Source organism: Lysinibacillus sp. NPDC096212, assembly GCF_044763105.1.
GTDB lineage: Bacteria > Bacillota > Bacilli > Bacillales_A > Planococcaceae > Lysinibacillus.
On sequence record NZ_JBIWFQ010000008.1, the window covers coordinates 106,121 to 163,791 of the forward strand.

General features: G+C 36.8%; 50 protein-coding genes (1 of these 50 cut by a window edge). 34 read left to right on the top strand and 16 right to left on the bottom strand.

The features are described 5' to 3' along the window. Window positions 1–474: 474 nt before the first annotated feature. The gene (locus ACIQ7T_RS10450; RefSeq protein ID WP_370080030.1) at window positions 475–1,125 is read right to left on the bottom strand and encodes a hypothetical protein; all 651 of its coding nucleotides are present in this window, start codon (window positions 1,123–1,125) and stop codon (window positions 475–477) included. Between the two features lie 494 nt (window positions 1,126–1,619). Here ACIQ7T_RS10450 and ACIQ7T_RS10455 point away from each other — a divergent pair, with 494 nt between their 5' ends. From ACIQ7T_RS10455 to ACIQ7T_RS10480, 6 genes are all read left to right on the top strand, one after another. Next, on the top strand, window positions 1,620–2,522 hold the full coding sequence (locus ACIQ7T_RS10455) for a polyprenyl synthetase family protein (protein ID WP_402870168.1): 903 nt from the start codon (window positions 1,620–1,622) through the stop codon (window positions 2,520–2,522). A 12-nt stretch (window positions 2,523–2,534) separates the two neighbouring features. Then, window positions 2,535–2,693, top strand: a complete 159-nt coding sequence (gene comX / locus ACIQ7T_RS10460) for a competence pheromone ComX (protein WP_370080026.1) — start codon at window positions 2,535–2,537, stop codon at window positions 2,691–2,693. 23 nt (window positions 2,694–2,716) lie between these two features. Beyond that, window positions 2,717–4,990 carry an ATP-binding protein gene (locus tag ACIQ7T_RS10465; RefSeq protein WP_370080106.1) on the top strand — a complete coding sequence of 758 codons (2,274 nt, stop codon included), beginning with the start codon at window positions 2,717–2,719 and terminating at the stop codon, window positions 4,988–4,990. Next, a complete protein-coding gene (locus ACIQ7T_RS10470; RefSeq protein ID WP_370080104.1) occupies window positions 4,974–5,588 on the top strand; it encodes a response regulator in 615 nt (204 codons plus the stop codon). Before ACIQ7T_RS10465 ends, ACIQ7T_RS10470 begins: the two co-directional genes overlap by 17 nt. Before the next feature lie 433 nt (window positions 5,589–6,021). After that, the gene (locus ACIQ7T_RS10475) at window positions 6,022–6,921 is read left to right on the top strand and encodes a hypothetical protein (protein ID WP_402870172.1); all 900 of its coding nucleotides are present in this window, start codon (window positions 6,022–6,024) and stop codon (window positions 6,919–6,921) included. Window positions 6,922–7,243: 322 nt separating this feature from the next. Then, complete coding sequence (locus tag ACIQ7T_RS10480) at window positions 7,244–7,855, top strand: phosphatase PAP2 family protein (RefSeq protein ID WP_370080022.1); 612 nt, start codon at window positions 7,244–7,246, stop codon at window positions 7,853–7,855. 210 nt (window positions 7,856–8,065) lie between these two features. Here ACIQ7T_RS10480 and ACIQ7T_RS10485 read toward each other — a convergent pair whose 3' ends face one another. From ACIQ7T_RS10485 to thrC, 3 genes are read right to left on the bottom strand one after another with little or no spacing between them, the layout of a single operon-like run. Further along, window positions 8,066–8,749, bottom strand: coding sequence for a 2-hydroxy-3-keto-5-methylthiopentenyl-1-phosphate phosphatase (locus tag ACIQ7T_RS10485; RefSeq protein ID WP_370080020.1), 684 nt, complete (start codon window positions 8,747–8,749; stop codon window positions 8,066–8,068). Window positions 8,750–8,776: 27 nt separating this feature from the next. Next, the gene (thrB, locus tag ACIQ7T_RS10490) at window positions 8,777–9,691 is read right to left on the bottom strand and encodes a homoserine kinase (protein ID WP_370080018.1); all 915 of its coding nucleotides are present in this window, start codon (window positions 9,689–9,691) and stop codon (window positions 8,777–8,779) included. Further along, complete coding sequence (thrC, locus tag ACIQ7T_RS10495) at window positions 9,688–10,740, bottom strand: threonine synthase (RefSeq protein ID WP_370080016.1); 1,053 nt, start codon at window positions 10,738–10,740, stop codon at window positions 9,688–9,690. The genes thrB and thrC overlap by 4 nt, the downstream gene beginning before the upstream one ends. Before the next feature lie 206 nt (window positions 10,741–10,946). Here thrC and ACIQ7T_RS10500 point away from each other — a divergent pair, with 206 nt between their 5' ends. Together ACIQ7T_RS10500 and ACIQ7T_RS10505 are read left to right on the top strand one after the other, a co-directional pair. Continuing rightward, window positions 10,947–12,176 carry an MFS transporter gene (locus tag ACIQ7T_RS10500; protein ID WP_370080015.1) on the top strand — a complete coding sequence of 410 codons (1,230 nt, stop codon included), beginning with the start codon at window positions 10,947–10,949 and terminating at the stop codon, window positions 12,174–12,176. A gap of 757 nt (window positions 12,177–12,933) precedes the next feature. Then, the gene (locus ACIQ7T_RS10505; protein WP_370080013.1) at window positions 12,934–13,800 is read left to right on the top strand and encodes a MurR/RpiR family transcriptional regulator; all 867 of its coding nucleotides are present in this window, start codon (window positions 12,934–12,936) and stop codon (window positions 13,798–13,800) included. A 108-nt stretch (window positions 13,801–13,908) separates the two neighbouring features. Here the strand turns inward: ACIQ7T_RS10505 and ACIQ7T_RS10510 are convergent, their stop codons facing one another. Beyond that, the gene (locus ACIQ7T_RS10510; RefSeq protein WP_370080011.1) at window positions 13,909–14,709 is read right to left on the bottom strand and encodes a GNAT family N-acetyltransferase; all 801 of its coding nucleotides are present in this window, start codon (window positions 14,707–14,709) and stop codon (window positions 13,909–13,911) included. Window positions 14,710–15,290: 581 nt separating this feature from the next. Between ACIQ7T_RS10510 and ACIQ7T_RS10515 the strand changes: the two genes are divergently transcribed. Continuing rightward, entirely contained in the window at window positions 15,291–16,217 is a 927-nt protein-coding gene (locus ACIQ7T_RS10515; RefSeq protein ID WP_402870178.1) for a manganese-dependent inorganic pyrophosphatase, read from the top strand. Between the two features lie 160 nt (window positions 16,218–16,377). Here the strand turns inward: ACIQ7T_RS10515 and ACIQ7T_RS10520 are convergent, their stop codons facing one another. Next, window positions 16,378–17,757, bottom strand: a complete 1,380-nt coding sequence (locus ACIQ7T_RS10520) for an FAD-dependent oxidoreductase (protein WP_402870181.1) — start codon at window positions 17,755–17,757, stop codon at window positions 16,378–16,380. Window positions 17,758–17,883: 126 nt separating this feature from the next. Between ACIQ7T_RS10520 and ACIQ7T_RS10525 the strand changes: the two genes are divergently transcribed. From ACIQ7T_RS10525 to ACIQ7T_RS10535, 3 genes are all read left to right on the top strand, one after another. Then, window positions 17,884–18,591 carry a DsbA family oxidoreductase gene (locus ACIQ7T_RS10525; protein ID WP_402870184.1) on the top strand — a complete coding sequence of 236 codons (708 nt, stop codon included), beginning with the start codon at window positions 17,884–17,886 and terminating at the stop codon, window positions 18,589–18,591. Window positions 18,592–19,050: 459 nt separating this feature from the next. Beyond that, window positions 19,051–19,674 (top strand): FMN-dependent NADH-azoreductase, encoded by a 624-nt coding sequence (locus ACIQ7T_RS10530; RefSeq protein ID WP_386845956.1) that lies wholly within the window; start codon window positions 19,051–19,053, stop codon window positions 19,672–19,674. A gap of 294 nt (window positions 19,675–19,968) precedes the next feature. Next, window positions 19,969–22,329, top strand: a complete 2,361-nt coding sequence (locus ACIQ7T_RS10535; protein ID WP_370080001.1) for a bifunctional 2',3'-cyclic-nucleotide 2'-phosphodiesterase/3'-nucleotidase — start codon at window positions 19,969–19,971, stop codon at window positions 22,327–22,329. A gap of 29 nt (window positions 22,330–22,358) precedes the next feature. Here ACIQ7T_RS10535 and ACIQ7T_RS10540 read toward each other — a convergent pair whose 3' ends face one another. Next, window positions 22,359–22,727 carry a DUF2500 domain-containing protein gene (locus tag ACIQ7T_RS10540; RefSeq protein WP_402870189.1) on the bottom strand — a complete coding sequence of 123 codons (369 nt, stop codon included), beginning with the start codon at window positions 22,725–22,727 and terminating at the stop codon, window positions 22,359–22,361. A gap of 242 nt (window positions 22,728–22,969) precedes the next feature. Further along, window positions 22,970–23,140: a hypothetical protein gene (locus ACIQ7T_RS10545; protein ID WP_402870192.1), complete on the bottom strand. Its 171-nt coding sequence runs from the start codon at window positions 23,138–23,140 to the stop codon at window positions 22,970–22,972. Window positions 23,141–23,762: 622 nt separating this feature from the next. Here ACIQ7T_RS10545 and ACIQ7T_RS10550 point away from each other — a divergent pair. From ACIQ7T_RS10550 to ACIQ7T_RS10580, 7 genes are all read left to right on the top strand, one after another. After that, on the top strand, window positions 23,763–24,068 hold the full coding sequence (locus ACIQ7T_RS10550; RefSeq protein ID WP_370079995.1) for a winged helix-turn-helix transcriptional regulator: 306 nt from the start codon (window positions 23,763–23,765) through the stop codon (window positions 24,066–24,068). Between the two features lie 238 nt (window positions 24,069–24,306). Beyond that, complete coding sequence (gene murB, locus ACIQ7T_RS10555; RefSeq protein ID WP_370079993.1) at window positions 24,307–25,221, top strand: UDP-N-acetylmuramate dehydrogenase; 915 nt, start codon at window positions 24,307–24,309, stop codon at window positions 25,219–25,221. Between the two features lie 56 nt (window positions 25,222–25,277). Continuing rightward, a complete protein-coding gene (locus ACIQ7T_RS10560) occupies window positions 25,278–26,033 on the top strand; it encodes an exodeoxyribonuclease III (protein ID WP_402870195.1) in 756 nt (251 codons plus the stop codon). 183 nt (window positions 26,034–26,216) lie between these two features. Then, window positions 26,217–28,580: a penicillin acylase family protein gene (locus ACIQ7T_RS10565; protein ID WP_402870197.1), complete on the top strand. Its 2,364-nt coding sequence runs from the start codon at window positions 26,217–26,219 to the stop codon at window positions 28,578–28,580. A gap of 556 nt (window positions 28,581–29,136) precedes the next feature. Continuing rightward, a complete protein-coding gene (locus ACIQ7T_RS10570; RefSeq protein WP_370079987.1) occupies window positions 29,137–29,508 on the top strand; it encodes an ArsR/SmtB family transcription factor in 372 nt (123 codons plus the stop codon). Further along, window positions 29,489–31,615: a heavy metal translocating P-type ATPase gene (locus tag ACIQ7T_RS10575; RefSeq protein ID WP_370079985.1), complete on the top strand. Its 2,127-nt coding sequence runs from the start codon at window positions 29,489–29,491 to the stop codon at window positions 31,613–31,615. The genes ACIQ7T_RS10570 and ACIQ7T_RS10575 overlap by 20 nt, the downstream gene beginning before the upstream one ends. 169 nt (window positions 31,616–31,784) lie before the next feature. Next, the gene (locus ACIQ7T_RS10580) at window positions 31,785–32,084 is read left to right on the top strand and encodes a late competence development ComFB family protein (protein ID WP_370080102.1); all 300 of its coding nucleotides are present in this window, start codon (window positions 31,785–31,787) and stop codon (window positions 32,082–32,084) included. Window positions 32,085–32,547: 463 nt separating this feature from the next. On the opposite strand, the gene ACIQ7T_RS10585 is transcribed toward ACIQ7T_RS10580, so the two are convergent. Next, window positions 32,548–32,727, bottom strand: a complete 180-nt coding sequence (locus ACIQ7T_RS10585) for a hypothetical protein (protein ID WP_402870200.1) — start codon at window positions 32,725–32,727, stop codon at window positions 32,548–32,550. Between the two features lie 250 nt (window positions 32,728–32,977). Between ACIQ7T_RS10585 and mntR the strand changes: the two genes are divergently transcribed. The 5 genes from mntR (at window position 32,978) to ACIQ7T_RS10610 (ending at window position 37,228) form a co-directional block, all read left to right on the top strand. After that, window positions 32,978–33,397 (top strand): transcriptional regulator MntR, encoded by a 420-nt coding sequence (mntR, locus tag ACIQ7T_RS10590; RefSeq protein ID WP_132361580.1) that lies wholly within the window; start codon window positions 32,978–32,980, stop codon window positions 33,395–33,397. Between the two features lie 41 nt (window positions 33,398–33,438). Continuing rightward, entirely contained in the window at window positions 33,439–34,296 is an 858-nt protein-coding gene (locus ACIQ7T_RS10595; RefSeq protein ID WP_370079983.1) for a CvfB family protein, read from the top strand. Window positions 34,297–34,869: 573 nt separating this feature from the next. Continuing rightward, window positions 34,870–35,784 (top strand): DUF1002 domain-containing protein, encoded by a 915-nt coding sequence (locus tag ACIQ7T_RS10600; protein WP_370079981.1) that lies wholly within the window; start codon window positions 34,870–34,872, stop codon window positions 35,782–35,784. A 138-nt stretch (window positions 35,785–35,922) separates the two neighbouring features. Then, window positions 35,923–36,204, top strand: coding sequence for a GNAT family N-acetyltransferase (locus ACIQ7T_RS10605; RefSeq protein WP_370079979.1), 282 nt, complete (start codon window positions 35,923–35,925; stop codon window positions 36,202–36,204). Window positions 36,205–36,919: 715 nt separating this feature from the next. Then, complete coding sequence (locus ACIQ7T_RS10610) at window positions 36,920–37,228, top strand: hypothetical protein (RefSeq protein WP_370079977.1); 309 nt, start codon at window positions 36,920–36,922, stop codon at window positions 37,226–37,228. Window positions 37,229–37,241: 13 nt separating this feature from the next. Here ACIQ7T_RS10610 and ACIQ7T_RS10615 read toward each other — a convergent pair whose 3' ends face one another. The 3 genes from ACIQ7T_RS10615 to ACIQ7T_RS10625 form a co-directional block, all read right to left on the bottom strand. Continuing rightward, entirely contained in the window at window positions 37,242–38,387 is a 1,146-nt protein-coding gene (locus tag ACIQ7T_RS10615; protein WP_402870204.1) for an MFS transporter, read from the bottom strand. 120 nt (window positions 38,388–38,507) lie between these two features. Further along, window positions 38,508–40,028: a succinyl-CoA:acetate CoA-transferase ScpC gene (scpC, locus tag ACIQ7T_RS10620; RefSeq protein WP_370079973.1), complete on the bottom strand. Its 1,521-nt coding sequence runs from the start codon at window positions 40,026–40,028 to the stop codon at window positions 38,508–38,510. A 513-nt stretch (window positions 40,029–40,541) separates the two neighbouring features. Next, window positions 40,542–41,192 (bottom strand): LytTR family DNA-binding domain-containing protein, encoded by a 651-nt coding sequence (locus tag ACIQ7T_RS10625; protein WP_132361594.1) that lies wholly within the window; start codon window positions 41,190–41,192, stop codon window positions 40,542–40,544. Window positions 41,193–41,695: 503 nt separating this feature from the next. On the opposite strand from ACIQ7T_RS10625, the gene ACIQ7T_RS10630 reads away from it, so the two are divergent. From ACIQ7T_RS10630 to ACIQ7T_RS10645, 4 genes are all read left to right on the top strand, one after another. Beyond that, window positions 41,696–42,490: a helix-turn-helix transcriptional regulator gene (locus ACIQ7T_RS10630; protein ID WP_370079971.1), complete on the top strand. Its 795-nt coding sequence runs from the start codon at window positions 41,696–41,698 to the stop codon at window positions 42,488–42,490. Between the two features lie 189 nt (window positions 42,491–42,679). After that, window positions 42,680–43,438 carry a membrane protein insertase YidC gene (gene yidC / locus ACIQ7T_RS10635; RefSeq protein WP_370079969.1) on the top strand — a complete coding sequence of 253 codons (759 nt, stop codon included), beginning with the start codon at window positions 42,680–42,682 and terminating at the stop codon, window positions 43,436–43,438. Window positions 43,439–43,496: 58 nt separating this feature from the next. Further along, entirely contained in the window at window positions 43,497–43,745 is a 249-nt protein-coding gene (locus ACIQ7T_RS10640; protein WP_402870209.1) for a hypothetical protein, read from the top strand. A gap of 563 nt (window positions 43,746–44,308) precedes the next feature. Beyond that, window positions 44,309–45,085, top strand: coding sequence for a M15 family metallopeptidase (locus ACIQ7T_RS10645; protein ID WP_370079967.1), 777 nt, complete (start codon window positions 44,309–44,311; stop codon window positions 45,083–45,085). A 56-nt stretch (window positions 45,086–45,141) separates the two neighbouring features. On the opposite strand, the gene cls is transcribed toward ACIQ7T_RS10645, so the two are convergent. The 3 genes from cls to ACIQ7T_RS10660 all read right to left on the bottom strand — a co-directional run bounded on the left by cls (window position 45,142) and on the right by ACIQ7T_RS10660 (window position 49,197). Then, window positions 45,142–46,599, bottom strand: a complete 1,458-nt coding sequence (cls, locus tag ACIQ7T_RS10650) for a cardiolipin synthase (RefSeq protein WP_402870212.1) — start codon at window positions 46,597–46,599, stop codon at window positions 45,142–45,144. 187 nt (window positions 46,600–46,786) lie between these two features. After that, window positions 46,787–47,578 carry a YwqG family protein gene (locus ACIQ7T_RS10655; protein ID WP_402870214.1) on the bottom strand — a complete coding sequence of 264 codons (792 nt, stop codon included), beginning with the start codon at window positions 47,576–47,578 and terminating at the stop codon, window positions 46,787–46,789. 458 nt (window positions 47,579–48,036) lie between these two features. Beyond that, window positions 48,037–49,197: an MFS transporter gene (locus tag ACIQ7T_RS10660; protein WP_370079961.1), complete on the bottom strand. Its 1,161-nt coding sequence runs from the start codon at window positions 49,195–49,197 to the stop codon at window positions 48,037–48,039. Between the two features lie 695 nt (window positions 49,198–49,892). On the opposite strand from ACIQ7T_RS10660, the gene ACIQ7T_RS10665 reads away from it, so the two are divergent. Beyond that, window positions 49,893–50,030 carry an Lmo0850 family protein gene (locus tag ACIQ7T_RS10665; protein ID WP_370079959.1) on the top strand — a complete coding sequence of 46 codons (138 nt, stop codon included), beginning with the start codon at window positions 49,893–49,895 and terminating at the stop codon, window positions 50,028–50,030. 64 nt (window positions 50,031–50,094) lie between these two features. On the opposite strand, the gene ACIQ7T_RS10670 is transcribed toward ACIQ7T_RS10665, so the two are convergent. Further along, a complete protein-coding gene (locus tag ACIQ7T_RS10670) occupies window positions 50,095–51,282 on the bottom strand; it encodes an FtsW/RodA/SpoVE family cell cycle protein (RefSeq protein ID WP_370079957.1) in 1,188 nt (395 codons plus the stop codon). A gap of 384 nt (window positions 51,283–51,666) precedes the next feature. Here ACIQ7T_RS10670 and ACIQ7T_RS10675 point away from each other — a divergent pair, with 384 nt between their 5' ends. From ACIQ7T_RS10675 to cshA, 5 genes are all read left to right on the top strand, one after another. Then, window positions 51,667–52,422, top strand: a complete 756-nt coding sequence (locus tag ACIQ7T_RS10675) for a hypothetical protein (RefSeq protein WP_370079955.1) — start codon at window positions 51,667–51,669, stop codon at window positions 52,420–52,422. Between the two features lie 630 nt (window positions 52,423–53,052). Beyond that, on the top strand, window positions 53,053–54,132 hold the full coding sequence (locus tag ACIQ7T_RS10680; protein WP_370079953.1) for a D-alanine--D-alanine ligase: 1,080 nt from the start codon (window positions 53,053–53,055) through the stop codon (window positions 54,130–54,132). 11 nt (window positions 54,133–54,143) lie between these two features. Then, window positions 54,144–55,511 carry a UDP-N-acetylmuramoyl-tripeptide--D-alanyl-D-alanine ligase gene (locus ACIQ7T_RS10685; protein WP_402870220.1) on the top strand — a complete coding sequence of 456 codons (1,368 nt, stop codon included), beginning with the start codon at window positions 54,144–54,146 and terminating at the stop codon, window positions 55,509–55,511. Between the two features lie 85 nt (window positions 55,512–55,596). Beyond that, window positions 55,597–56,289: an alpha/beta hydrolase gene (locus ACIQ7T_RS10690; protein WP_370079949.1), complete on the top strand. Its 693-nt coding sequence runs from the start codon at window positions 55,597–55,599 to the stop codon at window positions 56,287–56,289. A gap of 351 nt (window positions 56,290–56,640) precedes the next feature. Further along, on the top strand, window positions 56,641–57,671 hold the 5' portion of the coding sequence (gene cshA / locus ACIQ7T_RS10695; protein WP_370079947.1) for a degradosome RNA helicase CshA. 529 nt of this gene lie beyond the right edge of the window; the window shows 1,031 of its 1,560 coding nt (coding positions 1–1,031); the start codon lies at window positions 56,641–56,643; its stop codon lies off the right edge, out of view.

Genomic DNA, 57,671 nt, shown 5'->3' on the forward strand with positions numbered 1-57,671 from the left:
AAGAAAGATGAAAGCGACGGAAAGAAAGGTCAAAGTGATGGAAAGAAGCGCCAGAGTGACGGATAGAAGTTAGAGCGACGGAAAGAAAGGCGAAAGTGACGGAAAGAAGCGCCAAAGCGACGGATAGAAGTCAGGGCGATGGAAGGAATGGCTAGAGCGACGGAAAGAAAGGCGAAAGTGACGGAAAGAAGCGCCAAAGCGACGGATAGAAGTCAGGGCGATGGAAGGAATGGCTAGAGCGACGGAAAGAAAGGCGAAAGTGACGGAAAGAACCGCCAAAGCGACGGAAAGAAAGATCAAAGCGACGGAAAGAAAGATGAAAGCGATGGAAAGAAGCGCCAGAGTGTCGGATAGAAGTTAGAGCGACGGAAAAACCATCAATGCGACCTATTAAAATGGCATAAAGAACGATTTTAAGGAAGGGAGGCGAGGCACATAACTATACCTGTGCCATACCCCATATCCAGTCTAATATTAATGCTTAATGGACGTTCTATTCCATACATTAAATGCTGTAGAAATATTAAAAGAAATACCATTGTCACTAATGGAAATACCGGTAAAATTGGCGGCTGATTTTTTGGGTGCCCAATTTGCTTCTTTTACAGCAGTAAATTTCCCTGAAGAGGACATTGCCATTTCTACTTCAGGATTATGAAGATATACAGGTAGGCCGACTGTTTCTCCAATTTTAATAGCATTTCCAATTGACGAAGCGCTAGAGCAATTGCCTCTTGCATTTATGATATTAAAGCTTGGTGACATATATAGTACAGGCGTATGTATGTTTAACTCGGAAGTAAATGGACTTATTAAAGGCAACATAGGCAGGCTTTCTTCAGATACTCTTATAATTCCGTATTGTTCAATAAAACTGTCCAACCTTTGCTGAAAAGTATCTTCAAATCCAGGAATATTGCAAATAAAATTTGAAAATGTAGATTTGCTTTTATACTCTGCTAATGTTTCTTTAAAAACCTGTTGCTCGGCATCAATAATAATTTGTTCAATATATTGTTGTTCTTTCGAAGGTTTTTTAATAGTGATTTCTTCTTCAGAGACAAAAATTGTACAGGAAAAATTAGCTGTAAGTATTAAAACGTTTTCAGTTACTTCATTTTTCATTTCAATCACTCCCAGTGTTTCGAGAATTCCCTTGTTAATAGCTTAAACGAAAATGGCACATCACGATAAACGTAGGGGATTTCCGTTCTGAATAGGCGTTCAATGTGACTCTAATACCGAGAAGCCGCCCAGTCTTCTCTCCAATCAATTTATACATAGCATACGATCTCATTTCTAATGAACCTTATAACTCAAAGATTAGTAGACGAACAGAATACAAATTTATCTTAGCTTAATGTAAGCGTATCATCAGTGAGGACGCCATTTCAATGGTGAGTTTACGCCAAAAAATGGCGGTCAATAATAAAACACCGCCACTTATTTTACTATTTCTAAATAAAGAAATGGCGTGCTTTCCGCAAATACCGCCACTTTTTGGCGGTATATTGTGCTAATGATTTATGTAAAATATTCCCTTGTAATTTCGGTGTCTAGTATTATTTCCCATTAATCTGTATAATATTTAATAATATGTTTAAGGGAGGAGAGGACTATTGCACGAGCTTGACGAACAAATTAATGAAGCATTGGACATTCTAATTGAAAACGAGACATTGATAGGTCATGAACTACGGTCGATGCTAAAAAATTTTAAAGAAGAGAAAAAGGCAGTTGGTTATTCATTTGGTAAGCTTTGTTATTGGCATTATGAAGCATTTACAGATTGTTTGAACGAGGACATTTATAAAGCTGCCGCAGCTATCGAACTTTTAATTTTATCGTTTGATATTATCGACGACTTGCAGGACAAGGATTCAGACTACAGTTGGACTAAAACACCCGAACTATCATTAAATACTGCTTTAGCTATGCTAGTTATGGCTTCTAGAACTATACGTGAGACTTCCTTTGAACACAAAAGTACTGCTATTCAAATACTAGAGGGTTATGCATTACGAAGTATAAACGGTCAGCAACTAGATTTACTCAATACTTGTAGGGATGAGCAATCATATATACAAATGATTGAACAAAAGTCGGGTTCTTTAACAGCAATGGGTTGCTTAATTGGCGAAGTGCTTGCAAAAGGAGAGACATCTTCTGAAGTTGAGGAATATGGGAAATACATAGGTATTATCCAACAAATAAAAAACGATATTCAAGGTTTAAAAACTTGGGGACCTAAAAATGATTTGCTAAATAAAAGATACTCATTGCCTATTATTTATCTACTATCGCAAAAAAATGATATTTCAAAATCTGTTATAAACTATTATAATGACGATATAGGTGCATTTTTGGATAATAATGCTACGAAAAATGAGTTGACAAATGGTGGTGCGATACGCTATGCAATTACTATTAAGAATGTTTACAAGTTTAAAGCATTCAATACTCTTGAAAATGTAGCTATAAATGAAGTATGTAAAGATTACCTAAAAAAACTAATGAATTGAGGAGAGATTAATATGATTAATGTAATTCAACATCTAGAAAAAAACCCAGACTTAGTTGCACTCTTAAAAGAACAAAAAGCTTCATTAATTGGAGTTTCAGCTATGGAGCAAAGAGCGATACTTGATTCGTTTGATGAAGATGTACGCTTAGAAAGTGGATTTTGGAACTAAAAATAATTAAACGTATATGGTTTATGCTTGCTGTAAGTATTTACATATTGCTAGGATCTTACCTATTGTATATTACTTACAGCAAGCATTATTTGGGTATAGATTTAAAAGAAGAGAATGGGGAATGGGTAGTAACTAGTTCGTACAATAAACAATTAGAGGATGGAATTCGAATTTCTGAAGGAGATGTTATTTTAAGTGTAAATAACATTCATACAAAGGATGTCCCTAATGTAAAACATGATCATTTATTACGTACGGCAAGCTTGATAACAATTATGAAGCCTAACGGACAAATAATTGATGTGAGCATTAGTCGATTTGATTTACTAAAGCAATATTTTCATTACATATTGGTAATACCTTCTTGTTACTTTTTTTTAACATTAATTATTGTGTTTTACTTATATTTCAAACAAAAGAATACATCTCTTTTATGTTTACTTATTTTATTTATGCTCACTGTTTCCATGGCTTATGTAAGCATTGGTGCATCAGGAAGCCTAAATAGCATAGGTGTAATCGTTAACCGTTGTAGCATGTTACTATGCTTAGTGTTATTACTCCACTTCTTAAGGAATTATTACACATTTTTAAAAACAAATTGGTTGCTTTCTAATAATATAAAATTATTTTATATACTCCCTGTGATAGGGATGATATTGGGCGGTATTGGCGTTATTTACCCTGCTATTAATAATTTACTTTCGAATATTGTACTAGCTATGTTCTTCGTTTTCCTTATTATCATACTTAGTATTTTATTGCTAAGCTATTTCAAATATAAATCGCCTCAGTTAAAAATTTTATTAATTAGTATAATGATTCCGTTTCTGCCTTTCCTTTTTCTATATGCGCTCCCATACATTTTCTTCCATCGATATATACTTTCTGCTGAAATTAGTGCTCTATTTTTATTGTTAATTCCGTTTAGTTTCATTTTTACACAGTTAGCAGAACGATTATTTGATATTGAATACCATATTACAAGACTTCGTTATTATGTAATCTTTTCATTGATATTTACTTTATGGTTTATAGTTGGATTGTATTGGATTGCAGGAAAATATTTAACAATGAGCGTAATATCGGGTGTTTCATTCTTTACTTTTCTATCGTTAGTTGTTCTTTTTTACATAAAAGAGAAAGTCGATTATCGGAAACGAAAAATCTTATTTTCGACTAAAGGGGATTATATACATCAGCTATATACAGCGGTGGATAAAATAGGTAAAACTATCAAAATAGATGAGCTTCTAGAGAAATTTGCTCAAGAGGTTTCTCTGCATCTTGAGCTCGAACACGTATTTGTCTTAACTTATGACTATGACACAAAGCAATTTACATCAACGGTTGAGGGAAATATTTCGATTAATCCAATGTTAATGGAAGATTTGAAATTGGGGGAAATTAAAAAAATTGACCAAGTGTATCTAGCCTTCCTCCATCAAGATGCTCATTATAAAAGAACATTAGTATTGGGACATAATAATTCAATTCATTTAAAAGATGAAGAGCTTCTATGGCTTGAATTGCTCTTATTGTATGTAAATAATTTTATTGAAAATACAAAGATGGTAGAAGAGCTGTTAGAGGAACTAAAGCATATGAGGCAAGCAGATGATAGTCAATTACCTTGGTTAAGCAAATTATTATGGTTAAGGTTTGAAGAGGAAAAATATCAATTAGCTCAAGAGTTACATGATACAAATTTGCAAGAGCAACTCCATATTGCCCGGGAGGTTGATGTCCTAGTCAATATGAAAGGTGCACCAGATATCCAGCCGAAACTTGCGAAAATACATCAGCAGATGGTTACATCTTTACATGATTTAAGAGCTTATTGTGAAAATTTGAAGCCCCCATTATTAGATACTCTAGGGTTAAACGCTGCATTAGAAAAGCTAATTCGCAAAGTAATAGAAAGATCTAGTTTTGTGTTAATTTATACGATAGATCGTCTTTATTTAGAGGATGAGCGTATGAATTTAATGATTTATCGATTATTTCAAGAATTACTCAACAATGCTTTAAAACATTCTTATGCAACAACAGTTGAAATTCATTTGCAGGAAATGGGCGATGGTTTCGAAATCATCTATAAGGATGATGGTGTAGGCTGTAATATTGATGATATTATTCTCGCAGATTCGATGGGAATTCAAGGTATGCAGGAGCGTGTAAAGGCATTTAAAGGGCAGTTTTGCATCGATACGCAGGTTGGTGAAGGAATGTCTATTAGAATTACAGTAAAAGAAGGAAGTGATACACTTGATTACGATGCTCATAGTGGATGATCACCCTATTGTTTTAGAGGGAACAAAAAATTTATTTCAAGAAAATGAAGATATTATAGTTGATACAGAAAGTGATGCAACTCATGTCATACAGAGAATTAAAAACAGACCATATGATATCTACTTAATTGATATAAATATGCCGTTAGAAAATGGCATTAATTTAGGACGAAACATTAAAGCTATCCAGTCAAATGCTTCAATTATTCTTTATACTGGTGATGATATAACTGATTATTATCCTCTTATTTTAGAACGGAAAATAGAAGGTATTTTAGCTAAAACAGCATCTAAGGAGCAAATCTTACGAACTGTTCGAGCCATTGCAAATGGTGAAATTGTTTTACCTCAAAATTTCTTGGATTTTCTCGATAATAAATTTAAATTGCAGGATGCAAAACTCGATATTCACTTGAATGAAAAAGAAAAGAAAATTTTAAGACTGATTGCGGAAGGACATACGAATAAAGCAATTGCTATAGAGTTAAATATTCCTCAAAGAACAACCGAAAGATATTTAACTCAGCTGTTTTCTTTGTTGAATGTAGATTCGCGGACAGAGGCAGTAAATCTTGCAGAAAGAATGAATTTACTATAGATAGTCTGTATGCTATACTAACTTTCGTTGGTATATTCTTCAATAAAAAGGGAGAGTTTGGATGGTTTTATAATACCATATTTTTACTTGGTTAATTATACCTAAACCTTAATTCTAAACACCTATAATTTTTCATAACACCGCCAAGTTATGGCGGTGTTTTTTCTATGTCCGCCAAATCACGCCGGAAATTGGGCTAAAGACCGCCAAAAAATTGGCGTAAACCCAACGTTGAAATGTCGGTGTAAGTACTGGTACGCTTAAGACAATCGTGGTTAAGTAGATTTGCTATAGTAGGTAATACTATATAAGATTTCGTTTAAAATAAGAGCCTGGCTATCTATGAAGAAAGTAGAGATTGTAGATTTTTTTAAAGTTACTAGCTAGTCAACGTACTTCACCATAAAACTTTATATAAAGGTAGGCGTGTATTTTGAAAGTAGAACTTGAAAATTTATTTTCTATAGATGAATCTAGTCAAGATCAAGTTATTAATGTTTATAATCGCTATGGCATTTTTATAGGTGCACCCAAAATAAGAAAAAGAAATTTAAAGGCATCTTTTAATCCTATTTTCACATTAAATGAAGACGTAACATATGAACATGTAGCAGCGCTATACAAATCATTGGAACACGAATTAGGAATTGTTTCAATCGGAGAACGTTTTTACTTTGACTTTTCGGATAGCGAATATGAGAAAGCACCATTGTTCACATTAAACTCAACTGGTAACTCACCTGATATGTTTATAGATGATAGAGGAACTTTATTTTCTATAAACACCCATTGCCAGCATTGCGGATTAATGGAAAAAGAGCAGCTTTCTCCATTAGTGATAGATACAACAGAAATGAAAGACCGTCATCTAGTTCATGTGAGCGGATATTGGGTTGCTTCACAGGAATTAGCGACATTAATGAAACAAGAGGATATTAAAGGCTACGAACTGTTAGAAGTTATTCATCAAGGACCGAAAGAAGGGAAGCAAAAAGCTTTTCAAATTATACCGACACAAGTATTACCAGAGAGTAGCGCTGAAAGAGTTAAATTGTATTTTGCGACAGAGCAACCTCCATGTCGTTGTGGATTAAGTGGGGTAATCAATGGTCCGGATATTTATAATCGTAAAGATATAACCAATATAGAAAATGATGTTTTCTTATCAGCAGAATGGAGTCATGACGGTAGATACTTATATCGAAAGACTTTGTTCAGTAGAAAGTTTAGAGAATTAATTATTAAAAACAATATATCTCGTGAAGTAAGAGGAGAGAAGGATAAAAACTTTGGGCCGAAGGATTGGTTATTCGATCCAGTATTATTAAAATAATTTAAACTGAAGATGAGGAAGTGTATATTTTGTTTAGAAAAATAATACCTATCGTTGCAATCTTATTTATCGTTGCATTAGCTCTTTCAAATTATTTTAATAAGGCAGAAGGAAAAACATTTGTCCTACCCCAAGAAAGAGGGGGCACACTGGGTTAGATAAAGATTTACCAATCGGACATTTACGGGCAAATAATCTTGTACCTAACTCCTTGGTGTCCGTATAACTTTACGTTGGGAGAAGCCAACTTCACCTCTAGTTGACTTAAATATGATATGATGTGAAAAATATAACAGCATATTGTTTTGAGGTGAAGTATTATATGAAAAATTGGGCTTATCCTTTAGCGGTATTAACGCTCATTAACTTTTTTGTGTTACGAGTTACTTTTCAAAGTGAATTAATCAAGACTTTTGATACAAAAATGGCTGATTTATTTTTCGGTAAGCGTTTTATAGAATTTTTTCACTATATAGGAGAACCGGCATTTGTAGTGTCTGTAGCTATAGTCTTAATAGTGTATTTAGTGTGGAAGGTAAAAAATAACCGAGGTATATTATTTGTTTTGTTAACGGTTGCAGGTGGAAATGTACTTAACCAATTATTGAAAAAATGGGTGCAGCGGCCAAGACCTGAGATTGAAGAACAATTAACATCCTTTAGCTTTCCTTCTGGACATGCTATGACCGGTATTTTGTATTTATTTACAATAGCTTATATTTTTTCGGAGAACAATAGCAAGGGACGTAAGACATTGCTTTGGCTTGGGGCAATTGTTTTAACTGTATTTATTGGCTTGTCTCGAGTAGCTGGAGCCCGCCATTTTGCTTCAGATGTATTGGCTGGATGGAGTATGGGTTATACGTGGTTTATCATTTGTGTTATTTGGTATGAACGTCGGAAGAGACTTTTTAAAGTGAAAAATAAATCATGACTTTGAATGGGAGCCATCTAATTAAAGATGGTTCCCTTTGTTATATAGAAATAAGAGCGGCACTTATGAACATACCGCCCTTATTTCTGGCTAATCACCAAATGTTGTGGATGACATTTGTTAAAACGTATGCCAATTTTATAAGTTGATTTCCGTTCCGACTGGGCGACTCCTTGGGGATTAGCAATAGAGGAACGAAGGCTAAAACCATCACATTGAAACGGCATTATCTGCTTCTATAAGCTTTTTTACAGCTTCTAAGCAATCATAGAATGTTTCAAATGGTTTATAAGGAAGATGAAGATCTTTACAGCGTTTAATAAGATGATCCCTAGCAAGTACTAAATCTGCCTGTTTTGCAGCCTCAAAATCAGAAAGTGAATCTCCGATTACGATTTTAAAATGATTACCCTGTGCAACTTTTCGCATAACACTTGGCTTGCAGCAACCGCAACCCTGTGTCTCAAATTTCGTGCATTCTTCATCACAGCTATTTGGAAAAATGAGCTTAATTTGCTGTCCGGAAAAATCAGCACGGTTACAATATATACCGGAAAATGGACCGTATTTTTTTAATAGTGGCTCAATGAAAAAATCCACACCGCCACTAACAATATAAAACGGAATATGGTTCTCTTGTGCATAACGAACGAAATCGACAAAGCCCTCACGTATAATGGCCGTATCCAATAAATATTGGATCACAGCATCCTTTTGTTTAGTTGATAATAGCTCGAACATTGCTGAAACGCCATCTTTAAAGGTTATAGTTTGTTCCATCATTGCTTTAGCAATTTTCTCAGATTCCTCTGGAACGAATTGAGTCATTAGTGAGACGATGTTATCGGTTTCTGTTATAGTGCCATCAAAATCACAGAAAATAATTGGTTTCAAGCTACTTCCTCCTTCAAGAAAAAACGTCTACTTTTGCAGTAGACGTTCAAATTTTACCTGTACACCATATTCATCGGCTTTTGTTAAGATAATTTCATGCTCTGGAAATTGATTTTTCATGGCAATTACGAAATCTTGCGCTATAGCAGTAGGGATGATAGAAATCAGTGTTGGTCCCGCTCCACTTAAAGCCGTTCCAAATGCCCCATTAACCTTTGCTGCGGCATGAATTTCTGTATATTGTGGAATTAAATTGGCACGGAAAGGTTCGTGGAATAAATCAGCTTCCATATAACGACCTGCACGCTCAAAATCACGAACCATTAATGATGCCGCTAGCATATTGGCATTTGCAGAGGCCCTCACTGCATATGTACGGTCAAATTGTTCTGGTAAAACAGAACGGGATTCACTTGTTTTTAGTTCGACACCGGGCACATACACAACAAAGGAAGCATCTAGATCGTTGACATGAAATGTATCAACAACGCCATTTTCATCCATTGAGGAAATTGTTAATCCCCCTAATACCGAGGCTGTTGCATTGTCTGGATGTCCTTCGATTTGTGAGGATAAATTGAGTTTATCCTGTAAAGTTAAGCCTAAGTCACAGACTTGGTTAGCTAGTTCAATTCCTGCAACGATGACCGCTGCACTGCTCCCTAAACCACGGGCTAAAGGAAGCTCACTTGCCATTTCAACACGACAAGCAGGTAGTGGCTTACCGTATTGATCCGCAATTTTTTTAGCAATCACGTATAGTAAGTGCTCTTCCAGCTCAAACTCTTTAGGACCATTATCATCGAGGTGGATAATTTCCCAACTATCCTGTAAAGACACGGTTAACTTTAAGTAAAGAGATAAGCCAAGACCTATTGAATCAAAACCAGGGCCTAGATTGGCTGTGCTCCCAGGAACCGTGATTTCCCACATGTTACTCATAGTACATCCTCGATGTATTTTCGAATTTCTTCCTCATCGTTTTTAAGTGAAACAACATCTACAGTCGAGACATTCATGGCAGTATCAGGATCTTTCAATCCATTACCCGTGAAAATTGTCACAACTTTAGAGCCCTTCGCAATCTTGCCATTTTCAACTGATTTAATAACGCCTGCTAATGATGCAGCTGAACCTGGTTCAACGAAAATTCCTTCAGTGCCAGCAATTAATTTGTAAGCAGCTAAAATTTCTTCGTCTGTAACCGAATCAATAATTCCACCAGACTCATCGCGAGCTGCTTCTGCAAATTTCCAACTTGCAGGATTACCGATACGAATAGCTGTTGCCACTGTCTCAGGATTAGCAATAGGTTCACCTTTTACAATTGCTGCTGCACCTTCAGCTTCAAAGCCGAACATTTTTGGTAAACCAGAGTCTTTTGCAGCATCGTATTCTTTAAAGCCTTTCCAGTACGCAGTAATGTTACCTGCGTTACCAACAGGGATGCAAAGATAGTCTGGAGCTTTTCCTAAAGCATCTACAATTTCAAATGACGCCGTTTTTTGCCCCTCGATGCGGAATGGATTCACAGAGTTTACAAGTGCCACAGGAGTTGTTTCGCTTACTTGGCGGACAATATTTAATGCATCATCAAAATTACCGTCGATTTCGATAATCTTTGCACCATACATTGTTGCTTGGGCTAGCTTACCTAGGGCTACTTTTCCTTTAGGGATAACGACTATGGACTGGATTCCAGCGCGTGTTGCATAAGCTGCTGCTGCGGCGGATGTGTTACCAGTTGAAGCACAAATAACGCATTTGCTACCTTCTTCAATCGCTTTTGCAACGGCAAACACCATACCACGGTCTTTAAATGAACCGGTTGGATTTGCACCTTCGATTTTTCCATAAAGCTCAATGCCTAGTTTTTTAGATAGATTTACTAGATGTATAAGAGGCGTATTGCCTTCGTTTAAAGTTAGAGCAGGTGTATTTTCTGTTACGGGTAAAAATTGTTTATATTCTTCAATTAGGCCTTTCCACATAACGTTTACGATCTCCTTTTGTTCTTATAGAAAGAACAGTTGTTTTTGTATAAAAGACATTTTAACGCAAATTGCCACATGTTTTCAATAGAATTTCGGAAATTGTCTAAACAATTCGGTAATTTGAATTTTCGCTTGTCACTTTCTTGAAACAACTGTATAGTAAACTCATAGTGTAAAGTCAAGTGTAAAGACAGGTGGTTAAAATGACGATAAATACAGTATCAACGGATAAATTTCAACAATCTATTTCTCGCAAAAAGCTTTTGGGGGTAGCGGGGGTAGGCTGGCTTTTTGATGCAATGGACGTAGGAATATTATCATTCGTTATTGCAGCTTTAGCAGTTGATTGGGGATTAACGCCAAGTCAGTCGGGTTGGATAGGTAGCATAAACTCAATTGGAATGGCTGTAGGAGCTCTTGTTTTCGGCGTACTAGCCGATAAAGTGGGACGTAAGCAAATTTTTATGTGGACGCTTGTATTATTTTCGATCGCAAGTGGCTTATCTGCATTTACCACTACATTAGCTGCTTTTATGACACTACGCTTTTTAGTAGGCATGGGGCTAGGGGGAGAATTGCCAGTCGCATCGACATTAGTTTCTGAGAGTGTAGAAGCCAAAGAGCGTGGGCGAGTAGTTGTTTTGCTAGAAAGTTTCTGGGCGGCAGGATGGTTAATCGCTGCATTGATTTCGTATTTTGTTATTCCTTCGTGGGGATGGCGTAGTGCTTTATTGTTAACGGCAATTCCAGCAATATATGCAATTTATCTTCGTTGGAACTTGCCAGATTCACCACAATTTACAGTAAAGGCTGAGTCTAAGAAACGTAGTGTTATGCAAAATATTCGAGAAGTATGGTCGAAAAAATATTTACGCTCGACACTTATGTTATGGGTGTTATGGTTTACGGTTGTTTTCTCGTATTACGGTATGTTTTTATGGCTACCGAGTGTTATGGTTGGTAAAGGCTTTGATATGATTACGAGCTTTAAATATGTTCTCATTATGACGCTTGCGCAGCTACCAGGTTATTTTACAGCTGCTTGGTTTATAGAAAAATTCGGACGGAAGTTTGTACTTGTTTCTTATTTAATTGGTACAGCAGTAAGTGCGTTCATTTTTGGTAATGCGGAAACACTAGTAGTGCTATTAACATCTGGGATGTTTTTATCGTTCTTTAACTTAGGGGCATGGGGTGCGCTTTATGCTTATACACCAGAGCAGTATCCAGCAATTATCCGTGGAACGGGTGCAGGAATGGCAGCGGCTGTTGGGCGCATCGGTGGTATTTTTGGACCTTTGTTAGTAGGCTCTTTATTAACAGCAGGTTATGATATTGGCTTTATCTTTGCTATTTTCTGTGGAGCGATTATTATCGGTGTTGTTGGGGTAATATTCTTAGGTCGAGAAACGAAACAAATTGAATTAGAATAACAAAAATAATCATGTCTTGGATGAACTATAATCCAAGACATTTTTATCAATTAATTTACATAAAAATTAAGAGTTATTAATTTTTATACAAATATTTTTAAAAATCTGTTAAAATCACACAATAAGGTTCGTCACTGAAAATGGGGATGACATTTGGTTAAAACGTATAGCAAGTGGGTCAATTGATTGGAGTACAGGTCAGGGATTTATTGGTGATCACCATGGCTACAGACGTAACCTGGAGCGAGTTTCGTTAGGAAAGCTTACAGTCGCAGCGGAAATCAACCCTCGACTTATAAGGGTGATTTATCAATTAACTTTGATTAAGAAAATAGAACGATTTTTTGTCTTTTTCACATTAGCGAGTTAAAGCATTGAAGATTTTTCAGAAAAGTCGTTGTATTCAGATTGTAATCATGATACTGTATTTTTAACTTCTTTCAGCAATTGTTTTCTGTAGCGACAGGAACAAATGTCTCTTGTACCGAAAGCGAAGCGACAGGTACAGATGTCCAAACACCCGATGAAAGAAGTTAAAGCCTCCAGCCGATTCCAGATTCATTGTTTATCTGTAGTGAAAGCAAAGCGACAGCAACAAATGTTTACTGTGCGAAAGCGAAGCGACAGCAACAAATGTTTACTGTGCGAAAGCGAAGCGACAGCAACAATTATGCCGAGGTATAATTGATCCGAATTTAGAGTCAGTAGGAAACAATCTCCGTTCGTGATAATTTCATTGAAAGAAAGGTTGTTAGAAATGAGCATAAATGAAGAAATAAAAAGAAGATTTGTTAGGCTGTCGAAAGGCCAGCGTAAAGTTGCACAATTTGTTATGAGTAACCCTACAGTTGTAATTGGTAATGGAGCAGCAGAAGTTGGTAGACAGGCGAATGTTAGTGAATCAACAGTTATTCGTTTTTGTTATGCAATGGATTTGATGGGCTATGTAGAGCTTCAAGACAAGGTTAGAAGCTATTTAATGACTCAAAATGGTGGTGAGAATCTTCAACCTACATATTTTTCAAGTAAGCGGAATATTCCGAGTTTTGGGAAGGTGATGCAACGCGATATTCAAAATATTCAAGATACGATTCATTTGATTAACGATAATATGCTCCAAAAAAGCTCGAAATGGATGCATGAAGCAGAGAACGTTTATATTTTAGGTACTCGTCAAGCTGCGTCCATAGCAAATTGGTTATCGTCTACAATGAAAACTTTACGTCCAAATGTAAAACAGCTTCGCTCAGAATCCGACGATATTGTACAGCAAATTAACAGCATGGGAGAGCAGACGACATTAATAGTTTTGATAGGGGACAAGCATTCAAACGACGTTCAAACGATTGTAGAAATTGCCAAGAAGAAAAAGGCTAAAATTATTGCTATTACTGGTTCGGCGTTGTCTTCTATTCGGGAATATGCAAGTGCATTATTTACACTTGGTCTGAAAAAGCAATCTTCATTGGATGTTATTCCAGTATTATTTTCGTTTTTACATGCGCTAATTGAGGAAATGGTTAGTCAGGATAAAGCACAATATGAGAAATATCAGCAATCATATGAGCAATTAGAAAATAATTTGTTATTCTTAGATGCAGCAAGAGAGAAGCAAGTTTTCTAAACATTTTACAACGCGTAGAAACCGTAAAATACTAATCTATGCGTTTTATTTACGCTACACATAAAAAAGATGTCCAAAAAAGTTTTTAGACATCCTTGAAAAAGAAGCTTATAAAATTTTACTTAAGCTATATTCGTTAATAAAGGTATCATTTAATTTAATAGCGTTTTGTCGAATACCTTCTTGCTCAAAACCTAGTTTTTTAAACAGATGTAAAGCACAATCATTATGTTCCATAACAGATACTTCTAAGCGCGAAATATCCCGCTGTTTAGACCATTGTTCAACTGCCTTCATCAGCTCTGAACCAATACCTTGTCGTTGATGCTCTTCCTTAACAGCTAGGCGGATTGATGCAACATGCTTAGCTTTAGAATGTTTATATCCATGGATAACGGCATAACCAGCAAAATTACCATTTAATATACAAAGTAAAATTGTACGGTTTTTTAATTGTTTCCAAGTGCTTAAATCTTTACGAAGTTGTTGAACTGTAAGGTCTAATTCATTTTCCATGTTATACATGAAGTCAGTTTCTTGGAAAATTTCTTCTTGCAAATGAATAAATGATCTGGCATCTGATGCTTCAATTGCTCGAATTATGTATGCAGATGGGTTTTCGTCATCTTTAGAAATATTACTCGTAGTCTTCATTTGTGTACGCGAGAAAGATACACTGGTACCGAGTTTAACATCAATGACATAGTAGCCTGCATTTGTCCATGACAAATAGTGAGAGAGAGGGGGCTTTGTTTTCTTCCACCAGCTCCTATTCAAGTAAGCGGCATTTGGCAAGGCTTGTCCCATAATATTTTCGAGTTCGCTAAATGATAAAGTAATTTCTTGTTGTAAAGCTACTTCAAAATAATTTGCTAAAGGAATATACTTTTTTTCCATCTTCTTTGTCATCGTGATCCCCATTTCCTGTATATCCTAATATATATATAGACTACCTGATAATAGCATAAAATTATGGTTTCTTAAATATAAAAACACAACTATATATCTACTTATAGCAAATATTTTTTATAAACTACGTATTATTATTATTAAGTGTTATAAATAGGATGTTATTAACAGATAAATATATTAAATTCAATAATAACCCAGAATTAGTGGTAACAGGTAATTTTTGGTTCCGTTCCGTGAAGTGAGGTTGATTTCCGTTCCGACTATGCACTTTCCTCGGGGCGTCCGGCGAGCCGCTTTTGTTGTTGTTGTCGCTGCACTTTCGCACAGATAAAACCTTGTTGCTGTCGCTTCGCTTTCGCGCAAAAAACATCTGCCGCTGACGCTAGGCTTTCGCGCAAAAAAACATCTGCCGGCCAAAGCACAAAGCCGATTCCGGACGCAATTATGCTGAGGCATCATTGATTTGTATATTGGTAGTAGATCCTTTATAGATAAACTTTCACTTTATATCATGTTTGCTCATAAGGTATGATAAAATAAAATATAAATGTTATTGCCATTCAGGAGGAATAAATTCAATGAGTAAAGTTTTAGTTTTTGGTCATAAAAATCCAGATACAGACACAATTACATCTGCAATTGTATATGCATATTTAAAACAGCAAATTGGCGTTGATGCTGAAGCGGTACGCCTTGGAGAAGTAAATAACGAAACTCAATTTGCTTTAGATAAATTTGGCTTTGAAGCACCTCGTTTAATTTCATCAGTAGTTGGAGAAGCAGAAAAAGTAATCCTTGTAGACCACAATGAATTCCAGCAATCTGCTGACGGCATTGAAGAGGTACAAATTACAGAGGTCATTGATCATCACCGTATTGCCAACTTCCAAACGGCAGATCCACTATACTACCGTGCAGAACCTGTAGGCTGTACTGCAACAATTCTAAACAAAATCTTCAAAGAACATGGCGTAGCAATTCCTGCAAACATTGCTGGATTAATGCTTTCTGCTATTGTTTCTGATACATTATTATTCAAATCTCCAACTTGCACTGAGCAAGATGTAAAAGCTGGTGAGGAGCTAGCGAAAATTGCAGGTGTTGATGCTGCTGAATACGGTTTAGCAATGCTTAAAGCAGGTGCTGACCTTTCAGATAAATCATTAGAAGATCTTTTATCATTAGATGCAAAAGAATTTCAATTCGGTGAATATAAATCTGTAGTAGCTCAAGTAAATGCTGTCGATATTAACGATGTACTTGGTCGCCAAGAAGAATTAGAAATTTTATTAAATAAAAATGTAGCGGAAAATGGCTTAGGTTTATTCTTCTTTGTTGTAACAGATATTTTAAACAATGATTCAACAGCCGTTGCAGTTGGACAAGTAGCTGAGGCTGCAGCAAAAGGATTTGGCGCGGAGCTTGTGAATAATCGCGTTCTTTTACCGGGTGTTGTATCCCGTAAAAAACAAATCGTTCCAGTTTTAACTGATGCATTGAAATAATAAAAAGATGCTGGGACAAAAAGAAAAAATGTTAGACCGATTGTATTTCGGTCTAACATTTTTTTTGATTTAGGAAGGAACACTTTACTTGTTGAAGCAAAAAAGTTATTATCTATTTTCGCTATTTATCAAAATAATCGAGTTCAGTCCCAGCCCCTTTTTAATCTAGTTTTAATGGGTGTACAGCAGGACCTTCAAGAACTTCTCCTTTGGCATTAAAACGAGAGCCATGACAAGGGCAATCCCATGTTTCGTCGGCTTCATTCCATTTTGTTTTACAGCCTAAATGCGTGCAAGTTGGTGTATTAGCATGTTTCACATAACCAGTCACGAACTCCTTAGCTACAAAGCCTCCTACCTTTAGCATCTGCATAAACTGTGCCCCGAATTTCGTACGTGCCGGCGAGTAAAGAGGAATGGCACCATCCTCATTCCCAGCTCCTGTTATTAGGGATGATAGGATATCTCCCGCTACAAAAGAATTGGAAATTCCCCATTTTCGATAGCCAGTTGCAATGAAAACATTAGGCAAGGATGGTGTAATCCTGCCAACATAAGGGACCATATCAGGTGTTTCAATGTCCTGCGCTGACCAGCGATAGATTGCCTCCTGATCGAAATGCGCCTTCATTTCATTTTGAATGGCCTCATAATAGGGCTCCGTATTAGTCGTTTCACCTGCAATATGATTAGCTCCGCCTAACACTAGATAATGCTCGTCGTTAATCGTAGCTGTCCGAATAGAGCGGGTAGGATTATCTACGCATAAATATTGACCTTGTAGTGTATCGGTAATTTTGCTAGCAACCATATAGGAGCGACTATTAGAAAGTTTAAAAAGCTGAAGTCCTCTAAAGGCTTCGATTGGATAGTGTGTGCACAAAATAAGCTTGTTGTATTGAACCGACATATTGTTTGCGGTATGTAAGCTATTCTGAGGTATGTTTAATTGCTGAACACGGGTATTTGTGTAGATTTTTGCGCCCATTGATAATGCTTCTTTTACAAGGAAATTACAAGCTTCTACTGGATGTATTTGAGCTTGTTGGGACATGCTAAGTGCTTTTGTAACTGGGAAGGGAAGCTCTGTATCAGAAGTGATTTTCGCCTTAATATTTAATACTTTATAGGCATTCCATTCTTTTAATAATTGGGCATAGCCTTCTTTTGTTTGGCAATAAAGCAAGGAATCTACTTGTTGAATACTTTCTTTAGGAAGTAACTGCAATGCTTTCTCTACAGCTATTTGGTTGAGCTGATAATAGAGTCGTGCCTCATCTACAGAAAGTTTTTCAATAAGGTTGGCATAAACTAAGCTATGCTGTGCAGTTAATTTTCCTGTTGAATTACCAGTCGTACCATGACCGATATGGGAATTTGCCTCAAGTAAGACCACCTCTACTCCTGATTTTGCTAAGACATATGCTGTATATAGTCCCGTCAATCCTCCACCGATTATACATACATCACAAGTTGTTGATGCAGGAAGCGATGGTAGCGAGACGGGATCAATTGTTCCGAGCCAAAGAGATTGTGTCATACATAACCCTCACATTGTTTTTACGTTCAGTATGTAGATTGATTTGAAAATTTATGCAATGAAGCATAAAAATTGCCTTGCTGTATTTACTATCGCTACAATGTAGCAAAAGGAGCGTGACTACCTATGAAAATTGAAATCTGGTCAGATTATGTATGTCCATTTTGTTATATTGGTAAAAAGCAACTAGAGCAGGCGATTCAGGATACGGGTTTTGCAGGGCAGGTAGAGCTTGTTTATAAAAGCTATCAACTTGACCCAACAACACCTGTGGATACTAATGTGTCTACGTATGAAGCATTGGCGAAAAAGTATGGAATGTCGCTAGAAAAAGCGAAGGAAATGACGCAAGGTGTTGCTGCTCGCGCTAAAGAAGTTGGTCTAGAGTATAACTTTGATAATTCAATGGAGGAAAATACATTAAAAGCGCATCGTCTAGTAAAATGGGCAGAAAAGCAAGGGGATGTTACAGCACTTGTCGAAGCACTATTATACAGTTATTTTATTGAAGCAAAGCGTATTGGTCAGGACGATGTATTAATCGATATTGCTGTGCAAGTAGGTCTGAACCGTGATGAAGTTGCAAAGGTTCTATCTAACGATGATTTTAAAATAGACGTAGAGACAGATATACAAGAAGGGCTACAGCTTGGCGTAAGAGGGGTACCGTTCTTTGTGTTAAATCGTAAGTACGGTATTTCTGGGGCACAACCTCAAGAAGTATTTGAAGAAACTTTACGTAAAGTTGCTGAGGAAGAAGGCATACAACCAGGATTAAAGATGGCAGGCTCTGAAGATGGTGGAGTTTGTACCGATGATAGTTGTAAATTTTAATTCTGATGGAGAAAGGTAAGAAATAATAGAAGCTGATCTGACTATAACGACACTCAGGTAAGGACCTCGAAAAGGTTGGGTTCCCTTACAGAATACTCGAAGAAGCTCGGGGAAGTTCATTTCACACTCCAAAACAACCTAACACATAGATCAAAAGGGGATGACCTTTGTTAAACGCATATCGTGTGGCGAAGTTGATTGGAATGGAGGCAGGGCGACTCCTTGGAGTCAAATCATAGCGTCATAGATGAGACCCTGAAGCGGCTCATCGGACGCCCCCAGGAAAGCGCTCGGTCGGAATGGAAAGAAACTTTACGTTATGGGGTAAATTTGAATCAATTACATTTCGGTCAAAAGTCTGAGTCTACTAGCGTTGACTTTTTTCGTAAATTTTTTTAATATACTTATATATCTTGAATTCGAGATATTAAACTTTGATTTTAAGGGAGAATTTATATAATGAATGTATTAGTAGTAAAAGCAAACAACCGTCCAGACGGTATTTCAACAAAAATGTATGACACATTTATGGAAAATGTACAAGGTGTAGATGTAACAACTTTTGACGTATTCGCAGAAGATATGCCTTACTTCGGTCAAGATCTTTTCAATGCTTTTGGTAAAGTTCAAAACGGTGAAGCGTTAACTGACATTGAATCACGTCTTTTAGCAGCAAAACAAAAAGCTATGGATGCTTTAACTGCAGCTGATGTTGTTGTATTTGCTTTCCCACTTTGGAACTTAACAATCCCAGCGAAATTACAAACTTTCATCGACTATGTATTCCAAGCTGGTTATACATTTAAATATAATGAAAACGGTCAATTAGAAGGCTTAATGGGTGACAAAAAAGTTGTTATCTTAAATGCTCGTGGTGGTTACTATTCAGCACCTGAAGCACAACCAATGGAAATGTCAGTTAACTACATCAAAAACGTTGTTGGCATGTTCGGTATGGAAATTATCGAAGAGGTTATCATTGAAGGCCATAACGCGTCACAAGATAAAGCACAAGAAATTATTGCAAATGGCCTAGAAGCGGTTAAAAAAGTTGCCCAATCTTTACAAACTGTAAATGCATAATAAATTAATTTTTAATAAAAGTTCTCTCTAATTTGAGAGGACTTTTTTTATTTCTTTCATAGAGGTATGGTAATGCTGAGGAGGACTAAAATATTGATATTATGCGCTTATTCTTGATTTACATTTAATAACATCATATTGGTGAAATGATAGTAATCTATCGTTTTCGAGTAAAGTGTTTTGTTATTTGGTTAAAAATACATACAATTAGGACTATTCGTTCAGTAAATAAAGCAATTAGTATAATATAATAGAAATTGTAGGAAAATATTAGATTTTTAAGGAGGGTGTTTCATGAATAAGAAATTAATGACTAAATTCTTGGCGATGTTACTTGTTCTATTCGCGGTCTTACCATTTGGACTATCCGCAAATGCTGCATCAAACGATGTAACACGTGGGGATTATGTGAAAGAATTAGTAGAAAGCTTAAATGTAGAGCTAGGTGATGGTTCTAAAATTGCCTTCACTGATGTCTCTAAGGATTTAGCCCCGTATGTAGAAAAAGCAGTAGAATTGAAGCTTATTAAAGGTAAAACTGCGACATTGTTTGATCCAAATGATAAATTGACACGTCAACAAGCATTTGTTATTTCTGCTCGTGGATTAGTCAATGAAAACGCTCCACTTTCTGTATTAGATCAGTTTAAAGATGTAGATAAAGTTGCAACAACACATAAGCAAGATATAGCAAATGCCGTTGCTGCAAACATATTACAAGGGTTTGAAGATAACACAATTCGTCCTGATGACTATGTCACAACTGAACAAATGCAAAGTATTATTGAACGCTTTGTAGCCGAATACAAATTACCTACATCTACAACTAATGTAGATCTTCAAATTTTAGGAACAACAGATATTCATACAAACCTTGCAAATTATAATTATTTTTTAGATACTGAATCAGCTGATATAGGTTTAGCAAACACAGCAACATTAATTGAACAAGCCCGTACTGAGAATCCAAACACATTATTATTTGATAATGGCGATTTAATTCAAGGAACGCCACTAGGATCTTATAAAGCATTGGAGAGCGTTTTAAAACCAGGTGAAGTTCATCCAGCTATTGCAGCACTAAATGCACTGAAATATGATGGTGGAACTTTAGGGAACCATGAGTTCAACTATGGTTTAGAGTTTTTAGATGAAGTATTAAATGATGCAAAATATCCAGTCGTAAATGCAAACACATACGACGCTAAAACGAAAGAGCGTATGTATACACCTTATGTAATTCTTGATAAAGAGGTTGTAGACAATAAAGGTAAAAAGCACACACTTAAAGTTGGCGTTACAGGTATCGTACCTACGAAAATTGTTGAATGGGATGCTGTTCATTTAGCAGGCAAAGTAGAAATGCAAGAACCAGTTGAAGCGGTGAAAGAGGTTGTACCAGAAATGCAAAAAGCAGGTGCAGACGTAATTGTAGTACTTTCACACTCAGGTATTGGTGAGGATTCTTACGTAAAAGGTAACGAAAACGTTGGATATCAAATCTCTGAGATTGAGGGGGTCGACGCTTTAATTACTGGTCACTCTCATTTAACATTCCCAGGTGACTATAAAAATCTTAAAAATGTTGATCAAGAAAAAGGGACAATTAACGGTGTGCCTACTGTTATGGCAGGAAGCTATGGTAGCTATCTTGGAGTCATTGATTTAAAACTAGAACAACAAGGCTCTAAATGGGTTGTAGTGGATGGGCAGGGTTCTATCCGTTCTATCAAACAAGAAGGCTTACAACCATCTAAAACAGTTTTAAATGTAATTAAAGAAGCGCATGAAGGTACGTTGAAGTATATACGTCAGCCTGTTGGTGAGACAACTGCACCAATCCATAGCTACTTCTCAATGGTTCAAGATGACCCTTCTATTCAAATTGTGACACAAGCTCAAAAATGGTTTATTGAGAAAGAATTAAAAGGTACCGCTGATGAAAACACACCAATTCTTTCTGCTGGTGCACCTTTCAAAGCAGGGTCTCGTAACAACCCTTCAGATTACACGAACATTCCTGTAGGTCCGCTTGCGATTAAAAATATGGCAGACATTTATTATTACGATAATACGGTTGCAACGATTAAAGTAACAGGTGCACAAGCAGTTGAATGGTTAGAAATGGCTGCTGGTATTTTTGCAACAATTGATCCAAATAAAACTGAAGAACAAAATATTATTGACCCAGAGGCACGTTCTTACAATTTTGACGTATTAGATGGTTTAACATATCAAATCGATGTAACATCTCCGGCGAAATATGATAGTCGAGGTATTCTGGTAGATGAAAAAGCAAATCGTATTAAAAACGTACAATACAACGGTAAACCAATCGATTTAAATCAAGAATTTATCATCATTACGAACAATTACCGCGTGGGTGGTTCTTATGGTACCACATTTAAAAATACAGATGGCTCTAATATAACAAACTATGCTTATGAAAATCGCCAAGCTGTCATTGATTACGTTATGGAAAATAAAACAATTAATCCTGCTGCGGATAACAACTGGTCATTTGTACCGTTCCCAGCAAATACGAAAATCATTTACAACTCTGCTAAGGATGCGCAAAAAGTCATTCCTGCAGGTAGTAATATCGAATATTTAGGAGATACAGAAGGTGGCTTTGCTAAATATTTAATTAAGTAATAATGAAATGTTAAAAGGAGAGTGCGTTGTTAAACGCTGCTCTCCTTTTTGTGTCGCTCAAATGTATGATAACGTGTTCCTTGAAATGTTAATAAGCCAAGGTCATCTTCTGCAAGCTGTCCATAATCACGACCATTCATTTTTAATTCTAGACGATTGCCACTTTGTACTTCGAACGTTACATAGTACGATGTATAGGCACTAGAGTTACCAGAACCTCCACTAGTATTCGAACGTTTTGTTACGACTTTAGCGGGTACTGTTAATAATGGTTCATTGTTGTTTTTCGACCATTGTAAGATACCTTTAATAATAGTAAAAGCTATAATACCGAACACGATAAAAAACATTATTGAAATAAAACTGGGTATAAAAGAGAATTCATCAAACCCAACCATAAAAGGCCTCCAATCTATGAAATATTGTGCTTGAAGTCGTTATAAAGGCGGATGTCACGGAAATCAGAAAGGAATCAAGCACAAAGCCGATTCCGGACGCATTGTTTATCTGTAGCGAAAGCGAAGCGACAGCAACAATTATGACGAGGCATAATTGATTAGTTAAATCGCCATGTATAGCAAACTCCTTATCTTCTAGTTTTTCAATATATGTAGACGTAAATGAAATTTTTGGATAAATGTCAGCGTCGAAAAAATAAGGGAGATACAAGCACATAAAGACCGAAGTTTTTCGTTGAGACACTAGCAACAGCGATTGTGAATAAAATGTTTGCACCCGCCATTTGTTCAATGTCTGGAAAAACTATTTCTGCATCGTACGATTCAAATACACCATATATTTTTGATATCATCATATGTCGTACAGAAATGCCAATAGTTGAACGACTAAAATCAATCGCATACTTTTTTGTTGGAAAAGCATACCAAACTGATATCTTACATGAATAATAAAATAAACAATTCAGATATTCAACGAGTTTTTAGAAAAAATGAGAGAATATTACATTGATAAAAGTTCATTTTGTGAATGTTTAAAAAGAGTATAAAAACCCTAATCCGTAAGACAGTTTTGTCAACATAAGGTCATAACCGTACGTTATCTTTTCTTTTAAAAAGGGATACAACAATGGAAGGAGTCATAATAATAAAATCATGCGCATCTATATAGAAGTAAGTTGCCATTTTCAATGCAGATATTAAACGACCATTACTCACCTCTAATTGAACGGTCATGGGTAATTTCTATGGCATCGTTATTTTTATATAAATACTATAAGGGCAGAGTTAGATAAGGTAGTAGTTACCTACTTTAAAATTGAATCTAAATCAAATTCCAAAATGATAAAACATTTATAAGTTACATTTAGTAATTAAATGAAAAATAGTAAACAGATTATTGTTAGTAAATAAGTTACTTTAAATTTACTTTTTTAAAAATAATCGTTACAATAGAGTACATAAGAGGTGAAAAAAATGAGTGAGTCAAATTTATGTCCTCGTTTAGCTAAAGCAATGGATTTAATTGGAAAACGCTGGACAGGGCTAATTTTATATCAATTATTAGACGGACCACAGCGCTTCAATGAGATAGAATCTTCATTACCTGTAAGCGGTCGTTTATTATCCGAACGTTTAAAAGAGCTAGAAAAAGAAGGGCTTGTTGAACGAAAAGTATATTCAGAGGTACCAGTACGTGTTGAGTATTCTTTGACGGATAAAGGTTGGGCATTAGAAGGAGCAATCCGTAATATTGAATCATGGGCATCGAGTTGGCTTTAACTTCTTTCAGTAGAAGATAAGTGTGAAGTCTATCTCGAATTTTCTGATGGATAGATAAACATTGGACATATGTAATACGAATGACCATGAAATTTCTTTATCATATTCATCATCTCAGCAGGGACTCTCGCTACCCGTTAAGGCGAGAAAAAAATAACCTTCATTTTACTTGTCAAATTAGGGTTCTAAATCCATACTAGTGTAGAGTAAGAAGGACGTTAGAAAGGAATTAGCTCTCATGACAAAAGAACAATGGGTGGCGGATTTAGCAAAGAGCGTTAATCCGGCCAATATTAAGTTAGATGAATCATTGCAGCAATATACTATGACAAAATTAGGTGGTAAAGCGGATGTTTTCGTTCTCGTTGAAACAGAGGAAGAGGCAGCAACGGTTATTCGCTATGCCCATAAGAATAATATACCTTTATTAATGTTAGGTAATGGATCTAATATGGTCGTTCGTGATGGCGGTCATCGAGGGATCGTTGTTACATTTTCATTTTTAGATGAGATTCGCATTAATGGTGACCATGTTTACGCGCAAAGCGGTGCACTTATTAAGGATGTATCGAAACTGGCTGCGGCTGCATCTTTAACAGGTTTTGAATTTGCATGTGGTATCCCTGGCTCAGTTGGTGGAGCTATGGCAATGAATGCAGGTGCATATGGCGGTGAAATTAAGGATATTATTATTTCTTCGAAAGTATTAACAAAAGAAGGCGAAATTTTAATATTATCGAAAGATGAACTTGAACTTAGTTATCGACATAGTATCATTGCCAAGAAGGGGTATTATGTATTATCATCCGAATTTCAATTAGCAAAAGGTGTACAGGAAGAAATTGATGCGAAAATTGCTGATTTAACGTTTCAGCGAGAATCTAAGCAGCCGTTAGAATACCCATCTGCAGGAAGTGTTTTTAAGCGCCCACCAGGTTACTTTGCTGGCAAGCTTATTCAAGATAGTGGCTTACAAGGAAAAGGCGTAGGTGATGCAGAGGTATCAACGAAGCATGCAGGCTTTATTGTTAATAAAGGTAATGCAACGGCTACTGACTATATTGCAACAATCCAAATGGTACAACGAGTAGTTAAAGAAAAGTTTGGCATCGACTTAGAAACAGAAGTAAAAATCGTTGGTGACGAATTATAGGATACTACGCCCTTCGCTAATGGTGGAGGGCGTTTTTTTGAGGAGTGAAACAGAAAATGAAGTTTATATCATGGAATGTTAATGGGATTAGAGCCTGCTTAGGTAAAGGGTTTTTAGATTTCTTCAATCATGTAGATGCAGATTTTTTCTGTATTCAAGAAACAAAGTGTCAGGCTGAACAAGTGGAGATTTCACTTGAGGGATATGAGCAATATTGGAATTATGCAGAGAAGAAAGGTTATTCAGGTACAGCCATCTTTACAAAACATACCCCACTTGCAGTACGTTATGGTGTTGGTGACGATGAATCGCAGGAAGAGGGGAGAATTATTACACTAGAGTATGAAGATTTTTACTTAGTGAATGTTTATACTCCGAATTCACAGCGTGATTTAGCTAGACTACCTCTTCGTTTAAAATGGGAGGATCGATTAGCGTTATATTTAAAAGAGTTAGATTCTAAGAAACCTATAGTCTACTGCGGTGATTTAAACGTCGCACATATGGACATTGATTTAAAAAATGCGAAGTCTAATGTTGGTAATTCAGGTTTTACATATGAAGAACGTGAAAAAATGACGGAGCTATTGGCAAGTGGTTTTGTAGATTCATTCCGCTACATGTATCCAGATACAACAGATCACTATACATGGTGGTCTTATATGAATAAAGTACGCGAACGTAATATCGGATGGCGTATTGACTACTTTATTGTTTCTGAAAGACTAAAGAACAAAATTAATGTGGCAAGCATTCATTCACAAATTATGGGCAGTGATCATTGTCCAATTGAATTACAGCTTAATAACTAGTTTCTATGAAAAATCGTATTTTCTAAAAAGAAATACGATTTTTTTTTTTTTACTGCAACGCAATAAATAATCAATTATGCCTCAACATAATTGTGTCAGGAATCGGAAAGGATTTAAATTTCAAAACTTTTAAAAGGATTTGAAAGCGTGTAAAAGAATATATTGCAAAAAGGGGGTAGGGATGTGAGAAAGTTTACGTGGAAAAAGTGGCTACTGGCTATAGCGGGATTTTTAGCTGTAGTAGCTATTGTCGCATTTATTGGAATTACATGGTTTATGAATAAATCAAAACCAGTAATTGATGGAGAGCTTTCGTTGAGCGTGCTAGATGAAGATGTAACTGTCACAAGGGATGACAAGGGTATACCTCATATTTTTGCAAAGACAAATGCAGATTTGTATCGTGCACAAGGATATGTTCAAGCGCAAGATCGGCTGTTTCAAATGGATTTAGCGCGAAGACAAGCTAGTGGTCGTTTGTCGGAAATAATCGGTGAGGCAACTATTGATACTGACAAACATTTCCGAACGTTTAGCTTGCGTGATGCAGCTGAAAAATCATTATCTACCTATGATGCAGAAAGTAGACAGGTACTTGAATGGTTTGCAGATGGCGTCAATGCTTTTATTACACAGGCTAAGAAAAATAATACATTAAGCTATGAATTTGCTTTACTAGGCTACGAACCGGAGGAATGGTCCGTTGTAGACTCTCTTACTATTGGTAAATATATGGCCTATGACTTAGGGGGGAATTGGAATACGCTTGCGTTCCGTCATTGGGCTTTACAAAACTTTGGTGAAGAAAAAGCTAAAGAATTATTTATAAAGTATCCTAAAAACGCTTCATCTATTATCAAGGCAAATAAAGAAAATCCCGTAGCCGTGGCAGGGCATTTTAAGACAGAGCTGTTGCCAAATGAATTTAACGGCAGTAATAACTGGGTTGTATCGGGGAAAAAAACAAAAAACGGCACGCCAATTTTAGCAGATGATCCACATTTAGGATTGAGTACACCATCTATTTGGTATCAAATGCATCTGCAATCTCCTGAGCAAAATGTGAGTGGCGTAATCTTTGCAGGTGTCCCGGGCATTATTTTAGGTCACAACGATAACATTGCATGGGGTGTAACAAATGTTGGACCTGATGTACAGGATTTATATATTGAAATACCAAATCCGAATAATCCAACACAGTTCCGCTTTGATGGCAAGTGGGAGCAAGCAGAGGTGCGCAATGAACCGATAAAGGTAAAAGACGGAGAAACGGTAGATTTTAATGTCGTCGTCACACGTCACGGCCCAATCATGACAGATTTAGCTTTTAAAGATACTGAGCCTACAGCACAATTTTCGATGCAGTGGACGGCACTGCAACCGACGACAGAACTACGTGCAGTGTTAGGCTTTAATAAGTCAAAATCCTGGAGTGAATTTGAAAAAGCATTAGAGGATTTTAAGGCACCAGCTCAAAATTTCGTTTTTGCATCAAAGGATGGCACAATTGCGTATAAAGCGAATGGTCAAATTCCGATTCGAAAACAAGGGGACGGACAATTGCCGGTACCGGGTGATTCTAGTGACTATGGGTGGGATGGCTTTATCCCGTGGGATGAGCTTCCGACTGTAGTAAACCCAGATGAAGGCTTTATTGCAACAGCGAATAATGAAGTTATTGGGGAAGAATATCCTTATCATATAACAGATTTCTGGGCACAGCCTTATCGTTTTGAACGGATTAAGGAAATTTTAGCGGCGAATGACTCTTTAACAGTGGAAGACATGATGAATTTACAAATGGATCAGCATAACCTATATGCTCGTGAGTTTTTACCATATTTATTAACATCAATAAAAGCACAAGATCAGGATGGAAAATATAAAGATGTTATTAAGTTATTAGAGAATTGGGACATGGTAGATGCAAAGGATTCAGGGGCGCCATTAGTGTTCCATACATTAATGGAAAAATTACAGGAAGTGTTATTTAAGGATCAGATGCCAGAAGATATGTATGAATTAATGTATGGGAAGTTTAATATTACAGACCAACTTTTACGCACAGCTTATGCCGGTAAGAAGAGCATATGGATTGATGAACAGGGTGGAGTAGATGCAACAGTTTACAAGGCGTTAGAGCTCACTGTCGCACAAATAGAAAATCAATTCGGAAAAAACGTATCGAAATGGAAATGGGGTAACTTCCATCAGCTTACCTTTGACCATACATTAGGTAAAGCTTCGCCGATTCTTGCAGCATATTTTAATGCTAAAAAGGTTCCTATTGGTGGTTCAAAGGTTACTGTTCAGGCTGCTGATAATGACTTAGCTGGAAATGTTAATCATGGGGCATCATGGCGCTTTGTTGTTGATGTTGGTGATTTAAGTTCAGCCTATCATATCGTTGGTCCCGGACAGAGTGGACATGTAAAATCAGCTTGGTATCAAGATCAAGTAATGGATTGGGCTAATGGAGATTATCATCAAACGTTTGTGAGAAAAGAAGATATTAAAGGTAAAACGTTGCGATTAAAAGCACGGTAGGAAGAGAAGCTATAAGAATCTATAGGGTTTTATATTAAGAAAACATGGTTTCTCAGCAAAGCGAGGGGTTGATTTCCGTTTCGACTGAGCGCTTTGTTGCTGCCGCTTCGCTTTCGCACAGATAAAACATTTGCCGCTGACGCTTCGCTTTCGCGCAGAGCAGAGCTTCCTGGGGGCGTCCGATGAGCCGCTTGGGCCAACACGATGTTGGTCACGAAGGCGTTATCACAGGATGTGATGCTTTTAGCCTTCGTTCCTCTATCCGCTGATCCCCAAGGAGTCGCTCAGTCTCCACTTCAATCAACCTCTTAGCATGCCTTATTAAACTCCACTTTGTTTAATATGTCACCATAATTTCATTATCACAACAACATGCCAAAGTTATCACATTAAAGTGATAGCTTTTTTGCTTTTATATGCATGAGTAGTAATTTAAATAAAAACATTTTTAAATTTGTGATATAAATCATTTACATTCAAATAATCGTTTGAATATGATGGGATATTATGTTATATTGAAAACAATCAAACAAACATTTGAATGAGGTGAAGAAAAATGCCAAAAGAAGTATGTGAGATAACACATGTTCATGAAGAAGCTGTCATTAAGGTACAACAGCAAATGCCAGATCTATCAGGAGTAGCAAAATTTTTAAAGGCATTATCTGATGAAACAAGACTTAAAATTGCGTATGCCTTAACGGTCAAAGATGAATTGTGTGTTTGCGATGTTGCTTCCATTATCGGCTCTTCAGTAGCAACAGCATCGCATCATTTACGATATTTGAAAGATAATAATTTAGCGAAATCCTATCGTAAAGGAAAGCAAATGTACTACTCTTTAGCTGATGAGCATGTGTATCAAATTGTAACGATTGCCTACGAACATGTGAAAGAGGGGATTGCAAATGGCAGCGACACCAACTAAACAAGAATACAGGCTACAAAACTTATCCTGCGCCAGCTGTGCAGCAAAATTCGAAAAAAACGTGAAGGCTATTCCTGAGGTCCAGGATGCACAAGTGAATTTTGGTGCTTCTAAAATAATGGTTATTGGTAATATTGACGCTGATCAGCTTGAAGAAGCAGGTGCCTTCGACGGCATAAAAGTATCCCAATCAACAGTAAGAACAATTGAAAAATCAACACCTTTTTATCGAAAAACAGAAAATATATTAGCTGGAATCTCCTTGTTATTCATAGTGCTTGGATATGTGTTTGGAGCAATGCGTAGTGAAACTGAGCCACTAACTATTGGGATGTTTATTATCGCGATTCTAGTCGGGGGAATTGGAATTTTCAAAACGGGTTTCCGCAATCTAGCGCGCTTTGAATTTGATATGAAGACGCTGATGACCATTGCAGTAATCGGTGCAGCCATTATAGGAGAATGGGAAGAAGCGGCCGTTGTTGTCTTTTTATTTGCTGTAAGTGAAGCACTTGAAGCGTATTCAATGGATAAGGCGCGTCAATCAATTCGTCAGCTAATGGATATAGCTCCACCAACAGCAACGATAAAGCGAGCGCATGGCGAACATTTCCATGAGATGGAGCTGCCAACGGAGGAGATTGAGATTGGTGACATTTTAATCGTTAAACCTGGTCAGAAGATTGCAATGGACGGAATTGTAGTTAGTGGATTGTCAGCAGTGAACCAGGCAGCGATTACAGGTGAATCTATTCCGGTCAGTAAAACAGTGGATGACGAAGTATTTGCAGGAACATTAAATGAAGAAGGTGCCCTAGAGGTTCGTGTGACAAAGCGAGTAGAGGACACAACAATTGCAAAAATCATTCATCTTGTTGAAGAAGCCCAGGCAGAAAAAGCACCTTCGCAGCAATTCGTTGATCGCTTTGCGAAATACTACACGCCTGCAATTATGATTGTAGCTTTACTTGTAGCGGTTATCCCTCCTTTATTTATAGGTGATTGGCAACATTGGATTTACCAAGGATTAGCTGTCCTTGTTGTAGGTTGTCCATGTGCATTAGTCGTTTCTACACCAGTTGCTATTGTTACGGCAATCGGGAATGCTGCTAGACAAGGTGTTCTTATTAAAGGCGGAATTCATTTAGAGCAGCTTGGTCATATTGAAGCAATAGCATTTGATAAGACAGGAACACTTACAAAAGGTCAACCTGCTGTAACGGATATTTTTACATCGCAACAGATGTCTGAGGATTATGTTTTACAGCTAGTAGCGGCCGTTGAAAAGCAATCACAGCATCCATTAGCTAAAGCAATTTTACAGGCATTGCATGAGAAAAATTTAACAGAGCTTATACCAACAGACTTTCAATCCGTAACAGGAAAGGGTGCCTACGCAACGGTAGACGGTCAAATAATCTATGTAGGAAGCTTAAAATGGATTGCTACATTAACGACTGTTGATGAAATGATAAAAGAACAGGTTGAAAAACTTCAACAACAGGGTAAAACAGTTGTAGCAGCTGTTAGTAATGATCAGTTTATAGGCATGATTGGTATTGCTGATCAATTACGTCAAGAAAGTAAAGATGTCTTGAATAAATTAAATGGTTTAAAAGTGAAGCATAAAGTTATGCTAACAGGTGATGCAGAGCCAACAGCACAGGCAATTGCAACTTCTTTAAATATGACAGATGTGAGAGCAAGTTTATTACCAGCAGAAAAATTAATGGCCATTAAAGATTTACGTGCACAGTATGGTGCAGTAGCGATGGTAGGAGATGGTGTTAATGATGCACCTGCACTTGCCTCAGCCGATGTTGGTATTGCAATGGGAGGTGCTGGCACTGATGCAGCACTAGAAACTGCGGATATCGCATTAATGGGTGATGATTTAACAAAGCTTCCTTATACGATTGGCTTAAGTAGGAAAACATTACGCATCATTAAAGAGAACATTATATTTGCCTTAGCCCTAAAATTAGTTGCCTTGTTACTCGTTATCCCTGGATGGCTAACATTATGGATTGCGATCTTTGCAGATATGGGTGCTACGTTACTAGTTGTGTTTAACTCATTGCGATTAATCAAAACTAAGAAATGGTGAATAAGATATAATCTGGAGGAAGTTTGTAGGAAATTAAATCATTCTAAGGAGTTAGTAATATGTTTTGATATAGATGCTACTAGCGATTCTTGAAAAAAAGCTTCGTTAACGTTATTATGGTTTCAGGAATAATGTAACAATTAAATATAAATGAGGCGAAGGTTTGAATATGTCAGATCCTATTTTAGTAAATGTTACAGAGGAAATTGTGCGTGGTTTAGTAAGTTTTCTACTACGAGGACCGGAATATCAAACATTTTGTAAATGTGAAATCTGTGAACTTGACGCAGTGGCACTTACACTAAATGCATTGCCTAGCAAGTATGTTACATCTATGGAAACCCGAGATGAAGCATTTAGAATGATGAATACTCCTGAAAATATTGAACGAATCAATAAAGAGATTATTCATGCATTACATGTGGTAAATAAGCATCCTCGACATAAGGCAGAGCCAACTTCTATATGAAGTTGGCTTTTCATGTTTTTGAAAAACAAAATGGTCAAGGAAATCTTAGTGAATGATGTGATGCATTAAATGAGGGTGATTTCCGTTCCAGGCTGCTCGCTTTGCCGCTGACGCTTCGCTTTCGCGCAGAGCAGAGCCTCCTGTGGGCGAGCGTCGAGCCGCTTCCTCCGCTGCGCTCCTTGCAGGGTCTCACCTGTCTCGCTTTCCCACGGGAGTCGAGTATCCTTCCACTCCAATCAACAATAGTGTGGAGCTATTATAAATTTTATGCATTTCAAAAGTGAACGCTTTGGCTACTCATTATAATTGAACTGAATAGACTTATAACATTGACGAGTTTGTACATCTGATGTTGCCGCTGCCGCTTCGCTTTCACGCAGATAAAACCCTTTTGCTGCCGCTACACTTTCGCACTTAAAACATTTGTTGCTGAAGTTTCGTTTTATCGTTATAAATTAGAATGTCATGCTAGAAGATACATTCTAAGTGAAGTGGTTGATTGAAGTGGAGACTGGGCGACTCCTTGGGGATTAGCGATAGAGGAACGAAGGCTAAGAGCATCACATCCTGTGATAACGCCTTCGTGACCAACATCGTGTTGGCCCGAGACCCTGGAGCGAGCAACGCGAGTGAAGCGGCTCATCGGACGCCCCCAGGAAAGCGCCCAGTCGGAACGGAAATCAACCCCTCGCTTTGCCAAAGACAATACTTTATTTAAAGATACCTCAATTTCATTGACACAAATTTTCCAACTATACGGGAGCCAACATATGAAGTTGGTTCTTTTTAGGGTGCACATGTATTGTTTTTTTTGCATATGTATTTTCAGTTAACTTTTAAGGCAAGCTTGTAGTAAACTAGAGAGTAAGAAAAGGAAAGAGAGGGAAAAGGATATGCCAACACCTAGTATGGAGGACCATATCGAACAAATATACTTATTAATCACAAATAAAGGGTATGCTCGTGTGTCTGACATTGCTGAAGCATTATCTGTTCTTCCTTCTTCTGTTACGAAAATGGTTCAAAAATTAGATAAAGATGGTTATTTAGTTTATGAAAAATACCGTGGCCTTACATTGACGCCTAAAGGAGAAAAGCTTGGAAAACGTCTTGTACTGCGCCATGAGCTTCTAGAGCAATTTTTGCGAATCATTGGTGTAGATGAAGAGCGAATTTACGATGATGTAGAAGGAATTGAACATCATTTAAGTTGGAACTCAATCGATCGAATTGCGGATCTTGTGCAAGTAATGGAAGAAAATCCGGACATCGTTAAAAAACTAGAGGCATCTAGAACACATCATAATTTCTAAAGTTTTTGTGAAAATGATGTTAAGAGGGAAAGGAAGACAATATGAACGAATTAAAATCAGGTGAAGTTGTTACGTTAACTGTATTAGAACAACAAGCATCGAAATGGATCTTAACAAATGGAGTTGACGAACTGCCCTTAAATGCTTCAGAGGTAACAGAGCCACTTGCAATAGGTGACCGCCTTGAAGTATTTTTATTTGCGGATCGTCGTGGCGATTTAGCGGCTACAACAGCTATTCCAGCTTTCGTACAAGGGGAATATGGCTGGGCTCGTGTTCTAAAAGTAGTCGAGCGTGAAGGGGCTTTTGTAGATATCGGTACTTCACGTGAGGTGCTAGTAAAAGCTGAAGATTTACCTGCAATAATAGAACTTTGGCCAGCACCAGGCGACCATTTATTTATGACATTACGCACAGATCGCAATGGTGATTTATTTGGACGTTTAGCAACTGAAGAAAAAATTTCGGAATTATATGAAGGTGCATTTGAAGAACTGCACAATAAAAACATTAAGGCGCGTCCATATCGTTTATTACCAGTTGGCTCATTTTTATTAGGTGTGGAGATCCCGTACCGTATTTTTGTTCATGAGTCAGAGCGTAATGCAGAACCTCGTCTTGGACAAGATGTAGATGTTCGTATTATTGATGTAAAAGATGATGGTTCAATGAATGGTTCACTTTTACCACGTAAACATGAGCGTCTTTCAGATGATGCACAAAGAATTTTAAATTATCTACAAGAGGTAGGGGGCAAAATGCCATTTGGCGATAAATCCTCACCTGATGAAGTTCAAGAAATGTTTAAAATGAGTAAAGGTGCATTTAAACGAGCGTTAGGTACGCTTATGAAAGCTGGTAAGGTAAAACAGCAGGACGGTTGGACAGAGGAAATTTAACTTCTTTCAGCGAGTGTTTTTGTAGCGAAAGCGAAGTGACAGATACAAGTGTTTTCTGTAGCGAAAGCGAAGCGTCAGCTACAAGTGTTTTTGTTACTAAATGAAATTAAAGAAAATGACGAGAGCTGCTTTGAAACCTTCTCGTCTTTTTTTCGTACTAATTATTGCTTACCTTCTTTAGCGTGAGACCAAACATCCGCTGAAAAAAGGTATAGCCTCCGGCAGATGTCACGGATTCGGGAAGGAGCTCAATAAAGGATGTTAGCCTAAAAACATCGCATCCATGCGATAACAGCTAACTGACCTGCATCGGTAAAAACGCCACGTCCTGTGGCATTACCGAAATGACCGACATCGTGTCGGCCCTCGTGCAGGCCTAGGCGCAAAGCCGAATCCGGACGCATTGTTTATCTGTAGCGACAGCGGCAAATGTTTTCTGCGCGAAAGCGAAGCGACAGCGGCAAATGTTTTCTGCGCGAAAGCGAAGCGACAGCGGCAATTATGCCGAGGTATAATTGATTGGCAAACATTATACAGGCCAAATGAGTTTTCTAATGAAAGGGGTCACACAATTTGAAAAAAACGTGGATAAAAATACTAACGGCGACTATGTTAGTATTTGGCGTGATGGCACCAGCAACAAGTTTTGCAGCTGATAATACGCCACCTAAAGCAATTGATGAAAAGCTAGGAGCACCAATCGTCGTATACGGTGCAAACTTATCTGAGACTGAAAAAGAGTCTGTTAAAAAGTCATTAAAAGTGAACGAAGAGCCTGAAGTTGAAGAAATAACAGTTTCAGGTCAAGACTTAGCTAAATATATTAAAGATAGTAATTCAAGCTCTCGTATGTATTCTTCTGCCAAAATTACGCGCAAGAATGCAGGAGAAGGCTTAGTTATTGAAATTGTTACACCGTCAAATATTACACAGGTTACTTCTGAAATGTATGCAAATGCCATGCTAACTGCAGGTATTGAAGATGCAACAGTACAGGTGGCTGCGCCTAAGGCAGTAACAGGCCATTCAGCGCTTGTGGGAATATATAAAGCTTACGAAGTAACAACAGGTGAAAAGCTAGATACTGATCGTACAGATGTTGCAAATGATGAACTATCAGTAGCAACTACTCTTACGCAATCGGCAGGCGTGGACGATGCTAAGGTTGCGCAATTACTAACGGAAATCAAAAAAGAAATTGCAGACTCGAAGCCAGCAACTAAAGAAGAAGTTGAAAAGATTGTGCAAGAGCAATTAAACAAGCTTGAAATTAATTTAAGTGACAAGGACCGTCAATTGCTAGTTGATTTGATGAATAAAATTAGTAAACTAGACATTGATTTTGGTAAATGGTCTAAACAATTAGATGATATTAGCAGTACGATTAAAGATAAATTCGGATCACTAATGGAAGATAAAGGATTCTGGGAAAGTGTGAAAAATTTCTTTGCTAATTTAAAGGATACAATTGCGTCCTGGTTTAATTAATTCATAGAAAAGAATCTGCAACACTTTCTCTTGATTGCTAGAGGAAGGTAGCAGATTCTTTTATTTTTCAAGGGATGTACTTTTTTAAGTGCTACATAAAAAAAGCTGTGTTACTATGAAAAAAAGGAGTGGTGAGAAATGGAATTTCAATTACAACAGCTAGCAGAAAATAAGCTTGCTTTTGCCTATGAGCAAGAAGGGGAAAGATTAGCGGAAATTACATGGCAACAAAAGGGTCAAGTAATGGTAATGGATCACACATATGTATCAGATAAGCTCCGTGGCCAAGGTGTGGCAAAAAAATTGCTGGATCATGCTGCAGCTTATGCACGTGAGAAAGGCTATAAAATGGAAGCTGTTTGCTCGTATGTAGTTGCAGCATTTGAAAAGTCTAATGATTATAATGATGTAAAACAATAAAGTGAAACTTACTACCCGTTAATGCGGGATAAAAATAAGGCAATCTGCTTGGTAGAAAGCGGATTGCCTTTTAACTTCTTTCAGTAAATGTTTTTGTAAAACATTCGCTGAAAGAAGTTAAAGCTTCCAGCGGCAAATGTTTTCTGCGCGAAAGCAAAGCGATAGTAACAAATGTTTTATGTGCGAAAGCGAAGCAACAGCAACAATTATGCTGAGTCATAATTGATTTTTGCAAATCATCCATGCTACTCCTTACAGTAAAATACTATAAATTAATACTGTTAAGAAGCCTGCTCCACCTACTAATGAAGCCATGTCTACCCAATCATATACTGAGTCCAAATCTTTCATGATAATCACTCTCCAATTATTAGTGTTAATACATTATTTCCCTTTAAATGTCCTTTATAATCATAAATATTTACCATAACATGGGATTTAATTTAATTTCAATTGGGTACTTTAAATAACATTCCTTATTTTTGGTGATAAGCAAAAAATAGATACCTACAATGAAATTTAGTAGGAGGTTGATTAACTATGTCTGGGAACATACAGACTTACTATGATTTTGTTTATATGGTAGACGAAGGATTATAGATGATCTCTCTTTATATATATGCTGTAACGTATATAAAAATTATGTTTAGTCCTCAAATAATAAGGAAAAGATATATTATAGAGCCAGTTTCAATATTTTTGGGAGGGATTTATAATGGCAAAAGGAAAAAGAACAGGTGTTGTAATTGCGGGGTTAGCTGTAGCAGCATCTTATTTAAGTAAAAAAGAAAATCGTGATAAAGCATTAAGTATGTTTAATAGTACAAAATCTAAATTAGCATCTTATTTGAATACAACGAATATGGAGATGCACAAAGACATATCAAAGCGTATATCGACTGAAGTAGCGACAGAAGCTGGAACGTCTCCAACAAAAATAGCTTCAAACGAAATGGTTGCTGAAGGTGGGGGACATACAGGTATCAATTACTACAATGGAGAAATTCAGGAACAAGATAAATAATAACAAAACCTTCTCATTCAACGTGAGAAGGTCTTTTTTGTGTACATATAATGATCAATGCAAATACTAATAATACAATTCCAGTAAATATAAAGCCGCTGACAATACCTAGTGAGAGCCATCCGAGCAATGAGGAACCTAGGACGACTCCTAGTGAGAAGAAGGCATAAAAATAACCATAGGCTTTTCCGCGGATTTCAGCAGTCGTAGAGTCGATTAAAAGTGAATTGACTGATGGGAACAAGAAGCCAAACCCGATACCATAGCAGGCCATTGCAATATAAAGTAACGTACTTGAATCCGCCTGACTAATTAATAATTGACTGATCCCCATTAAACTTATACCTAGTGATAATGTTTTAATTGGTGCCACCCTATCGAAAATACGGTTAGTCGGCAAAATAAATACGAGTACAGCAATAATTCCGAATGTACTCATCAAAGTGCCACTTAAGCGTGAATCAAAGCCTAAAGATTGTACTTTTAGAGGAAGGAGATAGGCAATAACCCCTTGAGAAAACATTAAAAAGAATGCACTTGAGAAGGCTTTTAATGTACCTGTATTAGTAAAAAGTACATGAATAGGGATGTTTGTAATTGGCGCAGATTTTTCTATTTTTACTTGCTTTGATTTTAGTAAAAAGAAGGCGAGTACACTCAACAAGAGCATAAAGCTTGCTGTTATATTAAAAACGAATGGTACGCTAGTACGACTCGCTAAAATGCCACTAAATGCAGGGCCGATTATTGCGGCAATGCCAACAAAAGCTCCAGAGATAGCACTACCCTTACCTCTTTTCTCTTGTTCAGTTGCATTTGCTAAAAATGTGAATGCAGCAGGAACAATTAAGCCCGCAACTAATCCATGTGCAAAGCGGACTACTAATAGAACAATAGGATCTTCTACTAAATTATAAAGTGTAAGTGAAAGACCTGTTGTTAGTAGACCTAGGATTAAAATAACGAATGGTCCCTTACGATCCGTTAAAAAACCAGAGATAATATTACCAAATGTATTGGAAAGAGAATACATACCTACAGCCAATCCAGTAAAGAAGGCTGATGCCCCTAAGGATTCAGCATATGTACTCATGATAGGAAGCTGGGTAAATAGGTCGAAAAATGAAAAGAATATAATTAAATAGATAAGTTTCTTCATTGCTCCTCCGATGGAAAGTTATGTATTTAGTAAGATAGTCCAACACTGATTATACCATTCCCGAAAAAAAAGAACGCCTCATAAGTTTTTCAACTTATGAAGCGTTCCTGAAATATGAAATTAAGCTTTAGCAATTTCTTTTTTCATTGTTTTGTTTTTACCAAGGTTTACGTGCCAAGAAAGTGCTTCCTCTAAAATATGAGGTGTTTGATGGCCACCAGTTGCTTCTAGAGCACGGTTATAGTAATCCCAAAGTTGTTCTTTGTAATCTGGGTGTGCACAGTTTTCGATAATTAAAGGTACACGCTCTTGTGGCGCAAGACCACGTAAGTCAGCAATACCTTGCTCAGTTACGATTACATCAACATCATGTTCAGTGTGGTCAACGTGAGAAACCATTGGCACGATTGAAGAGATAGCGCCGCCTTTTGCGTATGATTTAGTAACGAAAATACCTAGACGTGCGTTACGTGCAAAGTCACCTGAACCACCGATACCGTTCATCATACGAGTACCTGATACGTGTGTTGAGTTTACGTTGCCATAGATATCTAATTCAAGAGCAGTGTTGATTGAGATTAGACCCAAACGACGGATAAGCTCTGGGTGGTTAGAAATTTCTTGTGGACGTAGGCAAATTTTATCAGCGTATTTCTCTAGATTGCCATATACTTTTTTCTGTAATTCTTCAGTCAGTGTAATTGAAGTAGCTGCTGCAAATTTAACTTTACCAGCATCAATTAAGTTGAATACTGCATCTTGAAGTACTTCAGAAGCAACAACTAAATCTTCAAATTCTGAATTTGCGAAGCCGTCAAGTACAGCGTTTGCAACAGAACCTACACCAGATTGTAATGGCATTAATTGTTTTGTTAAGCGACCAGCTTTAATTTCATCGCTGAAGAAATCTAATAAAATGTTCGCCATTGTTTGTGTTTCTTCATCTGGCGGAACGATTAATGAAGGAGCATCTGGCTCTTCAGAAATAACAATCGCTTTAATTTTAGCTGGATCTACTTTAATACCGATGTCACCAATGCGTTGCATAGCATCAGTCATTGGGATTGCTTCACGTTGACCTTGCTCACCTGGTACATAGATATCGTGGATACCAATTAAAGCTTCTGGATGAGAAATATTTAATTCGACAATAATATTTTCAGCATATTCAGCGAAGATTGGTGAGTTACCAACAGAGTTTGTTGGGATAATAAATCCATCTTCTGTAATAGCAACAGCTTCAAGGATTAAATATTTAATTGGTCCAATAATTCCTTGACGAACTAATTCAGCGTTATGTGAAAGATGTGCGTCTACATATAGGACATCACCAGAGTTAATTAAATTACGAATCTTAGCATCTCCTTGGAACGGTCCACGTTTGCGAATAACGCCAGCATCAGCTAAGTAATTATCAACTTCAGGTCCTAAAGAAGCCCCTGTATATACATCAATTTTGAATTTTTCGTTTTTAGCGCGCTCTACTAATGCCATAGGAACAACTTTTGCGTCCCCCGCACGAGTGAATCCACTCATACCAACTACATCACCGTTAGAAATCAGTGCTGCAGCTTCATCAGCAGTAACAATTTTACTTTCAAGTTCTTTTAAGCCTAGGCGTTTTTGAACATTTGCATCCATTAAAAAATCCTCCCCTAAAAAGTTTGATGGAAACCGATTACAAAACTAGAAAAAACGTGTAAGAATTTTCTGTTTATTCAGTTGTAGTATGACTCCAACCATTTGAATAATACTATCACCAAATTGTCACAAAAACTTTAGAAATAGCATTAAATTGAGTAAAAAGAGGAAAAATGAGCATAAAAACGAATTTTCGACAGAGAAAACGTTTTAATGTAGAGCTACAAAGGAAATTTTCTAAAAATAAAAGATTAAATAACATACTGGGGGGTGATTTTCGTTCCAACTGTGCGCTTTGTTGCTGACGCTTCGCTTTCGCACAGATAAAACAATTGTAGCTGCCGCTTTGCTTTCGCTACAGAAAACATTTGCCGCTGACGCTTCGCTTTCGCGCAGAGCAGAGCTTCCTGGGTGCGTCTGATGAGCTTTAACGTGTCATCCTAAACTGTTGGTGATGTGCAGTAAGAAAAAAGTACAGCGAACAATTAAAATTGCTCGCTGTACTTTACAAAATTAGAAACCTAAAGAACGACGGAAGTAACTTGCATAGCGTTGGCTAACAGGAATACGGGTACCGTCTTTCATGATTAATAAAAACGTTGAATGTGAATCTGGTTGAATTTCATCAATGTAGTCAATGTTAACGATATAAGAGCGGTGACAACGTATAAATGAGTCAGGGGCTAAAAATAGCTCAAGATCACTTAGGTTTAAGCGGTGATATCCTTCACGACTCATTGTTTTAACAAATGTTTTTCGGAGCTGTGTTTCAAGATAAATAACCTGGTCATGCTTGATTGGGTACCAACAATCGTCAATTTTGATTGTAATGTAGTTCGTTAAAAATGCTGACGGCTTTTGTGGGAAGATCGCAGTGATAGCACCCTTAGTTTCACCTTCCTCCATTAAAGGAATACTCATGCCGTAATATGCTACTCCAAATACATCAGGCTCAATGTAAGAGCTAATCTTTTGTCCGTAGTTTAACGCTTTATGAGCTGCAGAACCTTCTTTAATTGGGTCGCCAGGTTTGATTTTTAAATCAACTTTTTTGCTCGGTTGGTAGTACAAGTACTCGTTTGTATCGGAAATTGCAATGGAAGTATTCTCAGGGAAGAATTCCTTAATAATCTCCATAATTTCTTCTATTTGTTTTGGTTCCAATTTTAACACCTCGTCTAAACTTTTAAAAATAGTATTATCATCTATTTTACTACATATTCGTATAAATTATATAGAGAAGATTTCGGAATAAAAAAGAGAAATGTCGATTGATGAAATATAAAGTTGTAAAATCCATTACATAATTTGTAACAAATTTTAAATAATTACTAATTCATTTTGGTATGTATATGGTAAAATCTAAATGTAGGTAAATAAGTTTACGAGGTTTCTACTATGTATATATGATAAATTAGAACTAGTGCAAGAGACAAAATGTGGTTGAAAGGAAATCGCAGAATATGGTAAAATTCACTGTATAGTCTATTTTTTTTTGTAACTAGTGGTTTAGTTGGGTTATTTTTAAGTTATATTCAATTATATAATTGTGAAATATGACTCAATTCATACAATTATTAAGGAAATACTATTTTCTTATATGAAATAGATATGTGTCAAAAAATGTAAAAGCAACTCGTGCAATCTGAAGAAAGATGGGGAAGATTATGCAACTACATCAACATTCTATATCAGAAACGATATCCAAAAGATACTTTCAAGAAATCGATAGTATTAATCAATACATCGGTATAGAAGAATTTTTTAATATTGAGTCGAAATTAATATTTGAAATTTACCATTTAGAATCGGCAAAGGCTAAAAAATCTTTGCATGAATTAATTGATATTCTTTCAATACGTTTTGGCAAACAAGTCATTAAAATTGTTCGAAGTTATTTTTCTGTTTTGTCGTCAATTGTTGCTCGTAAATTGCTAGACAATCAAGTTCCTTCGAAGAAAGCATTTGCTTTTAACATTGCTTGTAATGATATGATCGAAAATCAAATGAAAGACGCAGAATTTTTACAATTTGCTGATGATTTAATCGATTTCTTTGTCTATTTTATTGCAGATCGCAAGCAACCGACTTTCCGTCACCAGACAGTTAATAAAGTAATTATGTATATAAATGATGAATTGGAAAATGACTTAACAGTGGAAAGCATCGCAAATAACTTCCATATTAGTACTAGTCACTTATCGCGTATTTTTAGAGAACATGTTGGTATTACACTAGTTGAATATCTAAATGTTCGTCGAGTAGAAGAGTCACAGTACTATCTTAGACACACTAATAAAAGTATTACTTCTATTTCAGATCAATTCCATTTCTGTAACCAAAGTTATTTTACCCGCATCTTTAAAAAATATACTGGGGTAACGCCCAAACATTTCCGAGATGAACTACATCACGAGTTTTATCGTTTTGAGATGGCGGAATCAGAGTTTCAAAACGTCTAAAGCTAGAAGTATATCTAGTATTATTCACAAAGGGTTATAAATAAGATTAATAAATAGATGCGGACACATTAGCGATGCTAAAGCTCGCATCTTTTTTATGTTATGGAATTAGTAGCACTTGCTATTTGATAAAGATAGGCCAGATAATGTATACTTCATTTTAGTTGATAAATAATAGTAGGTGGAAAAATGAAAAATTTGAAGCTATTTTCAATGCTTGGACTCGCCGTTTTTGTTCTTAGTGGCTGTCAAGCTGTGCAAAACAAAGAAGGTTTTTTCTATAGTATCTTTGTAAAACCAATGGAATTTTTATTAGAATTTTTCGGTAACACTATGTTTTCAGGTAGCTATGGTTTAGCAATCATTGCTATTACAGTTCTTATTCGTTTAGTCTTAATGCCGATTATGTTAAAAAATTACCGTTCGCAGCAAAAGATGAAAATGAAAATGGATGCGTTTAAGCCTGAAATGGAAGCTGTTCAGAAAAAGATGAAGGAAGCAAAGACAAAAGAAGAGCAAACGAAGTATCAACAAGAAATGATGGCATTATATCAAAAACATGGTATCAATCCACTTAACATGGGCTGTTTACCAATGTTAATTCAAATGCCAATTATCATGGGTCTTTATTTCTCCATTTTATATTCTACAGACGTGAAAGCACACGAATTTTTATGGTTTAGCTTAGGTTCACCTGATATCGCTATGACAATTGTCGCGGGTCTTGTATATTTAGTTCAAGCACGTGTATCATTATGGACAGTACCAGAGCAACAAAAAGCACAAATGAAAATGTTTATTTATATTTCACCAATTATGATTGTCTTTATCTCGATGACATCTATGGCAGCCCTACCACTTTACTGGTCAGTCAGCGGTGCGTTGTTGATTATTCAAACATATATCGGTCGAAAATTTTATTCGGAGCATCCGGAAAAAGTAAACTAATAAAATAATTTTTGTCGAGGCGCCTATGTAGCCTCGATTTTTTTAGGAGGACAGCAAGATGAACATAAAGTTGCTATCATCTATTCTCGTCGCGATTTTTAGTATTGCGGCTATCGTATTTATTATCATGGGTAATTTTAATTTTGCAGTATTGGCAATGACTATTATGTTTGCCGTATCGAATGGTTTTAGGGCAAAAAGTTTTAAAGAACAAGGTTATGTAAAAGAGGCAAAATGGATGAAGTGCATGGCAATCTTTTTCTCAATTGCTTCTATAGTAGTGCTTATTATTATTCTCACAGACTAACAGATTAATTTTAAAATCATTGGTGAAAATCTACACCCTAAATTGTGAACAGTGCTAAAATGAGACTATACCAATATAGTGGATCATCACCAAAACGTGTGGTTGATTTCCGTTCCGACTGGGCGCTTTGTCGCTGACGCTTCGCTTTCGCGCAGATAAAACATTTGTTGCTGTCACTTCGCTTTCGCACAGATAAAACATTTGTTGCTGTCACTTCGCTTTCGCACAGAGCAAAGCTTCCTGGGGCGTCCGATGAGCCGCTTGGGGCCACAGGATGTTGATCACGAAGGCGTTATCACAGGAAGTGGCTTTTAGCCTTAGTTCCTCTATGTGCTCGCTCCAGGGTCTCATTTGTGACGCTAATCCCCAAGGAGTCGCCCAGTCTCCACTCCAATCAACTTATTCACATAGTAGACGTTTTAACAAAAGTATCCATAACTTTGGGTGATGAACCAATATAGTACAAAATAGTATCGGTACTTACTAGGACTGTTCTTTCTAAATTCTTTGAAAGAGGATCCTTACTATGTAGTACTGGATAACTTTAAAAGGGGTAAAAAATAGTGAAAAAGAAACGTTTACCACTCATCCTTGGTGCTGTAATCTCAGTGGCGCTTATTGTCTCTATTTTCGTAGTGTATAACTATAAAAATAAACAGGTAAGTAATGCATCAGATGAAGAAGAACAACAAACAGCAGAACCAACTAAAAAAGATGCACCTGCAAAAGAAGAGCCGAAAAAAACAACAGATAATCCTGTGAAGCCAGAGCAGAAGACAGATGAAAATGGCTATGTACCAAATCAAACATTACCAACCGAGCCGACATATATTAAGGGGATTTTATTAGCGAATAAAATATATCCGCTACCATCTACCTTTGCGCCTGAAGAAAATCCTGAGGCACGTCAAGCTCTAAACAAAATGTTTGCTGCAGCAAAACAACAAGGTTTTGATTTAGTTGCATTTAGTGGCTATCGATCTTTTGAATATCAAACAACATTATATAATAACTATGCTAAACGTGATGGGCAAGCTGCTGCTGATCGCTATAGTGCTCGACCGGGTTATTCAGAACATCAAACAGGTTTGGCCTTTGATATAGGGGAAAGCGGCAAAGATAGTTTATGGTTAACTGAAGAATTCGGTGAAACACCAGCTGGACAATGGTTATTTACGCATGCTCAAGATTACGGCTTTATTTTACGATTCCCCCAAAATAAAGAAGACATCACAGGTTATATGTATGAGTCATGGCACTATCGTTATGTTGGTGTAGACATAGCAAAAGACATTAAAAAACAAAATATTACGCTAGAAGAATATTTAGGTGTGAAATAAAAAAGGGAAGAGAGTTGTTCATCATTAATGAACTAGCTCTCTTCCTTTTCTACATTCTACAAGATAGGTGTTAATAAACGTGAAACTGATTCTTTAAATTTAATCAGTGTAGAACGATTTTTGTACATTTCCCAAGTTAATTCAGTACAATCAAAAATATCCTTTTCAAACAGCTCAGCAAGCTGATGTGAAATCGTTGAGTCATAGATAAATGCATTAACTTCAAAATTTAAACTGAAACTTCGTACGTCAAGGTTTGCAGTTCCGACTGTAGATGCTTCATCGTCAATAATAATTGCTTTAGCATGAATAAAGCCCTTTTCATAAATATAAACTTTTGCTCCTGCACGCAATAATTGTCCTACGTATGAGTATGTAGCCCAATAAACAAACATATGATCAGGCTTATTCGGAATCATGATCCTTACATCTATACCTGAAAGCGTCGCAATTTTAATAGCTTCTAAAAAACTAACATCGGGTATGAAATATGGCGTTTGGATATATATATATTTTTTCGCCATATTAATAAGCTTTAAATAACCAATTTTAATTTGTTCCCATTCAGAGTCAGGGCCGCTAGACACGATTTGTAAGCCTACATCACCTTTTTTTGGAATAGCAGGGAAGTAACGGTCCGAATAACCCATTTTCTGTTGTGCGCAAGCTTGATTCCAATCAAGTAAAAAGCGTGTTTGTAATGGATGTACCGCACTACCTTCAATACGTAAATGTGTATCTCGCCAATAGCCAAATTTCTTTTGTAGACCAAGGTACTCATCCCCGACATTAAAGCCCCCGATATAACCAATCCGGCCATCAATCACAACAATTTTTCGGTGATTTCTAAAATTTAAACGAGGGTTTATAAGTGGAAAAATAGATGGGAAAAATACTTCGATTTCACCGCCTGCATTAAGCAATTCCTTGAAATGGCGCTTTTTAATGTTGCGTGAGCCCATTTCATCATATAAGATTCTTACCTTAACCCCTTGCTTTGCTTTTTTTATAAGTTTATCAATAATGCGTGTACCTAAGTCATCTAGACGGAAAATATAATATTGAATGTGAATATGATCTTTTGCTACCTCAATATCTTTCAGAAGTTGCTCAAATTTATTTGCACCATCATCAAAAATATCAATGTGGTTGTCCTGCGTTAAAACTGCATTATTTGTTTTAAGATGCATATAAATCATTTCTTTATAATTTTCCGCATTTTCTATACGAAACTCGAATGTGTCGTTTCGGATCGCTTCTGTCTGATAACTAATGAGGTTATCGATACCAATATCCTTGCGTCCTTCCCAACGGAATAAATGCTTTCTCCGTAATTGTCGTCCGAATAGCAAGTATAAAATAAACCCACCTAATGGAATGAAAAATAGTACGAGAATCCATGCCCATGTAGAAGTGGCATCTTTACGCTCTAAAAAAATTATGACCATTGCTGCTAAAATATTGATAAACATAATGAAAGATACTAGAAATCCAAAGTCTGTAAAAATACTCATTCCTACACCTGCCTTTTCTACATTTTTCACAATATATCTAGTATAGCTTACTTTATATGTGGAAAGAAGATACGAAATTTGTTAGTACGCATGGAAAAGGATTACCTCCGAAACTAACGAGGTAATCCAAAATCAATTTCGCCTTTCGTAATTGTTGTAAGCGACCGCTACATTTGTCGAATAAGGATCAATAATGCTCCCATTGAAATAAAATATCAGAAAAATCCCTTTGAAGAAGCTTTTCTCTGTTAATGAAAAACTTCCCAACGCCACTATCTGCCCACATTATACCAATTTCATCATTAGAGTCAATTTGGAGTAGCAATACATCATATCGTTTAAGAAGCTGCGATTCGTGACGGATATCTTCCTCTAAAAAATAGGCATAACCACCGATTTTAGCTCCAGCCCCTAAGAAGTGCTGTAGATAAATTTCTCGTAAATCAACATCTTGTGATGAAGGTATTAAGTTTGGTAAACAATGTATCGCGCGATAATCTAAAGCAGATACAGGTTCTTGGATAGGTTGGAATTGTAATGCTAACTCCTGGTGAATAGGGAACCTGTCATCTGCTGTTTGTACTAAAAACTCCTGTTTAGGGACTGTCGCTTCAAAATTTACAGTAGGATAAAAACGTATTTTATAAAATTGCTGGAAAATATCCTCGTGATAATGATCAACATTCACGAAAATATTAGATGAAATAAAAAATTGTAAAATACCCTGAGATGGGAAATCCTTTAGTGGTGGCATTTCTGCAAAGTTAATTTGAGCTAATAGCCGCATAGGCTCACCTGTAATATCTTTCGGATATGTTTGGGAATAGGGTAAGTAAGGTTCCCCAGCAAATTTACTTTCCGTTAACGTAGTTGATCGTTTATATGGTGTGATAATCATTGCTGAAAGTAGTGTATCTTCAATTTCAAAACGAAACGATTCTAGCTCTTTTGGAAGAAAAAGATTTGTTGTTTTGTTCATGCGGGGCCCTCCGATATTCTGCTTTACATTCTTTCGGCAAATGTCTTTTGTACCGAAAGCGTAGCGTCAGGTACAGAAGTCTCCCACCTCTATAGGTGGTAAATGAATGCAGTTTTAAGTCACTTTTCAACAGGTGTCCAAATCATCCGCTGAAATAGAGGAACTTAGTCTAAGAACGCCACGTCCTGTGGTAACGACTGAGTGACCAACATCTTGCCGCTGCCGCTTCGCTTTTGCACAGATAAAACCCTTTTGCTGTCACTACGCTTTCGCGCAAAATACATTTGTTGGCCCAAAGCCTCCGGTGGATGTCACGGAAATCGGAAAGGAGTTCTTTGCGTAAGCACAAAGCCGATTCCAGACGCAATTATGCTGAGGCATAATTGATGGATCCAATATCCCTTGTTGTGTTCTATAAACTTCGAATTACTATTAAGTTACGGCTTTTTATCAACAAATTATTCAAGTCGTAAAGATTTATTTGATGCTTTAAAAATAAATATTAAACTTATTGAAACGACGGCTATTGCTGCTGAAGTATAATAGCCTAAACTAGATTGCATTGTAAATAGCCAAGTGAAGAATAGTGGACCTAGAATGCGTCCTAGGTTATCCATTGAATAGGAAAGACCTGCAGCAGTCCCGTATTGACCACCAGATTCTTTAGTTGAAAGAGATACGACGCATGTTCTTGCGAGCGCATTTCCTGCTGTGAAAACACAAAGGGCAAAGCCTGCCATAAATAAGTTAGCTGTTAAAGTGAATAAAAGCATACCCATAGCTGTGACAATTTGTGCACCTATTAACCAAGTTGTCTCGCTTCCATTTTTAATACGTCTAACAACACCGCCTTGAATAGCTGCATCTACAAAGCCACTAAACATAAACAAATAACCAATTTGTAACGGTGTAATTTGAATTCGATCAATTTGGAATAACTGGAACGTTGCTTCTACTCCAGCCAGCATAAAAGTCACTAAAAATGAGAACATAAATAAATATCGCACACGGTACTGCAACATTTTGGCCGCACCCTTTGGCACAATGGCACGTTTATTTGTATCTTTTCGTTTTGTAGGTTCTTTTAAAACGAAACTTGCATAAATAAATAATAGTGCAATTAGTGTTGCAGAAGCGATAAATGGTAGTTGCAGGCTATAGTGTCCGAGCATACCGCCAATTGCAGGACCAAAAATAAAACCGAGCCCGATGGACATACCCATGAAACCCATATATTTATTGCGATCCTCCTCACTCGACATATCTCCTACAAAGCCTGTCACAGATGTGTATAGTGCACCTGAGAATAAACCACCCACAACACGTGAGAAGTACAACATTGCTAAATTATCAATAAATAAAGAGAAAATAACAAAACTTAAGCTAAAACCAACTAGGCCTATTAATATAAGTCGCTTACGACCTACCTTATCGGACAGCATACCCCAAAATGGTGCAGTGAAAAAACTTGCAAGCGAGTACACTGTAAGTAGGCCACCTACGTGTAGTTCATCCCAATTTTGCTGAACTACAACCTCGGGTAAGACCGGTATAATAATTCCAAATCCTAGGTAGACGAGGAATTGAACAGACATTAATAATAAAATTGCCTTTTTCATATAGTACCCTGCTTTCATACGATATTTTAGTATGTATATTCTACCTCTCTTGTTATTGTTATTACAAGAAAGCGGAAGTCAAAACAATTTATGTTTAATGGCTCATTACTAAAAGTAGGGGATGACATTTGCTAAAACGTTAATGCTTGGAGACTTCCCGGGGACAATGCAGTAGAGAAAAGAGGTTAAAACAATGTATAAAAAACTGCAGACTGTTAACAATGAATTATATTGATACTAAAAATTTAATAACGAGTTTAAAGTAACTAAATGGACTCACTCCATTTTTAATTTTTTGTATCGATTGTCGCATAGTGTATTAATTTATCTCTGGGGTATACTACTAGAGGGTATGTCAGTATTTTAATTTTTTATGTTTAACTTTTGCTGTTTAATGGTAAATAAGTTTATAGGAATGACATTTATTAACACGTTATAGTTGATTGGAGTGGAGACTGGAGCGTCAGCACAAAGCGCCCAGCCGGAACGGAAATCAACTTCACGCTTTGATGATGAGATGGTAAATAGTATGTTAAGGAAAAATTTACATTGTAACAAAAATGAAAAATTTTAAAGCGAAGTTAAATGGTATGATAGAAAGAGATTAACTCGTCAGACATCATACGCTTGCAAAAACGAAACTTTTTTGGAAATAAAACGTTATATAAATTCGAGGAAAGATTGAGGTGGAATGTATGAAAAAAGAAGTAGATTTGAAAAAGATTGTTTCGAATTTATCTAAGTTGGGTGTAAAAGCCACTGTAACAAAGTCTCGACTTGAACTTTTAAAAGTGCTCACACCACCAACGCAAACACCGCAAGTTCAAGCTTAACTCGTTTTACAAATAAGAATGGGTAGTCTCTGTAATTGAGACTACCCATTTTTTATGTCCATAATTAATCATCATCATCATGAGTGGTAAACATGTAAGTACGGTAGTGGAAACGCATACTGAAAACAAGACCGAGGGCTAGAGCGTTCCCCATCAATGAACTTCCTCCATAACTTATAAACGGTAGGGGAATACCGGTAATAGGTAATAACTGAATAGTCATACCGATATTTTCAAATACGTGGAATGTAATCATTGCAATAATACCAGCACATACATATGTTGAGTATGGATCTTTCAATAATAGTGTAGTTTTTGTTAAATGATAGATTAATAAAAAGAAAATACAAATAACGATACTAGCACCAATAAAACCCCATTCTTCTCCGATAACTGTAAAAATAAAATCGGTATGATTTTCGGCAACGTAAACTTCACGACTACGGAAACCTTTACCGAAAATTTCACCTGAACCAATGGCGTTTAGGGAAGTAATTAAATGGTATCCATCACTAGAAGAATATGAATATGGATCTAACCAAGAATAGATTCGAGCAAATTGATATGGTTTAAAGCCGAATGTTTTCTCTAAAAAACCCTGCATATAGAGTGCCATCCATACAAGAGAACCACCTACTATAGCGCCACCTAGAAAAGTTGGTAAAATAATTTTCCACGATATACCTGCTACAATGACAACGGCAGCTGTAATGGCAAAGAATACCAATGCTGAACCGAGGTCAGGTTGCTGCATAATAAGAGCTAAAGGTAGTAACAGTGTAACACCGATTTTACCTAACAATATAAAGTCTGTTTTTAATGATCTAAAAGAATAGACTTCGTTGTGCTTACTAATAAGTCGAGCAAGTGCTAAAATGTAAAAGGTTTTCATAAACTCAGAAGGTTGAATATTTCCAAGAGGTGTATGATACCAGCTTTTTGCACCATTAATTTTTGCACCGATTTGTCCTGTTCCTTCTGGCATGAAGATAAGTAGTACTAATAATACGATGCCTGCCCCGTACATATACCAAGACATTTTTTTATATTGGTCAGGTTCAAAAAACATAACTATTCCAATAATTACTGAGCAAATGACGTACCATCGCAATTGTAAAGGAACATAGTTAACACCATACTGACCTGATGTTTGAGCCGACGCAATGGCTAACAAACTTATGACTAGGAAGGTTAAAAGTATAAAAGCGAGCGTCCAGTCAAAACGATTCGCGAAATTTCGTTTATTTTCCATACAAGCCACCTATATTAAAATAGTATCTCTTAATGAGTAAATTTGATTTAAATTAATTCCAATTCAATATACTACCAAATATATTTAAAAAGTGCATCCTCAAGAGGCAAATATCAAACCGAAGTGAGCGTGTGAACAAGGGGGCTCAATACTTGCTTTTGATTTAGAATCCTCTCAGATATTTGTAAGAAATGAATAGAATTATATTCTTTCTAAATGTGCTCATTCCGAGTAGTTAAAAAACATATATGCAATAGCATCTTTAACATTCATATTATAACGTAAAAAACACTTTTACGCCTGTGAATATTGTTATGACGATTATTAGCATTAAATGTTTCAAAAATTCCTGTTTAGTTTTATAATGTAGTGAAGAATGGGGTGATGGTTGTGGGTAAAAAATTGAAGTCAGCTGAAGATTTTATGTTTCATATTTATGTTCATATGAATGAGGTCGATAAATTTGTTGTTTTTAGCGGGCTTAAATTCTCGCAATTTGTGGCTGCACTTGAACCACTTCATCACTTACTGTTATTGAAACATTCCTATGAAGATGGTTCCTTTAATATGCATACACAGTTGGATTATATACCAGAAGAGGAAGTACCTCAGTTTGTAAAAAAATCTACCGAATCCAAAGAATTGTGTTGGATAGACTTTATGGATGAGAAGAGGCTAGACCAACTAACACCGATGGAACAAGGGGAATTACTTTACATAAGTCATAAAAAGGAACCGATTACTTCGCCATTTTTTAATAAATTACAAAATCGATTTGTCTACTATTCTTCAGATTTAGAGAAAATGACTAAAATTTATTTTCGCCATTTAAGCGATTCAGATTTACTCATAGCTAATGTTTTGAACAGTTTGATTCGTGAAAAGGAACGTAGCACTGGTTTTTGGCGAAGGAAGGCGAAATCGAGTATTCCTGCTATTTCACCGGAATTTTTGCGTGCCTATCGTTCATTTGCTAAAGATGGGGCACTGTTATCATTGTATCGAATTGAAAAGCCTAAAGTAGCTTACGGTCTCGAAATTCGCAATCTGTCAGAGTATTCCTTCCCTGATGAGGTGTGGGATGATTTAAAAAATACAATTTTGAAAAATGAGCACGATGAATTGATTTATATTATTTAACTTCTTTCAGCGGGTATCCAAACACCCGCTGAAATAGAGGAACTCAGTCTAAGAACGCCACATCCTGTGGCAACGACTGAGTGACCAACATCGGTGCTGCTGACGCTACGTTAGCACTACGCTTTCGCGCAAAAAACATCTGTTGGCCTAAAGCCTCCGGCGGATGTCACGGAATCAGAAGGGAGTTCAATAAAGGATGTTAGCCTAAAATCATCGCATCCATGCGATAACGGCTAACTGACCTGCATCGGTAAAAACGCCACGTCCTGTGGCATTACCGAAATGACCGACATCGTGTCGGCCCTCGTGCAGGCCTAAGCACGAAGCTGATTCCTGACGCAATTATGCCTAGGCATAATTGATCTATTCATTTGTACGTAGAATGAATATACACTAAATCTCACCGTCAAAATTACGGTGAGATTTTTATCGTCATTCAGTAATTGTTTTAATGTTTGTAACGAAAGTAAAGAGTTAGCTACAAATGCTTTATGTAGCGAAAGCAAAGCGACAGCTACAAATGTTTTATGCAGCGACAGCTACAATTACGGCAAGTCGAAATTGATGTCATTTGTCAAGACGTTTCATGATAAACTAATAGTACTCAAGAAGTATGCGGAGGGCACAAAAATGAAAAAAAGAATCGGTTTATTATACGGTGGAAAGTCAGCGGAGCATGAGGTGTCATTATCGACAGCACGTGCAGTCACTGGAGCTTTGAATTTCGAGGAGTATGAAGTATATCCGATTTTCATTACCCTTGAAGGAGAATGGCGCCGCGGTGAGCGTCTAAAAAAACCTGCAAGTACAATTGAAGAATTACAATTTGGTGATGATAACACTATATTAGAAAATAATATTACAAATTTTTTAATGGATAAAGATGGTAAAACTGTACAATTCGATGTAATTTTCCCATTACTTCACGGTACTAATGGTGAAGATGGAACTGTTCAAGGTTTACTTGAGGTTCTAAATTTGCCGTATGTAGGAAACGGTGTGTTAGCATCAGCGACAGGCATGGATAAAGTAATCATGAAGCAATTATTTGAAATTGCCGGCTTACCACAAGTACCGTATACGTACTTCATTCGTAGCGAATGGGCTAATGAACAGGAGGCTATCCTTGCTCGTTGTGAAGAAAAGTTGGCTTGGCCGATGTTTGTGAAACCTGCAAACTTGGGATCAAGTGTCGGAATTAACAGGGCAACAAACCGCGATGAATTAGTGAAGGCTATCGAAATAGCTTTACAGTATGATCGTAAAATTGTAATTGAGCAAGGTATTGTTGCTCGTGAAATTGAACTAGCTGTGCTAGGAAATGACTTCCCGGAAGTTTCTGTACCTGGTGAAATCAAACCAGTAACTGAATTTTATGATTATGATTCTAAATATAAAGATGGCTCGACAGCCCTTATTATTCCAGCAGAGGTTCCTAAAGATACTGTATCAAGCTTACAGGAGCTTGCAAAGCGTGCGTTCAAAGCTATTGATGGAAGCGGTTTAGTTCGTGCGGACTTTTTTGTGACAGCCGATAACAGCATTTATATTAACGAAGTGAATACAATGCCAGGTTTTACACCTGTTAGCATGTATCCTCTTCTATGGCAACATACAAATGTAAGCTACCCAGAGCTGATTAATCGTCTGATTACACTAGCAATTGAGCGTTTTGAAGAAAAACAACAGCTTCACTATAAAAAAGACTGAGTGGGATTATTGTGAAAAAAACATTAAAGCAGTTAGCTACATGGTTAAATGAGGATGTACCAGCTTTTGGTGACTCGGTAGTATCAGGAATTTCCATTGATACACGTACAATTCAACAAGGGGACCTGTTTGTACCATTTCGTGGTGAGACGGCCAATGGTCATAAATTCGTTCAGCAGGCTATTGAAAAAGGAGCAGGTGCTTCTCTTTGGCAGAAAGATGAACCGAATCCACCTCAAGGTGTACCATTACTCTTTGTAGATGATCCAGAAGTGGCGCTTCAGCAAATGGCTCGTGCCTATCGTAGTGAGCATAAAGCGAAATTTATTGGCATTACTGGTTCAAACGGTAAAACATCAACAAAAGATATTTTAGCGGGAACGCTAACACCATTTTTTAAAGTACAAAAGACCATTGGGAATTTTAATAATGAACTAGGTTTACCTATTACGGTTTTACAGCTAGATGAAGATACGGACGTTGCTGTGCTTGAAATGGGTATGAGTGGTTTTGGTGAAATAGAATTTTTAACGAAACTTGCTCGTCCACATATGACGGTGATTACAAACATTGGCGAGGCTCATATGCAAGATTTAGGCTCACGTGCCGGAATCGCTAAAGCAAAGTTTGAAATAATTCAAGGAATGCAACCGGATGGCGTGCTATTTTATGATGGAGATGAACTGCTGCTTCAGGAGCTAGTTGCAAAAGAGCAGCAGTTAAATGCAGTGGCATTTGGCTTAGAGCATGACAATCTATTGTATGCAGACAATATTGAAGCAACTTCTGATGGTAGTGGCTTCTCTACACATGGTGTGATTGAAGGAGATTTCTTTATTTCCGTTCTCGGGAAGCACCAGGTGAAAAATACATTAGTCGCTATGTTAATTTCTCAAAAGTTAGGTTTAAACGATGACCAAATTCGTGCATCCTTAAAACAAGTAGCTCTAACGGATATGCGCATGCAACAAGTGAATGGATCAAACGGGGCATTGTTTATTAATGATGCATACAATGCTGCACCAACCTCTATGAAGGCGGCTATTCAATTTGTAGCATCGACAACGATCCGCCCAGAAAAATGGCTTGTGTTAGGTGATATGCTTGAACTTGGCCCAAATGAAAAACATTTCCATGAAGATTTATCGAAGGATATTCATGCAGAAGAAATTGCTTATGTATGTTTATTTGGCCCAAGAATGGCTTATTTAAATGAAGTCTTAAAAGAGCGTTTTGATGAGGAACATTTGCTATATGTTGAGGATGATTATACGCCAATTATCGAAAAACTACAGCAAGCTAACGAGGAGGCTATCGTTTTACTAAAAGGCTCTCGCGGTATGAAATTAGAAACAATCTTACGTGCATTCACGTCATAAAATGAAACAAGGAATCGGTGGGATACTCTTTCACCGATTCTTTAAATTCTTGATTTAAATGAGTTACAATTTAGAGGTGAAAAAAATGTCAGTAGGTGTGTTATGTATACATGGATTTTCAGGCGGGCCTTATGAAGTAGAACCTTTTACTACCTATTTACGTACGCATATAAATTGGCTGATTGAAGAACCTACTTTGTCAGGACATGGGGAGGAATTGCAAATGCGTGGTTTCACTGCCAAGCATTGGCTAATGGATGCCGAGCTCGCTTTTCGTGCTCTTGCTAAAAAAGTAGACGAAGTAATAGTAGTTGGGTTTTCAATGGGTGGCATTATAGCGCTCTATTTAGCTAAACGTTATAAAGTGAAAAAGCTTGTATTACTAAGCGCAGCTGCCAAGTATGTGAGTCCGAAGCAACTAGTCAAAGATTTTAAAATGCTTGCCACTGAGGCGTATCATCGTAATCTGTCTAGTAATGAATTGTTTTTACGGTACCGGCATAAATTTAATCATGTGCCACTATCGTCAACGATAGAATTCATGAAGCTTGTTCGAATGGTGGAGCCGTATTATAAAGATATTAAAATTCCGGTGTATATTGTACAAGGGAAATTAGACGGAATAGTACCATATCACACGGCTCAATTTTTATATGATCAAGTAACCTCAAACGATAAAACTTTGTATTTTTCTGATAAAGGGAAGCATCATATATGTTATGATGAAGATTGTTCTGAATGGTTTTCTTACGTTTTGTCGTTTTTAATGAGTGCGTAAAGTAGTCAGATTATTACGACTCATGCGTTATCGTTGCATACGTTTTAATCCCATGTTAGACTAGTGTAAGCAATGGATACATTTTGTGCGAAGACTCTTCATATTTGATTGAAGAGTACTTTTTTTTGAACACAACGGTTTTATTCTAAAGTGAATAATTACGACAGAATCAAACCGCTCGGTAAAGACCGGGCTTTCCTTTTCATATAAGAGAGCTCTATGTGACCATCATATAGAGAAAAATTTTAAGTAACGGAAACGTTCCAAAACACAGGCTCGAATTTGCCGACAACTTCATCTGAAAATGTAACCATTTGTCAACTTAAAAGCAGAAAAAGGAGATTGAGAAGTTTGACAAATTTTTCAGAATTAAATATTAGCGAATCTACATTACGCTCAGTAAAGCGTATGGGATTTGAAGAAGCAACACCAATCCAAGAAGGTACTATTCGTTTTGCAATTGAAGGCCGTGATGTATTAGGTCAAGCGCAAACAGGTACAGGTAAAACTGCCGCTTTCGGGATTCCACTTATCGAAAAAATTGACCCGAAAAACCCTAATATCCAAGCATTAGTAATTGCTCCAACTCGTGAATTAGCGATTCAAGTTTCAGAAGAGCTATATAAAATTGGTTATGATAAACGTGTAAAATTGTTATCAGTTTACGGTGGTCAAGAAATCGGCCGTCAAATCCGTGCACTGAAAAATAAACCTCAAATTATCGTAGGTACACCTGGTCGTATTATTGACCATATTAATCGTCGTACTTTAAAACTAGAAGATGTTCAAACATTGGTACTTGATGAAGCTGATGAAATGTTAAATATGGGCTTTATCGATGATATTAATTCAATCTTAGAAAATGTGCCTTCTGAACGTCAAACATTATTGTTCTCAGCAACAATGCCACCAGCAATCCGTAAAATTGCTGAAACATTTATGCGTGATCCAGAAATCGTAAAAATTAAAGCGAAAGAACTAACAGTTGATAACATCGATCAATATTTTGTGAAGTCTGCTGAGCGTGAAAAATTCGACATTTTATCTCGTTTATTAAACGTTCACCAACCAGAACTTGCGATCATCTTTGGACGTACAAAACGTCGCGTGGATGAGCTTGCACAAGCATTATCAATCCGTGGTTATCTTGCTGAAGGAATCCATGGTGACTTAAGCCAAGCAAAACGTATTTCTGTGTTACGTCAATTTAAAGAAAATAAAATTGATATTCTTGTGGCAACAGATGTAGCTGCTCGTGGTCTTGATATTTCTGGTGTAACACATGTTTATAACTTCGATATTCCTCAAGATCCGGAGTCTTATGTTCACCGTATTGGTCGTACAGGTCGTGCAGGTAAATCAGGTCTTGCAGTAACATTTGT

What these genes read in the sequence shown, in the direction of transcription:
- ACIQ7T_RS10615 (WP_402870204.1), bottom strand. Translation starts at nt 38,387, where the DNA reads ATGAAGAAACTTATCTATTTAATTATATTCTTTTCATTTTTCGACCTA.
- cls (WP_402870212.1), bottom strand. Translation starts at nt 46,599, where the DNA reads ATGAGTATTTTTACAGACTTTGGATTTCTAGTATCTTTCATTATGTTT.
- ACIQ7T_RS10690 (WP_370079949.1), top strand. Translation starts at nt 55,597, where the DNA reads ATGTCAGTAGGTGTGTTATGTATACATGGATTTTCAGGCGGGCCTTAT.
- ACIQ7T_RS10630 (WP_370079971.1), top strand. Translation starts at nt 41,696, where the DNA reads ATGCAACTACATCAACATTCTATATCAGAAACGATATCCAAAAGATAC.
- ACIQ7T_RS10560 (WP_402870195.1), top strand. Translation starts at nt 25,278, where the DNA reads ATGAAGTTTATATCATGGAATGTTAATGGGATTAGAGCCTGCTTAGGT.
- ACIQ7T_RS10655 (WP_402870214.1), bottom strand. Translation starts at nt 47,578, where the DNA reads ATGAACAAAACAACAAATCTTTTTCTTCCAAAAGAGCTAGAATCGTTT.
- ACIQ7T_RS10665 (WP_370079959.1), top strand. Translation starts at nt 49,893, where the DNA reads ATGAAAAAAGAAGTAGATTTGAAAAAGATTGTTTCGAATTTATCTAAG.
- ACIQ7T_RS10470 (WP_370080104.1), top strand. Translation starts at nt 4,974, where the DNA reads ATGCTCATAGTGGATGATCACCCTATTGTTTTAGAGGGAACAAAAAAT.
- ACIQ7T_RS10610 (WP_370079977.1), top strand. Translation starts at nt 36,920, where the DNA reads ATGGCAAAAGGAAAAAGAACAGGTGTTGTAATTGCGGGGTTAGCTGTA.
- thrB (WP_370080018.1), bottom strand. Translation starts at nt 9,691, where the DNA reads ATGAGTAACATGTGGGAAATCACGGTTCCTGGGAGCACAGCCAATCTA.
- ACIQ7T_RS10550 (WP_370079995.1), top strand. Translation starts at nt 23,763, where the DNA reads ATGAGTGAGTCAAATTTATGTCCTCGTTTAGCTAAAGCAATGGATTTA.
- ACIQ7T_RS10515 (WP_402870178.1), top strand. Translation starts at nt 15,291, where the DNA reads ATGAGTAAAGTTTTAGTTTTTGGTCATAAAAATCCAGATACAGACACA.
- ACIQ7T_RS10570 (WP_370079987.1), top strand. Translation starts at nt 29,137, where the DNA reads ATGCCAAAAGAAGTATGTGAGATAACACATGTTCATGAAGAAGCTGTC.
- ACIQ7T_RS10675 (WP_370079955.1), top strand. Translation starts at nt 51,667, where the DNA reads ATGGTTGTGGGTAAAAAATTGAAGTCAGCTGAAGATTTTATGTTTCAT.
- ACIQ7T_RS10520 (WP_402870181.1), bottom strand. Translation starts at nt 17,757, where the DNA reads ATGACACAATCTCTTTGGCTCGGAACAATTGATCCCGTCTCGCTACCA.
- ACIQ7T_RS10545 (WP_402870192.1), bottom strand. Translation starts at nt 23,140, where the DNA reads ATGATATCAAAAATATATGGTGTATTTGAATCGTACGATGCAGAAATA.
- ACIQ7T_RS10480 (WP_370080022.1), top strand. Translation starts at nt 7,244, where the DNA reads ATGAAAAATTGGGCTTATCCTTTAGCGGTATTAACGCTCATTAACTTT.
- thrC (WP_370080016.1), bottom strand. Translation starts at nt 10,740, where the DNA reads ATGTGGAAAGGCCTAATTGAAGAATATAAACAATTTTTACCCGTAACA.
- ACIQ7T_RS10640 (WP_402870209.1), top strand. Translation starts at nt 43,497, where the DNA reads ATGAACATAAAGTTGCTATCATCTATTCTCGTCGCGATTTTTAGTATT.
- ACIQ7T_RS10605 (WP_370079979.1), top strand. Translation starts at nt 35,923, where the DNA reads ATGGAATTTCAATTACAACAGCTAGCAGAAAATAAGCTTGCTTTTGCC.
- ACIQ7T_RS10450 (WP_370080030.1), bottom strand. Translation starts at nt 1,125, where the DNA reads ATGAAAAATGAAGTAACTGAAAACGTTTTAATACTTACAGCTAATTTT.
- comX (WP_370080026.1), top strand. Translation starts at nt 2,535, where the DNA reads ATGATTAATGTAATTCAACATCTAGAAAAAAACCCAGACTTAGTTGCA.
- ACIQ7T_RS10660 (WP_370079961.1), bottom strand. Translation starts at nt 49,197, where the DNA reads ATGAAAAAGGCAATTTTATTATTAATGTCTGTTCAATTCCTCGTCTAC.
- ACIQ7T_RS10540 (WP_402870189.1), bottom strand. Translation starts at nt 22,727, where the DNA reads ATGGTTGGGTTTGATGAATTCTCTTTTATACCCAGTTTTATTTCAATA.
- ACIQ7T_RS10510 (WP_370080011.1), bottom strand. Translation starts at nt 14,709, where the DNA reads ATGACAAAGAAGATGGAAAAAAAGTATATTCCTTTAGCAAATTATTTT.
- murB (WP_370079993.1), top strand. Translation starts at nt 24,307, where the DNA reads ATGACAAAAGAACAATGGGTGGCGGATTTAGCAAAGAGCGTTAATCCG.
- ACIQ7T_RS10680 (WP_370079953.1), top strand. Translation starts at nt 53,053, where the DNA reads ATGAAAAAAAGAATCGGTTTATTATACGGTGGAAAGTCAGCGGAGCAT.
- ACIQ7T_RS10595 (WP_370079983.1), top strand. Translation starts at nt 33,439, where the DNA reads ATGAACGAATTAAAATCAGGTGAAGTTGTTACGTTAACTGTATTAGAA.
- ACIQ7T_RS10530 (WP_386845956.1), top strand. Translation starts at nt 19,051, where the DNA reads ATGAATGTATTAGTAGTAAAAGCAAACAACCGTCCAGACGGTATTTCA.
- ACIQ7T_RS10535 (WP_370080001.1), top strand. Translation starts at nt 19,969, where the DNA reads ATGAATAAGAAATTAATGACTAAATTCTTGGCGATGTTACTTGTTCTA.
- scpC (WP_370079973.1), bottom strand. Translation starts at nt 40,028, where the DNA reads ATGGATGCAAATGTTCAAAAACGCCTAGGCTTAAAAGAACTTGAAAGT.
- ACIQ7T_RS10670 (WP_370079957.1), bottom strand. Translation starts at nt 51,282, where the DNA reads ATGGAAAATAAACGAAATTTCGCGAATCGTTTTGACTGGACGCTCGCT.
- ACIQ7T_RS10585 (WP_402870200.1), bottom strand. Translation starts at nt 32,727, where the DNA reads ATGAGCCGCTTCACTCGCGTTGCTCGCTCCAGGGTCTCGGGCCAACAC.
- ACIQ7T_RS10500 (WP_370080015.1), top strand. Translation starts at nt 10,947, where the DNA reads ATGACGATAAATACAGTATCAACGGATAAATTTCAACAATCTATTTCT.
- ACIQ7T_RS10580 (WP_370080102.1), top strand. Translation starts at nt 31,785, where the DNA reads ATGTCAGATCCTATTTTAGTAAATGTTACAGAGGAAATTGTGCGTGGT.
- ACIQ7T_RS10525 (WP_402870184.1), top strand. Translation starts at nt 17,884, where the DNA reads ATGAAAATTGAAATCTGGTCAGATTATGTATGTCCATTTTGTTATATT.
- ACIQ7T_RS10465 (WP_370080106.1), top strand. Translation starts at nt 2,717, where the DNA reads ATGCTTGCTGTAAGTATTTACATATTGCTAGGATCTTACCTATTGTAT.
- ACIQ7T_RS10575 (WP_370079985.1), top strand. Translation starts at nt 29,489, where the DNA reads ATGGCAGCGACACCAACTAAACAAGAATACAGGCTACAAAACTTATCC.
- yidC (WP_370079969.1), top strand. Translation starts at nt 42,680, where the DNA reads ATGAAAAATTTGAAGCTATTTTCAATGCTTGGACTCGCCGTTTTTGTT.
- ACIQ7T_RS10505 (WP_370080013.1), top strand. Translation starts at nt 12,934, where the DNA reads ATGAGCATAAATGAAGAAATAAAAAGAAGATTTGTTAGGCTGTCGAAA.
- mntR (WP_132361580.1), top strand. Translation starts at nt 32,978, where the DNA reads ATGCCAACACCTAGTATGGAGGACCATATCGAACAAATATACTTATTA.